The sequence below is a fragment of the Rhizohabitans arisaemae genome, assembly GCF_025996515.1.
Taxonomy (GTDB): domain Bacteria; phylum Actinomycetota; class Actinomycetes; order Streptosporangiales; family Streptosporangiaceae; genus Rhizohabitans; species Rhizohabitans arisaemae.
Genome location: NZ_BLRH01000024.1, coordinates 56916 through 114198 on the forward strand (window position 1 = coordinate 56916; position 57283 = coordinate 114198).

Sequence of the window (57283 nt, forward strand, 5' to 3'; positions counted from 1 at the left end):
GTGAACAGCTTGCCCAGGTCGTATCCCGCGACGTTCTTGATCACCTTGCCGCCGGAGCGGGTGATCGTGCCGTCGGCGAGGACGGTCGTGACGCCGATGAGCAGATCCCGCGGGGCGCCGTACCGGAGTCGGCGCGGTCCGCAGACCGCGGTGGAGATCGTGCCGCCGACGGTGGCGCCGCCCACCGGGTCGTCGAGGGCGAGCTGCTGTCCCTGCTCCGCGAGGATTCGGGCCAGCGGGTCCAGCCGTACCCCCGGCTGGACCCGGACGACCAGGTCACCGGCTTGATGTTCCAGGATTCCGTCGAGGTTTCCCAGGTCGACGAGGAGGTCGGCCCGGCGCGGCGGATTCCCCCAGTCCAGTTTGGTGCCGGCCCCGCGTGCCGTGACCGCCAGATCGTGATGGGCGGCCAGGCGCATGAGGGCCGCTGCTTCGGCCGCCGTGGCCGGCGCCGCCGTCCAGGACGGGATGACACCCGTGATCGCGTCGTCCTCGGTGGCCTCGCGGACGTCGGGGCACACTCGGGAGAGCGCGGCGAACAGGCCGCGGTCCGCGGTCACCACAGCTCCGCCTCTCCCGACGCGACGAGGGGATGGACGCCGCGTCTGACCCCCGGTACCTCACCGCAGAGCCGTGGGGTTGGAAATATCTTGCCCGGGTTGCACAGGTTCCACGGGTCGAAGGCACAGCGGAGCCGATGCATCGCGTCCAGGTCGTCCTCGGAGAACATCCTCGGCATGTAGCGGGATTTGTCCACTCCGACCCCGTGCTCGCCGGTGATGGACCCGCCGTGCCGGACGCAGAGGTCGAGGATCGCCCCGGAAAGCTCCTCCGCGCGGGCTCCGGCCCGGGGGTCGGCGTCGTCGAACAGGACGAGCGGGTGGAGGTTGCCGTCTCCGGCGTGGAACACGTTCGCCACGCGGCAGCCGTACTCCGCGGAGAGGGCGTCGATCCTGGCGAGCACCTCCGGCAGGGCGGTGCGCGGAACCACCCCGTCCTGCACGATGTAGGCGGGGCTGATCCTTCCGACCGCCGCGAACGCCGATTTGCGGCCCTTCCAGATCGCCGCCCGTTCCACGTCGTCCGCGGCGATCCGGATCTCGAAGGCCTCGGAGCAGAGATCCACCACCTGCGCGTACTCGGCGGCCACCTCCTCTTCGGGGCCGTCCAGCTCGACGATGAGCACGGCCCCGGCACCTGGGGGATACTCACAGCGCACCGAGGCTTCGGCGGCTTCGATCGCGAGCGCGTCCATCATCTCGATCGCGGCGGGGACGATCCCCGCCCCGATGACGGCGGAGACCGCGCGCCCGCCCGCCTCGGTGCTCTCGAACGCCGCCAGCAGGGTCTTGACCTTCTCCGGCAAGCGGGTCAGCCGGACCGTCGTCTTGGTGGCGATGCCGAGGGTGCCTTCGGACCCGACGAACGCGCCGAGCAGGTCGTACCCCGGATCCAGGGCGTCCAGCGTGACGATCTCCCCGTCGGGGGTGACGATCTCCGCGGCGAGGACGTGGTTGACGGTGAACCCGTACTTCAGGCAGTGGGCGCCGCCGGAGTTCTCGGCCAGGTTGCCGCCGATGGAGCAGACCTGCTGGCTGGAGGGATCGGGGGCGTAGTAGTAGCCGTGGGGCAAGGCGGCCTGGGTGATCGCGAGGTTGGTGACGCCGGGTTCGACGACGGCTCGCCGCCCGACCACGTCGATCTCCAGGACGCGGCGCATGCGTGTGGTCACGATGAGGACCCCGTCACCGCGGGGCAGGGCGCCCCCGGAGAGCCCGGTCCCCGAGCCGCGGGCGACGTAGGGGGTCCGGGTCCGGACGCATTCGGTGACGACGGCGGCTATCTGCTCGGCCGTCGTCGGCAGGACGACCAGGCCCGGGGTCGTCCGATGGACGGTCAGGCCGTCGCATTCGTAGGTGCGCAGTCGCACCGGGTCGGTGATCACGCTGTCGGAGCCGAGCAACCCCGTGAACCGCCGCGCGAGCTCACCCAGTCGATCGGCCATCGTGTCATCCTTTCCGCGGTGTCGTCACCGTCGTGCCCGTTCGGTCGGCCGCTTCAGATGTCCGCCGGTCGCAGGCGTCCGGTGCGGACGGCGGACCCCGGAGCCGCGACGCGCCAGCCGGGTGAACCGGCGTGCGGGTTCCTGACGACCGTGACGTCGACGATCGGCGGAATGCGGTCAGTGGCCATACACGCAGAGTAGCCACTTGGCGTTCGGTGCTGTCAAGGTGTTCATCAGCTTTCGAAATAGAGCTCAATATTTCGAAACTAGTCTCGATAACATTCGGAGGGTCTTCATGCTTGGCCCTCGAGAGCCGTACGGAATCCTGATCCGTCCGAGGACGGATCAGGACCGTCTTGGCGTTCACGTCATGGCGGCGTACGCGGGGAGCGTGAGGAACTCCGCGAAGTCGTCGTCGAGGGCGACCTTCGTGAAGAGCGTCACGGCTTGCCCGTACAGCGCCTCGTCGTAACCCGGTTCGGCCGCGATTCCGGCGAGCTCCTCGGCGATGATCCGCTCAACCAGTTCCTTGGTCACGGTCGTCCCGTCGGAGAGTTTCACCGCGTTGTGGGTCCACTGCCAGATCTGGGATCGGGAGATCTCCGCGGTGGCGGCGTCCTCCATGAGGTTGTGGATGGCGACGGCGCCGTTCCCCGCCATCCAGGCGGCGAGGTAGCGGAGGGCGACGTCCACGTTGCCGCGCAGGCCCGCCTCGGTGATCTCGCCGGGGGTCTTGGCGACCGAGAGGAGGTCGGCGGCCGAGACGCTCACGTCCTCGCGCAGGCGGTCCAGCTGGTTCGGCCTGCCCCCGAGCACGGAGTCGAAGACCTCGCGGCAGACCGGCACCAGGTCGGGGTGGGCCACCCACGAGCCGTCGAAGCCGTCGCCCGACTCCCGGGTCTTGTCGCCGCGGACCTTCTCCAGGGCGACCGTGTTGACCGACGGGTCCCGCCGGGAGGGGATGAAGGCCGCCATGCCCCCGATGGCGTGGGCACCGCGCCGGTGGCAGGTCCGGACCAGAAGCTCGGTGTAGGCCCGCATGAACGGGGCGGTCATCGTCACCGAGTTCCGCTCCGGCAGCAGGAACTCACGGCCCCGGGTGCGGAACTTCTTGATCACGCTGAACAGGTAGTCCCATCGCCCGGCGTTGAGACCCGCGGAGTGCTCGCGCAGCTCGTACAGGATCTCCTCCATCTCGAACGCGGCCGGGTAGGTCTCGATGAGGACGGTGGCCCGGATCGTCCCGCGGGGGATGCCGAGGACCTCCTGCGCCCGGACGAACACGTCGTTCCACAGTCGCGCCTCCAGATGGGACTCCATCTTCGGCAGGTAGAAGTACGGGCCCCGCCCCTTGGCGAGCTGCCGCCGCGCGCAGTGGAAGAAGTAGAGGCCGAAGTCGAACAGGGAGCCCGACATCGGCTCCCCGTCGACCAGGAGGTGCTTCTCGGGCAGGTGCCAGCCTCGCGGCCGGACCACGATCACGGCCAGTTCCCCGTCCGGCCGGAGCGCGTACCGCTTGTCGCCGACGTTGAAGTCGATCGTCCTGTCCAGGGCGTCCCGGAGGTTGAGCTGCCCCTGGACCATGTTCTCCCACAGCGGGGAGTTGGCGTCCTCGAAGTCGGCGAGCCAGACCTTGGCGCCCGAGTTGAGGGCGTTCACGGTCATCTTCCGGTCGGTGGGACCGGTGATCTCGACGCGCCGGTCCACCAGGCCGGGGGCCGGTTCGGCCACCCGCCACGAGGGGTCGGCGCGTATGCCGGCGGTCTCGTCGAGGAAGTCCAGCGTCCCACCCGCCTCCAGGTGTGCCTGCCGCTCCTCCCGCGCCTTGAGCAGGTCCTGTCTGCGTGCCCCGAATTCCCGCTGAAGCAGGGCCAGCAGGTCGAGTGCCTCCGGGGTGAGGATCTCGTCGTACCGCGGATGGAGTGGGCCGGTGATCTCGACACCCTGCATGACACTCACCAGTCTTTCCGTATAGTGGAAAATATCTTTCAAATTGTGGAATAACGCTACTTTGTTGGACTGAGCTCGGTCAACACGCTGGCCTCCTCCCCGGGGGTACGTCCCGGTAATCCCTGAGGGGGAGGGCGAAGACCGCTCCCCAGGGGGAGGAACCGGGGCCGCACCGCAGGCGATACTCCCTGCCATGGGAATGGCACAACGGGTCTGCGGTCCGGCCGTGGTCCTGGCGTCGGCGCTGGCCGTCGCCGGATGCGGGATCATCGGCACCGAATCGCGGGAGACGAAGACCTACCAGGTCGCGGATGCGGTGCACACACTGGATGTGCAGTCGGGAGCCGGGGACGTCACGGTCGTGGAGTCGGATCGGTCCGGCGTCGCCGTCACGGAGACGCTCTACTGGGGAGGCGACCGGCCGACGACCGAGCGCCCGGTGTCGGGTGGGACGCTGACCCTCGCCTACTCGTGCGGGGGCGGTCTGTTCGGCATCAAGAACTGCGGTGTCGACTACCGGGTCGAGATTCCCCGGGGGATGAGGCTCGTCAAAGTGGGCACCGGGGCGGGGGACGTCCGGCTGGAGGGGGTCGGCGCGACGCTCGACATCGGGGCCGGAGCCGGCGACATCACCGCGGTGAGGCTGGTCGCCGGACGGACGAAGGCCGAGTCCGGGGCCGGTGACGTGGATCTGGCCTTCACCGACGCCCCCGACCAGGTGGAGGTCGAGACGGGTGCCGGCGACGGGACGCTCCGGCTGCCTCCGGGACCCTACGCGGTCACGCTGCACACCGGCGCGGGAAGCGAGACGGTTCACATCGACCGGGATCCGAACGCGCCGCGAAAGATCAGCGTGCAGACGGGGGCCGGGAACGTCAACCTGCTTAAGGTTTAACCGGATGAGAGTTGCCGTCCCGCCGTGGGAACATCTGGGGGAAGACGTGGGGGCGTCGAGGCGTTGACCTAATAGAGATGACATTTATGCATAAAGACTCTTACGTACCTGATAACGACCTTCTCGATGAGGATTACCCCGAGAACGGTGATCTGGATCTGGCCGAGCGCCGGGCGTTGCGCCGGGTGGCGGGGCTCTCCACCGAACTCACCGACATCACCGAGGTCGAGTACCGCCGGCTCCGGTTGGAGCGGGTCGTCCTGGTCGGCGTGTGGACCGGTGGGACGCTGCGCGACGCCGAGAACTCGCTGCAGGAACTCGCGCTGCTGGCCGAGACGGCCGGGTCCGAGGTCCTGGAAGGGCTGATCCAGCGGCGTCAGCGGCCGGACCCGGCGACCTACATCGGATCGGGCAAGGCCGAAGAGCTGCGTGAGATCGTCATCGCGACGGGCGCCGACACGGTGATCTGCGACGGTGAGCTCGCCCCCGGGCAGCTACGCCGGCTGGAGGAGCTCACCCAGGTCAAGGTCATCGACCGTACGGCGCTGATCCTCGACATCTTCGCCCAGCACGCGCGGAGCCGCGAGGGCAAGGCGCAGGTCGAGCTGGCCCAGCTCAACTACCTTCTCCCCAGGCTTCGCGGCTGGGGTGGGAACCTCTCCCGCCAGGTGGGCGGTCGCGCCGCCGGGGGTGTGGGTATCGGTGGCCGCGGTCCCGGTGAGACCAAGATCGAGCTGGATCGGCGCCGGATCCGGACGAGGATCGCCAAGCTGCGCAGGCAGCTGTCCGAGATGACGGTCTCGCGGGAGACCAAGCGGTCCCGGCGCGAGGACCGGGAGGTCCCCGCCGTCGCCATCGCCGGGTACACCAACGCCGGCAAGTCCTCGCTGCTGAACAGGCTCACCGGGGCGGGGGTCCTGGTGGAGGACGCGCTCTTCGCGACGCTGGACCCGACGGTCCGGCGCGCGCGCACGCCGGACGGCCGGGTCTTCACCCTCGCCGACACCGTCGGATTCGTCCGGCACCTTCCCCATCAGCTCATCGAGGCGTTCCGCTCCACGCTGGAGGAGGTCGCGGACGCCGATCTGATCCTGCACGTGGTGGACGGATCGCACCCCGATCCGGAGTTGCAGCTCGCCGCGGTACGCGAGGTGCTGGCCGAGATCGAGGCCTCCGACATCCCGGAGGTCGTCGTGGTCAACAAGGCCGACGCGGCGGATCCCGTGGTGCTCGCCCGGATCACCTCCCGCGAGCGCCACAGCGTGGTCGTCTCCGCGCGGACGGGTGCGGGCGTCGAGGAGCTGCTCGCGCTGATCGAGCGCGATCTGCCCAGGCCCGCACGGGAGATCCACGCCATGGTTCCCTACAGCCGGGGAGACCTCGTGGCACGCGTCCACCGGGAGGGTGAGATCATCTCGTCCGAGCACCACGGCGACGGAACCGTGCTGCACGCCAGGGTCTCGGCGAGTCTGCTGGCGGAGCTGGAGGGCTTCCTGACCCCCGCGTCGGCCACGCGCTGACCCGGGGGCGGGGGCCAGGCGGACCGGTGACTCGGACAAAAGCCGGAGGCGGTATCAATGGCGGCTTTTGCGGTGTTTTTCGCGGACCTTGAGTGCCGTCGTGATCACCACTACGATAAGGAAAGTCTTAGCGGTAAATAGCGTTAAATTTGTGATGCTTCCTTTGGCGACTTCGAGAATGGCCGTGCCAGGAGGGGGCTGCTGCGGCAATTAGGCCTTGACCTGCGGGTGAGTGAACGAGGACGCTGTAGGTGGGCGGGAAGGTCGAACCGGATGTCGTGGAGGGGACCCGGCGTTCTTCCCAATAACCCTGTACAGCGAGCCGACCTGTGAAATAACGTAACTGAACTGAAATCGCCAGCCTCGTGAACGGCGATCATCGAGTGGTGCCCACCGCCGGCCGTCCGGTTGCGGTGCAACCCTGGCAGCGGTATGAGGATGAGAGCAGGAGACCCCCGATGGCGTCCGGACGTCGTGTTGGACACCACGCGAACGCGTGTGGGCTATCGGCTGCGCGTGACCTGGGTTACTCTCACGACACGACAGATGCCCCCTTTCGGGCGATCCGCCGCACTTCTCGGGCGCGTCGGCGGGCGGTGATGCGATGACAGTACGGTTGTTGACCAACATCGGCCGGTTGTGGACCGGGTCCGATGTCTGCAGCAACGCCGCGATCCTCGTGCACAACGACCGGATCGCCTGGGTGGGCCGTGCCGCCGACCTCCCGCAGAACGTCCCCGGCGTCGTCGACGACATCGTCGACGTCGACCACGTGGAGAACCTCGGCGGCGCGCTGGTGACCCCGGGGTTGATCGACGCGCACTCCCACCCCGTCTACGCGGGCAACCGCTGGGCGGAGATGGCGATGCGCTCCAGCGGCTCCAGCCACAGCGCGATCACCGCGGCCGGGGGCGGCATCGCCTCCACCGTGACGGTCACCCGGGGAACCGACCCGTGGACGCTGTGCAACGGGGTCCGGGAGCGGCTGCGCGAGTGGCTGCTGTCCGGCACGACGACGGTGGAGGCCAAGACCGGCTACCACCTGACCCGGGACGGCGAGCTCGCCGACGTGCGCATGCTGCGCGAGCTTGAGAAGGAACCGATGATGCCGCGCATCCACGCGACCTTCCTCGCCGCGCACGTGGTCCCGCCGGAGTTCTTCGGCCGGCAGCGTGAGTACATCGAGGCCGTCGGGACCTGGTGCATGGACGCCGCCGCGGCAGGTGCCGACAGCGTCGACGTCTACTGCGACGACGGGCACTTCAGCGTCGAGGAGGCCCGCTGGGTGCTCGCCTCCGGGCGCAACGTCGGGCTGCTGACCCGCATCCACGCGGGCGCGCACAGCCGGAACGGCGCGGTTCAGCTCGCGGCCGACATGGGCTGCGCCTCGGCGGACCTGCTCCACCACACCACCGAGGAGGATCTCGTCGCGATGGCGCGGTACGGCGTCCCCGCGGTGATCTGCCCCGGTACCGCGCTGCAGCAGGGCAGCTCCCCGCCGGTGCGCCGGATGCTGGACCAGGGCATCACCGTCGCGCTCGGCACCGACCACAACCCCGGGCACTGCGGCATCACCTCGATGGCCCTGGTCGTCGGGCTCGCCGTCGCCGCGTTCGGGATGAGCGTGACCGAGGCGCTCAGGGCCGCGACCCTCGGCGGCGCCTCCGTCCTCAGCGCCCCCGACCGGGGCGTTCTGGCGCCGGGACGGCTCGCGGACATCGTCCAGTGGGACGCCGACCACGAGGGCGCCTTCGCATGGGCGTTCGGTCTCCGGCCCCGCCGGGTGTGGCGAGGCGGGCAGCCGGTTCAGTGATCGGCCGCCCCCGTCCGGGGAGCCGTAGTTGTCCACAGGTTCGGCTCCCTCGGCGCCGGCGGTCCACAGAATCGGATTCGGTACGGCCACGGGCCTCGTCCCCCGCCTACCGTCGGGCAGGTGGAGACGACCCGAAGGGCAGGTCAGGGGCGTGGTGGCGAGGCTCCTGACCCGTATGCCCGCCTGAACGCACTCGCCCTCCCCGGTCCGGCGCGACCGGACCGCGAGCACGTGGCCGTCGAGCACGAGCTCTCAGACGGCGATCGCCTGCCGCCGTCGGGGCGGCTGATCGCGGAACCCGCCCCACCACGGGGGCCACGTGTTCCGCTCATCGAACGGTCGGCGCGGTTCGATCTCGGCGGCAGAGGTCTCCGGGTCCTGGTTCTGGCCGGAGTCGCCGCATCGGTCGTCGCGGGGGTCTACGCCTGGCGTTCGGCTCCCACCCCTGAGCCCGTCCCGGTCGCCGTCCCGTCCGCCGACGCCGGATCGCGGTCCGGTCCCGTGCCCGGGGAGGGTCCGTCGCCGAGCGCCACGGCGAGCGTCTTCGTCCACGTCATCGGAGGGGTTCGCCGGCCCGGCGTGATCGCGTTGCCGGTGGGGGCGAGGGTGCGCGACGCCGTGGACGCCGCCGGAGGGGTACGTGCCGGATCCCGGGCGGGGACGCTCAACCTGGCCCGCAGGGTGGTCGACGGAGAGCAGATCGACGTGGGCGCCAAGCAGCCGGCGGTCACCGCGGGGGGTAACCCGGGCACCGGGCCGGAGGGCGTCCTCGACCTCAACCTCGCCACACCGGAGCAGCTGGAGACGCTCCCCGGCCTCGGGGCCGTGCTGGTCAAGCGGATCGTCGACTTCAGGATCGGCAACGGGGGATTCCGCAGTGTCGAGCAACTCCGTCAGATCTCCGGCATCGGCGAGCGCAAGTACGCGGAGATCAAGGACAAGGTGCGGGTCTGATGTCGCCGCTTGCGCTCCCCGCCCTGGCCACCTGGGTCACGACGTTCGTCCTGCTGTTCACCGAGCTGCGGACGGCGCTGGTCGTGGCGGCCTTGGCCGCGGTGGCCGCGGGGGTCGTCGCCCTGTCGCCGCGGGGGCGGGTCGCCACCGGGGTCCTGGTCTGCGTGGCGGCCGCCTCCGTCGCCGTCGGTCTCCGGCTCCACGTGGTACGGGACGGGCCGCTGACCGATCTCGCCGCGGGCGGGGCGACGGCGGCCGTGGAGGTGGTGCTGACCGACGATCCCCGGCCGTCGAAGCAGGGGACCCGGACGGTGGTCAAGGCCACGGCCGTACGGCTGGACGCACGGCTCCGGCTTTCGGCCCCGGTCGTCCTGCTCGCCTCCGGACCCGGATGGCGGGGGCTGTTGCCCAGCCAGCGGGTCCGGGTGATCGCGCGGGTGCTGCCACCGGGAGAAGGGGACCTGGTCGCGGCCCTGCTGGCCGTACGGGGACCGCCTGAGGTGCTCAGCCCTCCCTCGCCGGTGCAGAGCGTCGCGTCCGCGCTGCGCGCCGGGCTTCGGGAGGCCGCCGGGGGGCTCGCCCCGGCGGAACGGGGTCTCCTCCCGGCGTTGGTCGTCGGAGACACCTCAACCATGGTGCCGGAGGTCGAGGAGGACTTCACCGCGGCGGGGCTCTCCCACCTGACCGCCGTCTCCGGCTCCAATCTGGCCGTCATCGCGGGTGCGGCGGTGGCGGTGACCAGGTTCGCCGGGCTGCCGCTTCCCGTCCGCGCCGTGCTCGCCGCCCTGGCCATGGTCGGCTTCGCGGTGGTGGCGCGGCCCTCACCGAGCGTGCTCCGGGCATTGCTGATGGGGTTGATCGCTGCGGCGGCGCTCGGCACCGGCCGGAGGAAGGACGGTTTGGCGGCGCTTTCCGCGACCGTCCTCGCCCTGCTGCTGTTCAATCCCGAGCTGGCGCGGTCGTACGGCTTCGCGCTCTCGGTCTTCGCCACCGGCGGCATCCTGGTGCTGGCACCGCGATGGCGGGACCGGCTGGCGGTGCGCCTGCCCATCCTGGCGGCCGAGGCGCTCGCGGTCACCGCGGCCGCCCAGGTGGCCTGCACCCCGATCCTCATCCTGATGTCGGGGGAGCTGAGCCTGGCGGCGATCCCCGCGAACCTGCTCGCGGCTCCGGCCGTGGCCCCGGCCACCGTGCTGGGGTTCGCCGCGGCGATCGTCGCGCCCGTCTGGACTCAAGGGGCGTCCTGGCTCGCCGTCCCGGCGGGATACGCCCTCGGCTGGATCGTGACCGTCGCGCGGACGGCGGCCGGGGTTCCCGGTGCGGTGATCTCCTGGCCCGCGGGGGCGCACGGGCTGATCCTGCTGGGGCTGCTGGGCGGCGCGGCGTTTCTGGCGACACGGCGGAGGACGGTCGCGGTGGTCGTCGTCTGCGCGTTGGTCGCCTACGTCGGGGTCCGGCTCCTGGCGGCGGCGTGGCCGCCTCGCGGCTGGGTGCTGGTGGCGTGCGACGTCGGCCAGGGCGACGCGCTGGCGGCCGCGGCGGGGCCGGGGAGTGCGGTCGTCGTCGACGCGGGGCCGGACCCGGCGACGGTGGACCGATGCCTGCGCAGGCTCGGCGTCCGCCGGGTGCCGATTCTCGTGCTGACCCATCCACACGCCGATCATGTCGACGGGGTTCCGGGGGTGCGCCGCGGCCGGACCGTGGGGCTCACGGTGATCAGTCCCCTGGCACCCGGACCGGACCGGGGGTGGCCCGCACGGACCGCGGCACGCTGGCGTCTCCCCGGCGTGACGGTGGACGTGTCGGCGCCCGTCCCGGCCGTCGGCGTGAACAACGCGAGCGTCGTCGTCCGGCTGGAGTGGCCGCACGGGTCGGCGCTGCTGACCGGGGACGTCGAAGCGGAGGCGCAGCGGGAGCTGGTCCGCCGGGGCGTGCCCCGCGTCGACGTCCTCAAGGTTCCGCACCACGGGTCGGCGGATCAGGACGCCGCCTTTCTCGCCGCCACGGGGGCGCGGACCGCCCTGGTCAGTGTGGGGGAGGACAACGATTACGGGCACCCGGCGGAGGCGACGACGTCGCGGCTGAGGGCGCTCGGGATGCGGGTGTTCCGGACGGATGAGGCGGGCGACCTGGCGGTGGTGGTGCGGTCGGGGGTGTGGACGGTTGTGTCCCGAGGGCGGTGAAGACATGGCATGCTGCATGACGTGGCAGCCGAGACGCACGCGAACGTGACACTCATCATGGGCGAGGAGGAGTTCCTCGCCGACCGGGCGGTGGCGGAGGTCAGGGCGGCCGTTCCCGGGGCCGAGGTGCACGATCTCGTCGGCGGCAAGGTCGAGCCCGGGGACCTGGCCAGGTTGACGTCGCCGTCACTCTTCGGCGACCGCAGTCTCGTGGTCATCCGCGCCGCGCAGGACATCCCCAAGGAAGTCGTGCCCGAGGTGGTGGCGTACGCGGGGCGACCGCCGGAGGACGCCCTGGTCGTTCTGGTGCATCCGGGGGGAGTCAAGGGGAAGGCGCTGGTCGACGGGGTCAAGAAGGCGGGGGCCGCGGTCGTCGCGATCCCGAAGGTCACCAAGGCGGGGGAGCGGATCGCGTTCATCCGGTCGGAGATGCGCAGGGCCGGTCGCTCGATCGGCGAGGACGCCGCCCGCACCCTCCTGGACGCCGTGGGCAACGATCTGCGGGAGCTCGCCGCCGCCTGCAGCCAGCTCGCCCTCGACAGCGACGCCAAGACCGTCGACGAGGCCACCGTGCTCCGCTACCACCGGGGACGGGCCGAGGTCACCGGGTTCGCGATCTCGGATCTGGCCGTCGAGGGCAAGCTTGGGGAGGCGCTTGAGCAGCTGCGCTGGGCGATCGGGACCGGGGTCGCACCCGTTTTGATCATCAGCGCGCTGTCGAGGGGGCTGCGTTCCCTGGCCAAGGTGAGCGGGGGACAACGGGAGGCGCAGGCCGGCATGCCCCCGTGGATGGTGGACAAGCTCCGCAAGCAGCTGAGGGGTTGGGGGCCGGAGGGTCTGAGCGCCGCGATCCAGGCGGTCACCGAGGCCGACGCCCAGGTCAAGGGAGCCGGGGCGGACCCGGCCTACGCGCTGGAACGCGCGGTTCAGACCATCGTCGTCTCCCGCCACGGCCGCTGAGGCGGTCCCGGCTCAGCCTGTGGTGGTCGGCTCGGCGGCCTGGCGTTCGGTGACGGCGCCGTCGCGGATCTCCAGCACGCGGTCGGCGAGGGTGATCAGGCTGGGGTCGTGCGTGGCGACCAGCGCGGTGACGCCTTCGCTGTCGACCAGGGCCCGGATCAACTCCATGATCTGCCGGGCGGTCTGGGAGTCCAGCTGGCCGGTGGGTTCGTCGGCGATGAGCAGCCGCGGGGTGTTGGCGAGGGCGCGGGCGAGGGCCACCCGCTGCTGCTGGCCGCCGGAGAGCTCGTAGGGCCGCTGGTTGAGGTGCTTTTCGAGGCCGACGAGGGTGAGCAGGAGCCGCACCCGGTCCTCCCGTTCGGCGGTGGGGGTCTTTCGCAGGCGCATGGGGACGCCGACGTTCTCCGCGGCGGAGAGCACGGGGACCAGGCCGAAGGACTGGAAGACGAAGCCGATGACTTCCCGGCGGAGCCGGAGCAGCCCTTCCTCGGGGAGCGCGGTGACGTCCTGCCCGGCGACGACGACCCGCCCCGAGTCGGGGCTGTCCAGGCCGCCCACCATGTTGAGCAGGGTGGTCTTGCCCGAGCCGGATCTGCCTTGGATCGCGATGAGTTCCCCGGCCCGCGCGTGGAAGGTGACGTCGCGGAGCGCGGTCACCCGGGTCGGTCCGCTGACGTAGGTCTTGTGGAGGCCTTCGACCACGACCAGGTTGTCACTCATTGTCTTCCTCTCGCGGCCGGTCCGGCCACACGCCGATGTGGTCGCGTTCGAGTTCGAGCCGGACGCGTCGTTCCAGGTTGAGGGCGCTGGTGAAGTTGCGGGGGAGTTGGAGGCGCCCGACCCGGTCGAGTACCGCGTACTCCTCGGCGATGACGGTGCCGCTGTCTCCGACGCGCCGGAGTGTTTCGCTGCTGGTCCGTCCGTCGCGGATGCCGATGGTCCGGTCGACCTGCTCGGAGACCTGCGGGTCGTGGGTGACGATGACGACGGTGACGCCGAATTCGGAGCCGGCCCGGCGGAGGGCGCCGAACACCTCGGCCGAGGTTTCGGTGTCGAGTTCACCGGTGGGTTCGTCGGCGAGGATGACCTGGGGTTCGTTGGCGAGGGCCACGGCGATGGCGACGCGCTGCTGCTCGCCGCCGGACATCTGGGCGGGCCGCCGGTCGGCGCAGTGGGCCACTCCGAGCATGTCGAGGAGTTCGGCGGGGCGTTTGCGGTCGCGTTTTCCGGCGAAGCGCATGGGGAGCCGGATGTTCTCCAGCGAGCTGAGGTAGGGGATGAGGTTGCGCGCGGTCTGCTGCCAGATGAATCCGACGGTTTCACGGCGGTATTTCAGCCGGTCGCGTCCACTCATGGTGAGCAGGTCGGTTCCGGCGACCCGGGCGAGTCCGGCGGTGGGGACGTCCAGCCCGGAGAGGATGTTGAGCAGCGTCGACTTGCCGGATCCGGACGCCCCGACGACGGCGACGAGTTCACCGCGGTCGATGAGCAGGTCGAGTCCTTGGAGGGCGACGACTTCCACCCCGTCGGTTTTGAAGATCCGGACGAGGTTGTCGCACAGGATGTGGGCGTGTTCGCCGAAGACCGGCTTCTGCCGTACGGCTTCCGCCGCCAGGTCCGTATACGTCATTCCTGATCCCCTATCCGAAGGACGGTTCCGAGGGATCTGCGCCCGCTGACGGCGGTGACCGCCGAGACACCGGCGATCGTCAGGGCCGTGATCCCGAGAGCGAGGAGCCCGGGGAGGACCGGACTGAAGGCGTAGTGATCCACGGGGATCCCGCCGGCGTACCCGCTGAGGTCGATTCCGGCACCGATCACCTGGGGGAGCCCGGAGCCCAGCCCGAGCCCGGTGATCGCGGCGATGCCGATGATCGGTCCGATCTCCAGCAGGGTCAGCGTTCGGGCCTGCCGCCCGGACAGTCCCAGGGTCCGCAGGAGCGAGGCGGTTCGCGTCCGTTCCGCCGAGCCGAGCGCCAGCGACAGCAGGACCGCGATCAGGCAGTAGCCCGCCATCGCGACGACGGTCACCAGCAGCGCGTTGTGCATGACGCCGGACATCGGGCTCCCGGTCATCGAGGCGAGCACGCCTTCGTGGGTGAGCGCGGTGAGATGGGTGGTCTCCTCCGCCACGGCCGCCCGCAGCTGCGCCGGGTCGATGCCGCTTCCGCGGATCAGCAGCATGGTGGGCTTGGGGTCGCGGAGCGCCGAGTACGGTCCGACGATGAGCGGGTTGGGCGAGTCGGTGATCCTGGGGAACCCGTCGAGGGCGGCGGTCGCCGCGATGGGGAGCGTCACCCCCTGGTCCGCGCGGACCTCCAGCCCGTTGGGCGGGCGCAGCCGGGTGATCTGCGGGTGGGCGAGCACCGGGGTGGCGTCGGGGGTGGGCCATCCGGCGGGTACGGCGGTGGGCGCGGCGGGCAGCCCGAGCGGGCTTCCCTCGACGAGCTCGCGGTACGCCTTCAGGTCGACGGCGAGGAAGGTGACCGGTATGCCGTGGGGGGTGCCGTCGCGCAGTTGCGCGGTGGTGTCGAGGAACGCGGGGAGGACCTGTTCGACGCCGGCCACCCGGCGGACGCGTTCGACGGCCGCGGCGGAGAAGGGGTGGTCCGCGGCCATCCGGGCTCCGGCGCCGGTGAGCCGCCAGGCGGCCTCCTCCTGGGCCTGCGAGAGTCCCGCGGAGAGGGAGGAGCCGAAGACGGTGATCGCCGTCGCGGGCAGCAGGATCAGGACGGGCAGCGCGGTGAGGGCGCGGGAGCGGGCGGCTCCGGCGGCGCCGAGGAACGGTACCGCCGCCGTGGATCTGGCGGCCAGCCGGCTGACCAGGCGGAGCGGGTACGGGTAGAGGCGGAGCACGATGAGGGAGACGGCGAGGGTGAGCAGCGACGGCGCGGCGATCGTCAGCGGGTCGCCGGTGTCGGTGGTCAGGCCACGCTGCCGGATCAGCACGACGCCGACGACGGCGAGGACGACGACGAGCCCGTCGAAGACGAGCCGCGGGGCCGACGTCCCGCTTCCGGCGAGGTCGTGCCGCCGTGCGCCGTACGGCCGCAGGCGGCCCACGCCGAAGAGCGCGAAGAGGACCGCCCCCACCCCGATCAGCACGGGCGCGGCCACGGCCACCGCGGTGGTGCGCCCGGGGACGGCGACGCCGATCAGGTATCCGGCGACGGCGGGGGGCAGGGTGACCACGGCGACGGAGAGCCCGCCGAGGGTGAGGAGCTGGGCCGGGGAGGCGCCGCGTCCCCGCATCAGCTGGAAGCCGGGTTCCAGCCGGTCGGTGAAGAGGTTCACCGCGAGGGCGGTCACGCCGAGCGCCACGCCGAGGAGGGCGGCGAGAACCAGCCACATGATCGTTTGAGTGGTGCCGAGCTCTCGGAGGAACCCTTCGAGCAGCGGGGTGATGCCGCTGCTCACCGAGGCGGCGTCTCCGGTGGCGCTGTGTTTGGTCACCGCGGCCTCGAACGCCTTGACGGCGCCGATGAGGGACGGGGCGTGCTCGGCGGTGACCTTCGCCGGGATCACCGGGTAGCCCCACTGGTAGTGCAGGGTGCTGGAGCTCTTCGCCAGCAGGGCGAACCCTTCGGCTCCGGTCAGTCCTTCGCCCCACATCTCGAAGGCCTGGGAGTGCCTGATGTTCTTGATCTCGGGTTCGAGGAGGCGTTTGACCCGGGCCCAGTACGGCGAGGCGGGGTCGTTCGCCCGCCAGATGCCGCTGATCTTCAGCGAGTACGCCAGGTTGTGGGTGCCGACGAAGAAGACGGTGCCGACCTTCATCTCCATCATCTCGGCGGTGCGCGCGGACACGGCCAGGTCGATGGAGGGGACCAGGCCGAGCTTGGCGTGCTTGACCGGCGGGCTCGACGCCGCGGGCGGGCCGCCCGCCACGTAGGTGATGTGCCGCTCGGTCCCCGAGAGCCAGGTCACGTCGGTGAACTGGTCGGCGGCCCGGGTGCTGTTGGGGAGTCCTTCGATCACCGGTTCCCGCAGCGTGTTGACCCGTGCCTGGGCTTCCCCGACGAATGCGGAGAGTTCCGGGGCGAGCAGCCCGTGCCAGGTCCGGCCCGACCCCGTGATCTCCTCGGGGGAGGAGGGGCGCCTGGTCGGGTCGGCGGTGCCCAGCTGGGACACGAGGAGGTCGGTGGTCCCCGGCAGGGCCCGGCCCAGCTGCGCGCGGAGCGCGGTGTCGTAGGCCCCTTCGAAGCGCCGGGCCAGTCCGGAGACGAGCGAGACGGCGACGAGGATCAGGAGGGCGAGGACGAGCGCGGCGGCGGCTCGCGATCGGATGAGCCGGATGAGAACGGTCAGGGGGCTCATCGGGCCGCTCCTCTCACGGGGCCTCGCACAGGGGTCATCGGTCTGTTCCGTTTCTGAGCGCGTTGCCGAGTCCGCGTCGTCTCAGCGAACGGGCGAGACCGACCACGACGGAGGAGAGCAGGAGGAAGACGGCGGCGAGCAGGCCGAGCGCGGCGAGCCAGGGGATGACGAGTTCGACGGGCGGGCTGACCGCATTGGTCTGCCCCGTTTCCACGATGCCGGGGACCACCAGCCGGGAGATCAGCAGGGCCAGCGCCGTCCCGGCGGCCAGGGCGAGCCCCACGCCGAACGCCTGCTCGACCGCGAGCAACCCGAAGACCTGCCGGAATCTCACTCCGAGCGCGCGGAGCAGGGCGAACTCGGCTGCGCGTTCCCTGGCGGTCACCGCCGCGTTGATCAGGAAGCCGAGGGTGGCGAAGGCGAGGGCGGTGAGGAAGCCGATGACCAGGGCGCCTTGCAGCCCGGTGGCGAGAGGGTCGTCGCGCAGTTCCCGGTGGACGGCTTCGCGGTGCGCGATCGTGTGCCCCCATTCGGGGTGGGAGCCGAGCTCCCGTACCGCGCCGGAGTCGGCGGACAGCCACCATTCGACCGGGTCGCGGGGGACGGCCCCCGAGATCACGTCCAGGGTGAGCAGGCTGGGCAGGTCGACCAGAACGCCGTCGCGGCCGGCCGCCAGGGTGGGCATGGCGGTGAGGATCCCGGCCACCTTGACGGTGACGACCCCGGTGTCGAGCCGGAGCGGGGTGTCGTCGCCGACGCCCAGCCCGGCCTTGTCCGCCAGTCCGGCGCTGATGAGTGCGGGCAGGGTGGCCGGCGGTCCGCCGTACCCGGCTCCGGTCGGCACGGGCAGGACGGTCAGCGCGGCGGACGGTACGGCCGAGGGCCGTTCGGGCTTCGGGATCCGGAGGGTGAGCAGGTCGCCGGTCCGCGCCACGGAGGTGCCCCGCAGCTGGACGACCCGGTCGCCGCTGTGGGCCCATTCGGTGCCGGAGGCCAGGCTTATCTCGCCGGCCGGCTCGGTGAGAATCCGCTCCACGGCCACGGTGAGGGCGCTGGACGCGGCGGGCAGCGGGACGGAGAGGGTGAATCCCCGCAGGGTGAACGGATAGGCGAGTTTCCCGTCCCGGCCGGCCAGCGCGGTCAGGTCGACGGAGACCCGGTGGGTCTTCCCGTCGGGGACCAGGTCGCCGAGGGGGATCCGCCGGTGGAGACCCTGTCCGTCCCGCAGGATGGCCTGCATCGCCGCCCGCCGGTAGCCGTCGCCCTGGCCGGGGGAGTCGAGGGTGAGGCGGAGGTCGAAGTGGAGCCGTCCGGGCGTGCCGGGGATCTGCGGGGCGCGGTCCCCGGGACGCTCGGCGGCCAGCCGGGCCGCGAGCGCGGTCAGCGGCTCGGCGGCGAGGTCGGGTCGGAGCCGGAGCAGTCCGCCGATCCGCTCCGCGTCCGCGGCGATCAGCGTGACCTCGTCGCCGCCCGCGTCGGCGACGGAGCGGTGGACCGGGCTGATCCCGGTGACCCCGGGGACCGCCGCGTACCGGGCGCCCCGGCCGTACGGACCGAGGGTCCCGGTGAGCGAGGCGGCTTGGATCCGCACGTCGGCGCCGGTGCTCAGCTCCGCCTGGTCGGCTTGGGACCGCTGCCAGGTCGCCGTGGTGGCCAGGGAGACGATGCCGATGGCGACGGCCATGATGAGCAGGAGCGCCGGTCCGGAGTGGCGCAGCGGTCGGCGGCTCACCTGCCAGGCCCCGAGCGCGGCGGCGAGCCCGGTGCTCCGTGAGGTGAAGCGTTCGGCCAGCCGGGAGGTGAGCGGGACCAGGCGCAGCCCGAGCAGTCCGCCGCAGAGCAGGGCGAGCGCGGGGCCGCTGACGATCAGGGGGTCGACGCTCAGCTCCCCCGGCGCGGCGGAGACGGCGGCGGTGCCGTACCGCTGGAGCTGCCAGATCGCCAGACCCGCGACCACGAGCAGCGCCACGTCGGCCCCGGCCCGGCCGAGGGCCCCTCGGGTGCCTCCCCGGCCGCGCACGCTCTGCTCCTCGACGTAGGTCCGGCGGGCGCCGCTCAGGGCGGGGGCCGCCAGCAGGAGCGCCGCGCACAGGGCGATCGCGGCGGAGAGCGCGAACGGGGGCGCCTCCGGCAGCCGTACCCCGGTGGTCCATTCCAGCAGCGGTACGGCCAACAGGGGGGCGAGCAGGGCGCTCGGCGCGGCCGTCAGGGCGGCTTCGGCGAAGGAGAGCCCGGCGAGGCGGAATGTCCCGGCCCCCCGCGAACGCATCAGGGCGACCTCCATCCGCCGATGGTCGGTGAGGAGGCGCGCGGTGAGCAGGAGGGCGTACCCGGCCAGGATGATCAGTTGGAGGACGGGGACGAGCATCGTCGATCGGGCGACCACCGCGGCCCGGTCGATCTGGGTGAGCAGTCCCGGGAGGTTGCTCACCGCGCGGCAGGACGAGCATCCCTCCTTGACCGCGGCGTCCAGCCCCGAGGTCGCCTGGGCGAGTGCGGCGAGGTCGCCCGGATCGAGGTTGCGGAGGTCGGGGCTGACCAGCCAGGTCGCGGTGACCCCGGTGGCGAATCGCCGCAGGAAGGTGTCGGCCGGGACCATGAGGGGGCCGTAGACGGTGAAGTCGCCTTGCCGGACCCCGGTACGGAGCAGCGGCTCGCCGGCGAGCCGCTCGTCGTCGGGGCGGTTGAGGGTGTAGAGGCCGGTCACCCGGACGTCGACGGGCCGGTCGCCGAGCCTGCTCCGGAGGGTGATCAGATCCCCGGAGTTCACCCCCATGGGACGTGCGGCGTTTTCGGAGAGTACGGCCTCCAGGGTGTCGCCGGCCTTCGGCCAGCGGCCCGCGACGAGCCCCGCGACGGATTCCAGCCCCTCGTACACGCCGAACACGGTGAGGTCGGGGCGGGGCAGGCGTTCCTGGCCGGGCAGGCTGTAGGAGTCGGAGAGGGCGCTCATCACGGTCGTCGTCGGCACGCCGGGGTGGGCGGCGGCGGCCCGCTGGCGCATCCGGGCGTCGGTCTCGGCGAAACCCTGCCCGCTGACGACGGCGGAGATCTTCGCGCTGAGGGTGCCGAGCGGCGCGTCCGCCAGGGCTTTTCGGACGCCGAGGTCGGTGACGGTCGCCGCGTAGCTCACCAGGGCGACGAGCACCGTGGTGGCGAGCAGGATCGAGGAGAACGCGGCGAAGAGCAGCAGCGGTTCGCTGCGAGCGCGTCGCAGGATAAGTGGCCGTCGCTCCCGCATAGCGCCTCCCATAGCCCCCGCTGGAACGCTTGACAGCGTTTAACAGCGAGGGATCTTGTACAAGAGGGATGGCGGAAGCGTGATCAGTCCGAAACAAGGGTGACGGACACGCGTAAACGCCGCACCCCTCCAGGGGTACGGCGTGGCTGCGGCGTCGGCGCCCTGAGGGCAGGGCCTTACTGCGACTGGAGCGCGAGGGCGCGCTTGGCGATCGCCGACTTGCGGTTGGCGGCCTGGTTCTTGTGGATGACGCCCTTGCTGACAGCCTTGTCCAGGTTGCGGCAGGCGGCCTGCATGAGGGTGACGGCCTTGTCGACCTCACCGGCGTCGGCAGCCTCACGGAAGCTGCGGATCGACGTCTTCAGGGCAGACTTGACGGCCTTGTTGCGCAGGCGGGCCTTCTCGTTCTGAAGGTTACGCTTGATCTGGGACTTGATGTTCGCCACGAAGAAGCCTCTGGTTGTGTCGGTGGGATGCCGGCGTGGGCACGGTGCTGGACACGCCGAACGCGATTGAGCAGGCTACCGATTACGCGGGTCCCGACTCAAACCGGAGGTCACGAGAGCGGCCTGCCGGACCAGTTTAGCGCAGGGTCTGTGCCGGAACGTCGGAAGTCCATGACTACGGTACCCTTCGATGGTCAGGGTTGGCACCGGGACATGCCACCATGGAAGTCGGCTGGTATGCCGACCACTTAAGTCTGACGAATCTTCCGAAACGGATCGCGGTGACCACGCCTCAGCCCGACCACACCGACCCTGCGATGATCCGCAACTTTTGCATCATCGCGCACATCGATCACGGCAAGTCGACGCTTGCCGACCGGATGCTGCAGTTGACCGGTGTCGTCGAGGAACGGCAGATGCGGGCTCAATACCTGGACCGCATGGACATCGAGCGCGAGCGCGGGATCACGATCAAGTCCCAGGCGGTCCGGCTGCCCTGGACCGGGCTGGACGGGCGTCCGTACATCCTGAATCTGATCGACACCCCGGGACACGTCGACTTCTCCTACGAGGTTTCGCGGAGCCTGGCCGCGTGCGAGGGCGCCGTGCTCGTCGTGGACGCCGCACAGGGCATCGAGGCGCAGACCCTGGCCAACCTCTACATGGCGCTCGGCGCCGACCTGCACATCATCCCGGTGCTGAACAAGATCGACCTGCCCGCGGCGCAGCCCGACAAGTACGCGGTGGAGATCGCGAACATCATCGGCTGCGACCCCTCGGACGTCCTGCGGGTCTCCGGGAAGACCGGCCAGGGTGTGGACGAGCTCCTGCACGAGATCGTCGCCCAGGTGCCGGCTCCGGTGGGCGACCCCGACGCACCGGCCCGCGCCCTCATCTTCGACAGCGTCTACGACACCTACCGGGGCGTCGTCACCTATGTGCGGGTGGTGGACGGTCGGCTCTCCAAGCGGGAGCGGACGCTGATGATGTCCACCGGCGCGGTGCACGAAACCTTGGAAGTGGGCGTGATCTCCCCCGATCCCAAGCCCACCAAGGGCCTGGGGGTCGGCGAGGTCGGCTATCTGATCACCGGCGTGAAGAACGTCCGCCAGGCACGCGTCGGCGACACCGTGACCACCTCGGTGAAGCCCGCCGGCGTCCCGCTCGGGGGATACGAGCACCCCAAGCCGATGGTCTTCTCCGGTCTGTATCCGATCGACGGCGACGACTACCCCGAGCTCCGCGAGGCCCTGGACAAGCTCCAGCTCAACGACGCCGCGCTCGTCTATGAGCCGGAGACCTCGCTGGCGCTCGGGTTCGGGTTCCGCTGCGGGTTCCTCGGCCTGCTGCACATGGAGATCGTCCGTGAGCGGCTGGAGCGCGAGTTCGGGCTGAGCCTGATCTCCACCGCGCCCAACGTCGTCTATCGGGTGATCACGGAGTCCGGCGAGGAGCTGGTCGTCACCAACCCCTCGGAGTTCCCCGAGGGCAAGGTCGGGCAGATCTTCGAGCCGACGGTGAAGGCGACCGTGCTCTCCCCGGCGGACTACATCGGCGCGATCATGGAGCTCTGCCAGGGCAGACGGGGCGCGCTCCAGGGGATGGACTACCTCTCCGAGGACCGGGTGGAGATTCGCTACACCCTCCCGCTCGGCGAGATCATCTTTGACTTCTTCGACCAGCTCAAGTCCCGCACCCGCGGCTACGCCTCCCTCGACTACGAGCCCTCCGGCGAGCAGGAGTCGGACCTGGTGAAGGTGGACATCCTGCTGCAGGGCGAGCCGGTGGACGCCTTCAGCGCGATCGTGCACCGGGACAAGGCCTACTCCTACGGGGTCGAGATGGCCAAGAAGCTCAAGGAGCTCATCCCGCGGCAGCAGTTCGAGGTGCCGATCCAGGCCGCGATCGGCGCCCGGGTGATCGCCCGGGAGAACATCCGCGCCATCCGCAAGGACGTCCTCGCCAAGTGCTACGGCGGTGACATCACCCGGAAGCGCAAGCTGCTGGAGAAGCAGAAGGAAGGCAAGAAGCGGATGAAGATGGTCGGCCGGGTGGAGGTCCCGCAGGAGGCCTTCGTCGCGGCACTCTCCACCGACTCCTCATCTGTGGACAAGGGTAGGAAGTAGCTCAGAGCGGGAGCATCGCCGTCAGCTTGGCGATCCCGTCGGCGAGTCGCGCTCGGCTTCGCCCGAGCCCTCGATCTCGCCGGTGTGCCACCCAGGGCAAGGCGCAGATCAGAGCGGGAGTATCCCGGTCAGCTTGGCGATCCCGTCGGCGAGGACGCCGACCTCCGCGAGGCGGTTCAGGGCGGCGGTCAGCCGCCGCCTGCCGGGCCGCTCCGACCGGGCCTCCGCGGCGATGTCGTCGAGGTCGCGCTCGGCTTCGCCGGGGTCCTCGATCTCGTCGCGGTGCCTCCTGATCAGCTCGCGGAGCTCGGCGACGACCGCGTCGAGCTCGGCGGTGCCCGCTCCGGTGTTCTGTACGGCCGTGGCGCCCGGCCCGACGGCCATCGGGCCGCTCACGGTGCCTCCGGTGATCTGAATCCCGTAGTTGTCGGCCATGTCCACTCCTTTGGGGAGACGATTGCTTCGGGGAGACGCCGCACGTTCCTCAGCCGCACGCCAGCCTCGCGCACCCCGGGATCGGGGGCAAGCGCTTCGCGACGGAGCGTGGCAGCATCGTGTCATGAGGGTTGTCACGGTGAGCGCGGGTCGTGTCGTCGACGCGGATTGGGCGCAGTTGCACCGGACCGGGATCGACAAGCGTCCGGTGCCCGGGCGGGTCGCGGTGCGGGCCGAGGGACTGGACGGGGACGAGCAGGCCGATCGGAAGAGCCACGGAGGGCCGGAGCAGGCGGTGTACGCCTACGCGCGGGAGGACCTGGACTGGTGGGCCGCCGAGCTGGGCCGGGAGCTGCGCGACGGGATGTTCGGGGAGAATCTGACCACCCTCGGCCTCGACGTGAACGGGGCCCTGATCGGGGAGCGCTGGCGGATCGGTTCGGCGCTCCTGGAGGTCACCGCGCCCCGCGTTCCCTGCGCGACGTTCCGCGGTTGGATGGGTGAGCCGGGCTGGGTCAAGCGGTTCACTCAGGCGGAGCGCCCGGGGGCCTATCTGCGGGTCGTTCAGGATGGGGAGCTGGGGGCGGGGGACGGGATCCGGGTGGAGTTCCGGCCCGAGACCCGGGTGACCGTGGCGGAGTCGTTCCGTGCCTACCACGGTGCCCGCGAGGTGATGCGGCGTCTGCTGAAGATTCCCGGCCGGAGCCACAAGTGGGACTCGGCGGCCAAGCGGGTCCTGGGCGACTGACCATCCCTTAGCCGGAAATTTCGTGATTCCGGTACGGCGTGCGCCGGGCGGCCGGGTGCGGCGTGTGCGTGCCGTCGCGCGTGACGGTTGCTCGCGGAGGTCGGGTGCCCGGGTTCGGCGAAGCCGGGTGAACCGCCTGCGGCCGTACCGGATGGGAAAAGGGAAGGTCTGGTACGGCGTGCGCCGGGCGATCCGTGCGGCGCGGTGGCCGGGCCGGGCTGAGCCTGAGCCGCCCGATGGCCGTGCTGGATGCGGATTGTCGTACCGGTCCGGGAGAATCCGTCCGGGAAAACACCCATGTCCTGAGCCGGTGAACCGGCTCAGGACATGGGAAGGCCGCGCGGATAGGGGGCCGCCTGATATCCGCGCGGCCTTTGAGGGGTCTCGTGACCCCTTACGCACGAGGACCGGACGCGACCCAGGACGCCGGTCCCCGCACGGGCTTCATCAGTCCAGGACGCGGGCGAGCGCCTTGGTGAGGGAGGCGTTGGCGTCGTCCTGGTCGAGGGACCACATCATGGAGCCGCCCAGGCCGTTCCGCTTGATGTACCGCGCCTTCTGGTGCATCTGCGCGGGGTCGTCGTAGGAGTGGAAGTCGGTGCCGTTGTAGAGCCAGAGCGCGCCGGTGGCCGGGTTGCGGAACCTCGGGCCGGGCAGGTTGGCGACGGTGCGGTAGTCCAGGCTGGCGACGCCGGTGCCGGGCTGGAAGAGGCCGTTGCCGCCGGGGTGGTTCACATTGGTCCAGCTCTGGCTGTAGGACGGCACACCCAGGACGAGCTTGTGGCGGGGGGCGCCTTGCGCGATGTAGTTCTGGATGGTGGCGTCGTTGCTGAACCGGATCGGGTTCGGGTCGTTCGGGTCGGTGTAGAGGTTGCTGCCGTGGCCGGTGGTGCCGGACCAGGGGCCGTGCAGGTCATAGCCCTGGATGGTGCCGAAGTCCAGGTACTTGAAGATCTTGTTGACCTCGATCCCGGCGGTGATGGCGCGCGGGTTGGCCGGCAGGTAGGCGGTGAGCTCGTACTTCCTGCGGACCTGCTTGCCGTAGGCGTTCAGCTGCTTGCGGAACTCGGCCAGCAGCGCGGTGAAGTTCTCCCGGTCCTCGGGACGGATCACGTTGCCCACGTTGGCGGTCCAGTTCGGCCACTCCCAGTCGATGTCGAACCCGTCGAAGACGCCGAAACCGGAGCCGGGGCCGCCCTGCGGGTCGGGGCTGAACACCGGCAGGTTGCCCTTGAGCCAGATGTCGATGCAGGACTCCACAAAGGCGGTGCGCGAGGCCGGGGTCAGCGCGGCGTTGGAGAAGAACCGCGACCAGCTCCAGCCGCCGAGTGACATCAGCACCTTGAGGTTCGGGTGCTTGGCCTTGAGCTTCTTCAGCTGGTTGAAGTTACCCGCCAGTGGCTGGCCCCACTCGTCGGCGACGCCGTCCACCGTGAGGTTGGCCGGCAGGCGCTGCTGGTAGTCGGCCCACGGGTCGCCCTGACCGGCGGTCGGCGTGACGAAGCACTTCCCGTCCTCGCTGACGTTGCCGAACGCGTAGTTGACGTGGGTCAGCTTGGCTGCGGCACCGCTGGTGTCGATGTCCTTCACATGGAAATTGCGTCCGTAGACGCCCCATTGGAGGAAGTAGGCGACTTTCTTGTAGTCGTCATCGTCGCCCAGGGACTTGGCCTGAGCGGGAAGGGCGATGGTCGTGAGACTTGCGGTAACCAGCATCGCGAGAGCGACGCGGAGGCTCCGTGCCACGGCGGTTCCTTTACGAGTCGGGGGTTACTCTTAAGAAACTTTCCTTATAGTTAGGCCCGGATCGTATTCCCGGGGGGTTGGCGCGTCAATGGCTTGGCGCGGACAAGGCAGACTGGTATACGTGCCTTCCGTACTTCCCGACGGCGAAGCCGTGCCTGCCACCGGAGAACTGCCCGCCACCGCCCTGGAGGGGCTGGGGGAGCGGCCGTTCGGGTTCTATGTGCACATCCCGTTCTGCGCCACCAGGTGCGGATACTGCGACTTCAACACCTACACGGCGACCGAACTGGGATCGGGGGCCTCGCAACGAGAGTACGCCGAGACGGCCCTGCGGGAGGTACGGCTGGCGCGGGCCGTGCTCGGTGAAGTGAATCTTCCCGTCAAAACTGTGTTTTTCGGCGGCGGCACCCCGACCCTGCTCCCCCCGGGAGACCTCGCCCGGCTGCTCCGCGCGATCGGCGACGAGTTCGGCCTGGCGCCGGACGCGGAGATCACGACCGAGGCCAACCCCGACTCCGTCGACGTCGCCGCGCTGGCCGAACTCCGCGAGGCGGGGTTCACCCGGGTGAGTTTCGGCATGCAGAGCGCGCGGGAGCACGTGCTGGCGGTGCTCGACCGCCGGCACACCCCCGGGCGGGCCGCCCAAGCCGTACAAGACGCTAAAAAGGCAGGTTTTGCCCACGTCAACCTTGATCTGATCTACGGGACGCCGGGCGAGTCCGACGACGACTGGCGGGCGTCGGCCGAGGCCGCGCTCGCCGCCGAACCCGATCACATCTCCGCCTACGCCCTCATCGTCGAGGACGGCACGCGGCTCGCCGCGCGGATCCGCCGCGGTGAGCTGCCCGCCCCCGACGACGAGGCGTGCGCCGATCGGTACCTGATCGCCGAGTCGCTCTTCACCCAGGCCGGGCTGGAGTGGTACGAGATCTCCAATTGGGCCGCCTCGCCGCAGGCCCGCTGCCGGCACAACCTGCTCTACTGGACCGGGGGCGACTGGTGGGGGGTCGGGCCCGGCGCGCACAGCCACGTCGGCGGCGTCCGCTGGTGGAACGTCCGGCACCCGGCCGCGTACGCGGGCCGTCTCACCTCCGGCGCCTCACCCGCGCACGCCCGCGAGCTGCTCTCCGCGTCCGACCGGCGGATGGAACGGATCATGCTGGAGCTTCGCCTCGCCGACGGCTGCCCGCTCGGCCTGCTCCCCGGGCGGGCGGCGGCCGACGCCCTGGCGGACGGGCTGCTGGAGGAGGACGCGTACGGCGCGGGGCGCGCGATCCTCACCCTCCGCGGGCGGCTCCTCGCCGACGCGGTGGTCCGCGATCTCACATGAGACGGGGCTTTACGGGATATCAAGGGGAGTGAGCTGAACAGCGGAGGGATCCAAGCATGAGATGTGCCGTGTGCGGAACCGATCGCACCGTCGAGGAAACCCAGTGCGGACGCTGCGGAACGCTCTACCGGCCCGCACCCCCCGATCGGGAGACCGGGTACGGGCCGCCGCCGGATCTCGGCAGGCCGCCGGAGCCCGAACCCCCGTCCTGGCGGGACACCCGGGGCCGGCGTCCTTACCCCGAACCGGTGTTCGCCCCTTTCGGCGGACCGGAACCCCACGGCCACGAACCGCCACGGGACCGTCCCGAGTTCCTCGACTCCGACGACTGGCCGGAGGACGAGCCGTTTGAGCCGGAGTACCCCACCCGTGCGGAGCCGCCGGGACCCGAGCGGGGACGCCGCTCCCGCCGCCTCCTCGTCGTCCTCGCGATCGTCGCGCTGGCCGGGGTCGCGACCACGGCTTTCGTGTTCGCGCTCGCCGGCGGTTCGGAGCCCGCGCCGGACCCCGCGCCGGAGGACTCGGTCGCCGCGGACGTCTCGGGGCGGCCGGGGACCGACCCGGTCGTCCCCGACGTCGTGCTCCCCCCGCCGCCCGGCGCCGATCCGGGTTCCGGCTCGGAGCCGCCGTCCGCCGAGGGGTCGCCGGGCAAGGAGCAGGCCCTCGCCGTCGACGAGCTGCTCGACGGGAGCGAACCGAGCCGGGGGGCGCTCGGCCCGGCGATCGGGCGGGTACGGCGGTGCGAGGAGGCCGGGACGGCGACGATCGAGCGGGTCACGGAGGAACGGGGCGAGCAGCTCGCGCTCGCCGAGACGCTCACGGTCGACGCGCTGGCCGGAGGGGAGGAGCTCAAGGAGCGGCTGATCCGGGTGTTCCGCAGCTCCAAGAACGCGGACGAAGGGTATCTGGCCTGGGCCCGGCGTTTCGTCGCGGGCGGGTGCGCCGGCGAGGTCGGGGCGGATCCGGACTACCGGCGCGGCGAGGACGCCTCGCGGGAGGCCGTGGCGGCCAAGCGGGACTTCGTCGAGCTCTGGAACCCGATCGCCGAACGCGAGGGGCTGAAGCCCAGAAGCGCCGCCGAGATCTGAGGTCGGCCGACCCGGGTTTCGGTCGGGCCGCAACCGGCTGCTCCGTCGTCTCGGACCCGGCTGGGCGGCGGGGTCCGAAAACGCGGTTTGGGATCCTACTTGATCATGCGGATGTTGAACGGATACCGGTAGTTCTCCCCCCGGTTCGCGGCCAGGGCGGCCATGATCGAGAGAACGAGGGCCCCGATCGAGACCACGAAGATCAACAGGAACCCGATCAGTATGAGCATCAGGATGCTCGACACGATGGCGGCGATCGCCACGGTGATCTGGAAGTTGAGCGCCTCGGCCGCCTGGTCGCGCACGTAGGGCGACTCGTCCTTCTTCACGATGTACATGACGAGCGGGCCGACGAACGAGGTGAACAGGCCGAGGAGGTGGGAAACCATGGCCATCGTCGTGTCGTCGGAGCCCGGCCGCGGCCCGTAGGCGCCGGGGACGTGCCCGTAGGAGCTCGCGGGGGCGCCGTACCGGCCGGCGGGGGGATACCCCTTCGCGAAGCCCGGCTCGGCGTAGGGCGGCGGCTGCTGGTAGGGGCCGGACTGGTAGGGCTGCTCGTAGGCGGGTGCCTGCGGCGGATAGCCCTGATCGTATTGCTGCTGCGGATAGCCCGGGTCGTACGGCGGCGGGGCCTGCCCGTACCCGGGATCGTGCTGTCCGTACGGGCTCTGCCCGTACCCGGGGTCCTGCTGTCCGTACGGGCTCTGCCCGTATCCGGGGTCCTGCTGCTGTCCGTACGGACCGTGCCCGTACCCGGGGTCGGCCTGGTGCCCGTACGGGGACCCGGTCCCGTAGGCGTCGCCCGATCCGGTGTCGTGCCGGGTCTGGTCGTACCGTCCGGAGGAGTCGTGGTCGTCGCGGGGGCGGTGCGGCTCACTCATGCATTGAGACTACTCGCCGGACGCGGTCACGAAATCAATGAGTTCCTCGACCGGGGCCAGGAGTTCGGGTGACAGATCTTTGTAGGTCGTGACCTGCCGGAGAATGTGGCGCCACGCGGTGGCCGGGTCCACGGCCCAGCCGAGCGCGGCGAGCACGCCCTCCTTCCACGGCCGCCCCCGGGGGACCTGCGGCCAGTGCTCGAAACCGAGCACCGAGGGTTTCACCGCCGCCCAGACGTCGACGAAGGGGTGCCCGACGATCAGGACGTGCGGGGAGCCCACCTGGGCGGCGATCCGGCTCTCCTTCGAGCCGGGGACCAGGTGGTCCACGAGGACCCCGAGGCGGCGGCCGGGGGCCGGGTCGAAGGCGGCGACGATCGAGGGCAGCTCGTCCACGCCGGAGAGGTATTCCACGACCACCCCTTCGACCCGGAGGTCGTGGCCCCAGATCTTCTCGACCAGCTCGGCGTCGTGCACCCCCTCCACGTAGATCCGGCTCGTCTGGGCGACCCTCGCCCGCAGCCCGTCCACCGCGATGGAGCCCGACGCGCTGCGGCGCGGCGCGGGCGGCGCGTCCGTGACCGGCCTGACCAGGGTGACCGGCTCCCCGTCCAGCAGGAAGGCGGCCTGTTCCAGCGGGAAGAGCCTGCGCCGCCCGTGGCGGTCCTCCAGGGTCACCGCCTCCTTGTCGCAGGCGACGACGGCGCCGCAGAAGCCCGAGGAGGCGTCCTCCACGACGAGTTCCGGTTCGGCCGGTATCTCCGGGACCCGCCGGCGGCGTCGCGGGTCCGGGGCGAGCACGTCGCGGTCGTACCTGCCTGGGGGTGAGACCATGGCATCGCACCTTAGTGCGAACAAATCACCCGGAACTTCATCGACACGCGGGGTGGATCCGGGTATCCGGACCGGACAGCCGACCGTCACTCCCACCTTTATCCGGGCGCTCACCCGCGTACACTTGGCACTCAGAGACGTCGAGTGCCAAGGTGGCCGTTGTGGGAGGTGAGCGCGTGCTCGATGACCGCAAACTCGCGGTGCTCCGTGCCATTGTCGAGGACTACGTGTCCACCAACGAACCGGTGGGCTCCCGAGCGCTGGCGGACAAGCACAACCTGGGCGTGTCTCCGGCCACGATCCGCAACGACATGGCCGCGCTCGAGGAGCAGGGGTACATCACCCAGCCGCACACGAGCGCCGGCCGGGTGCCGACGGACAAGGGCTACCGGCTGTTCGTGGACCGCCTGTCCCAGATCAAGCCGCTGTCCGTCGCCGAGCGGCGGGCCATCGAGACCTTCCTCGGCGGTGCCGTCGACCTCGACGACGTGGTCATGCGCACCGTACGGCTGCTGGCGCAGTTGACGCGCCAGGTCGCCGTGGTGCAATATCCGTCGCTGACCCGTTCCGCGGTACGCCACGTCGAGCTCGTCCGGGTCACCGACCGGCGCGTGATGCTGGTGCTGATCACCAACACCGGACGGGTCGAGCAGCGCACGGTGGAACTGCCCGACTCGGTGGCCGAGGACACGGTCGCGCACCTGCGCGCCGTGCTCAACGCCTGCCTGGACGGTTGCCGGCTCACCGACGTGCCCGCCACGGTCGGCGATCTGCCGGATCGGCTTCCGGCGGAGGAGCGGCCCGTCGCCGCGACGATTCTGTCGGTGTTGCTGGAGACCTTGGTGGAAAAGCACGAGGAGAAGATCGTCTTCGCCGGGGCGGCCAACCTCGCGGCCGTGGACTTCTCGGTGGGACTTCGCGACGTGCTCGAGGCGTTGGAGGAGCAGGTTGTGCTCATGCGGCTGCTGGGTGAGACCTCCGAATCGTCGGCACTTCACGTGCGGATCGGTTCGGAGAACCCGTACGGTCTCAGAGGCACCTCGGTCGTCGCCGCGGGCTACGGCTCAGGCGACAAGGAACTGGCCCGGCTCGGTGTGCTCGGGCCGACTCGGATGGACTATCCCGTGACGATGAGAGCGGTGCGCGCAGTGGCACGTTACGTCGGACAGATTCTGGCGGGGTCCTAGTGGCCCGGGATTACTACGCGACCCTTGGGGTGCGCAGGGACGCCGGTCCCGACGAGATCAAGAAGGCTTACCGCCGGCTCGCGCGTGAGCTGCACCCGGACATCAACCCGGACCCGGAGACGCAGGAGCGGTTCAAGGAGATCACCCAGGCCTACGAGGTCCTCTCCGACCCGCAGAAGCGGCAGATGTACGACCTGGGGGCGGATCCCTTCGCCTCGGCCGGCGGCGCCGGCGGGTTCGGCGCGGGCTTCCCGTTCAGCGACATCATGGACGCCTTCTTCGGCCAGGCCGGGACGGCACGCGGTCCCCGGTCCCGCGCCCGCCGCGGCCGCAACGCCACCATCCGGGTCGAACTCGACCTGGTGGAGACCGCGTTCGGCACCACCCGGGAACTCGTGGTGGACACCGCGGTCCTGTGCGAGGTCTGCACCGGCTCCGGCGCCGCCTCCGGGACGCACCCCGACACCTGTGACATGTGCCACGGCCGTGGCGAGGTCTCCCAGGTCACCCGCTCCTTCCTCGGCCAGGTGATGACCTCGCGCCCCTGCCCCCAGTGCAGCGGCTTCGGGTCGATCATCCGCCATCCCTGCCAGGAGTGCTCGGGCGAGGGCCGGGTGCGCACCCGCCGGACCATCAAGGTGCGGATCCCGGCCGGCGTCGAGGACGGCACCCACATCCAGCTCGCGGGCGAGGGCGAGGTAGGCCCCGGCGGCGGCCCGGCCGGAGACCTCTTCCTGGAGATCGTCGAGAGGGCGCACCAGATCTTCGAGCGGCGCGGCGACGATCTGCACTGCACCGTCCAGCTCCCGATGACCGCGGCCGCGCTCGGCACCCTGCTCACCGTGGAGACCCTCGACGGCTCCGAGGAGGTCGACGTCCGGCCGGGCACCCAGTCCGGGCAGGTCATCCCCCTGTACGGGCGGGGCGTCCAGCGGCTCAACGAGTCGGGCCGGGGCGACCTGCTCATCCACGTCATCGTCGAGACCCCCACCCGCCTCGACGCCGAGCAGGAGCAGCTGATGAAGGAGCTCTCCCGGCTCCGCGGCGAGGAGCGGCCACGCGGCAAGTTCGCCCCGGGACAGCAGGGGTTCTTCTCCCGCCTGCGAGACGCCTTCAACGGCCGCTGATCGACGGTGAGCGCACCCGTCTTCCTGGTCGAGCACCTCGACCCGGACGCCGAGCAGATCACGCTGGACGGCCCGGAGGGGCGCCACGCGGCGACGGTACGGCGGCTGCGGGCCGGTGAGCGGGTCGACCTGACCGACGGAGCCGGTCAGGTCGCCGAGTGCGTCGTCGCCGACGTGCTTAAGGACGCCCTTCGGCTCCGCCCGCTCCGGCGGTATGCCGTGCCCGCGCCGCAGCCGCGGCTCGTCGTGGTCCAGGCGCTGCCCAAGGGGGATCGGGGCGAGCTCGCCGTCGAGCTGATGACCGAGGTCGGGGTGGACGTCGTCGTGCCGTGGTCCGCGGCGCGCTGCGTCACCCGGTGGCGCGAGGACCGGGCCGGCAAGGCGCTGGCCCGGTGGCGGAGCACCGCCCGTGAGGCGGCCAAACAGGCCAGGCGTTTCCATCTCCCCGAGGTGACCGAACCGGCGAACACCGCCGAGGTCGCCGCGCTCCTGGCCGGGGCGGCGCTCGGCATGGTGCTGCACGAGCGGGCGGCCGAGCCGCTTTCGGCGATCGCCCTGCCGGCCAAGGGCGACCTGGTCGTGGTGGTCGGTCCGGAGGGCGGGGTCGCCGATGAGGAGATCGCCGCGTTCCGGGAGGCCGCGGCGGTGCCCGTACTGCTCGGCCCGACGGTGCTGCGCACCTCGACGGCCGGGGTGGCCGCGGCGTCCGTGATCTTTTCCCGTACCGGCCGCTGGTAGTCCGGAAACCGGGTTTCGGACTACCAGCGGGCGCGCCTTAAGTCGCCGGGGCGCTGGGCGGGATCTCGGTCAGGGTCTGGACGGGCTTGGGACTCTTCTCCGGGGTCGGGCAGCTCGCGTCGCCGCACCCCGGCGCGGAGGCGCTCGGCGTCGGGCCCGCCGACGGCGACGGGCTCGCGCTCGGATCGGGGGTCTCGGTCTCCGGCTCGGGAGAGGCGCCGCAGGTCTCGGTGGGGACCGGCTCGGGGTGATCGGAGGCCGGGTCGACCTGGGTGGGGCTCGCCGTCGGCGGGCAGGGGCTCGGCGTCGGCGTCGGCTTGGCCGTCGGCGGCGGTGAGGAGGGCGGCGCCGTGCCGGGCGGCGGGACGGCCTTGGTCGGCCCCGGAAGCGGGAGGACCCGCGTCGGCTCGGGGCGGGTCGTCCCGGACTTGTCCGGGGGACGCGTGCGATTCTGGGCGAGCGAGATCTCGTCCTGCTGGGTCACCCGCTCGCGGAGCTCGGGTACCGCCATCACCACCGCTCCCGCGACGACAAGCGCCGCGGCGAGGGAGAACATCGGTCGCCACCACCGAAAGGGGCGGCCCCGTTCGATGCGCGTGCGGATGATCTCCAGGCCCTCGGCGGAGGGAACGATCGGATCCACCTCGGCACGCAGGGCACGGCGAAGCCGCTCGCCGTACTCGTCGTGCGGTTCGGTCATGACAATTGCTCCAGTACTGTCCGTAGCGCGCTCATCCCCCGGGCGGTGTGACTTTTCACCGCACCTCGGCTGATTCCCATCGCGCTTGCGATCTCCGCTTCTGACAGATCCCCGTAGTAACGCAGCACTAGAGCCTCTCGCTGGCGGGTTGGCAGGCCTCGCAAGGCTTCGATGACGGCCGTCCGCTCGAACTCGCCGATCGCCCCGTTCTCCGCGCTCGGGGCGTCGGGCAGCCCCTTCGGGGCGTATTTCTCCACAACGGCCCGGTGGCGCAGCACCGAGCGTGAACGGTTGACCACGGACTGGCGCAGGTAGGCCAGAGCCTTGTCGGTGTCCCGCAGCCGCCGCCATGCCCCGTGAATGGCGACGAACGCGTCCTGGACGACCTCTTCCGCGGTGGCGACGTCACGCACCAGCAGCACGGCGAGACGCACCAGCGACCGATAGTGGGCACCGTAAAGCGCGGTCACGGCGGAATCCGCGTCCCACCCGACGGGCACCGCCCCGAGGGACCGGTCGGCCACGAGGGTCTCGATGGTCACATCCGTTGGACGCGTCGCCTTGTCGGCAGGTTTACTCTCTGGTGGTTCTTTAGGGGGCATAACCCGGTGGCCTCGCCCGACGATTGCCGATGTTCGTCGCAGGAGTGTCGCACACAAACCCTAGCTGTCTGGATCATTCGGTGCGGCATCCGGGGCATCACCGATTGGCAACGGGGGCCGGGGTTCGGCGGCACGGCTGCCCCTATGATCGAGGGTGACAACGGATACGCAGGTCAGGCTCATGGCGGGCGGCCGGGCGGACGACGAGGAGGCGGCGGTGGCGGATTGCCTGTTCTGCGGGATCGTGGCGAAGGAGATACCCGCCACAGTGGTCGGTGAGACGGATCTCACCCTGGCCTTCCGCGACATCAACCCGCAGGCCCCGACGCATGTCCTGGTGACGACCAAGGCCCATCACGAGGACGTGGGCTCGCTGGCCTCCGCCGACGCCGAGGCGCTCGCCGCGCTGCTCCGGGAGTGCCGGCGGGTGGCCGAGGCCGACGGGATCGGCGACGCGTACCGGGTGGTCTTCAACACCGGCGCGGGAGCCGGGCAGAGTGTGTTCCACGTCCACGCGCACGTCCTCGGCGGCCGCGGGCTGGGCTGGCCTCCGGGTTGATAAGACGGTGCGTCACCAAGGTGACGCCACTACCATGGCAGACTGTAACCGAAGCGCTCAATGCGGGAGGCGAGCAGGCCAAGCGGCCGAGCTATGGTTGATCAACACCAAAAGCGTGCGCAGGCGCGGGTGGAAATCCCGGCCGGGCATTCGATGGTGAGCCTTCTGGGCTCACGCGACGAGCTCCTGAACGTCATCGAACGGGCGTTCCACGCCGACGTTCACGTCAGGGGCAATGAGATCACGGTGACCGGTGCCCCCGCTGAGATCGCCGTCATCACCAAACTCTTCGAGGAGCTGGTGGAGCTGCTGGGCAGCGGCGCGCAGCTCACCCCGGACGCCGTCGAGCGCAGTATCGCCATGGTTCGCATGGAGACGGGCGAGCGCCCGGCCGAGGTGCTGACGCTCGACATCCTCAGCAACCGAGGCCGGACGATCCGTCCCAAGACCATCAATCAGAAGCGCTATGTGGACGCGATCGACAAGCACACGATCGTCTTCGGGATCGGCCCGGCCGGCACCGGGAAGACCTATCTGGCCATGGCCAAGGCGGTCAAGGCGCTCCAGGCGAAGGACGTCAACCGGATCATCCTGACCCGGCCCGCGGTGGAGGCGGGCGAGCGGCTCGGCTTCCTGCCCGGCACGCTCTACGAGAAGATCGATCCGTACCTGCGGCCGCTCTACGACGCGCTGCACGACATGGTCGACCCGGACTCGATCCCCCGGCTGATGGCGGCGGGCACGATCGAGGTGGCCCCGCTGGCGTACATGCGCGGCCGGTCCCTCAACGACGCGTTCATCATCTTGGACGAGGCGCAGAACACCAGCCCCGAGCAGATGAAGATGTTCCTCACCCGGCTCGGTTTCGGCTCCAAGATCGTGGTGACCGGCGACGTGACCCAGATCGACCTGCCCGGCGGCACCAAGAGCGGCCTGAAGGTCGTCCAGGACATCCTGGAAGGCCTGAACGACATCCACTTCTCCCGACTGACCAGCGAGGACGTCGTACGGCACAAGCTCGTCAGCGAGATCGTGGACGCGTACAACCGGCACGACGCGCGCCTTGAGGCGCCACAGAAGATCAGTCGTGACAAACGTCATCAACGGGGGCGTTAGTTCAGATGAGTATTGAGGTGGCCAACGAGTCCGGCGAGGAGGTCGACGAGTCCACGCTGGTGGCGCTCGCCGGCCACGTCCTCGACCGGCTGGGCATCCACCCGCTGGCCGAGCTCTCCATCCTGGTGGTGGACGAGGAGGTGATGGGCAAGCTCAACCAGCAGTGGATGGGCGAGTCCGGACCCACCGACGTGCTCGCCTTCCCGATGGACGAGCTGCGCCCGGCCCCGATCGGCGGGCGGCAGGAGGGCGACGCCCCGGCGGAGCCCGGACTCCTGGGCGACGTCGTGCTCTGCCCCACGGTGGCCGCGCGGCAGGCCACGGAGGCCGGTCACAGCACCGGGGACGAGCTGGAGATGCTCTGCACCCACGGCATCCTCCACCTCCTCGGCTACGACCACGCCGAGCCCGATGAGCACAAGGAGATGTTCGATCTCCAGGCCGGCCTGCTGACCGAGTGGCAAGAGGTGCGGCGGTCCAGGTGAGCAGCTGGTTGATCGCCGCTGCACTGATCATTTTGATCGGTGGGTTGTTTGCCAGCGCCGAGGCCGCGCTCTCGCGGATCTCCCGGGTCCGAGCCGAGGAGTTCGTCCGCGAGGGCCGGCGCGGAGCCGTCAGGCTGCAGACCATCGTCGCCGACCCGCCGCGCTACCTCAACCTCATCCTGCTGCTCCGGGTGAGCTGTGAGCTCTCGGCCACGGTCATCGCGACCCTGCTGTTCATCGACTGGCTGGGGGACAGCGGCCGGGCCTACGCGGTCGCCGCCGTGGTCATGATCCTCGTCAGCTATGTGATCGTCGGAGTCTCGCCGCGTACGCTGGGCCTCCAGCACGCCGGGCCGATCGCGCTGGCGAGCGCCCCGATCGTCTACGGGCTCACCCGGATCTTCGGCCCGCTCCCCACGCTGCTGATCCTGCTCGGCAACGCGCTCACCCCGGGCAAGGGCTTCCGCGAGGGCCCGTTCACCTCCGAGGCCGAGCTCCGCGACCTGGTCGACCTGGCGGAGCAGCGGCAGGTCATCGAGCCGGACGAACGGCAGATGATCCACTCGGTCTTCGAGTTCGGCGACACGCTCGTGCGCGAGGTGATGGTCCCCCGGACCGACGTGGTCTTCATCGAGCGGACCAAGACCCTGCGCCAGGGGCTCTCCCTCGCGCTGCGCAGCGGGTTCTCCCGGATCCCGGTGGTCGGGGAGAACGAGGACGACGTCATCGGGATCGCCTACCTGAAGGACATCGTGCGCTGCGTGCACGAAGGGGACGACGGCGCGGACACCTCGACGGTGGAGACGCTGATGCGCCCGGCCAACTACGTGCCGGAGAGCAAGCCCATCGACGAGCTCCTCCGGGAGATGCAGGCGCGGCAGATCCACCTCGCCATCGTGATCGACGAGTACGGCGGGACCGCGGGCCTGGTCACGATCGAGGACATCCTCGAAGAGATCGTCGGTGAGATCGCCGACGAGCACGACCAGGAGACGCCCAAGGTCGAGCACCTGGATCCGGACACGGTACGGGTGACGGCCCGGCTCACCGTCGAGGAGCTCGGCGACATCTTCGGCCTGGACCTGGAGGTGGACGACGTGGAGACCGTGGGCGGGCTGCTGGCGCACGCGCTCGGCCGGGTTCCGATCGCGGGCTCCACCGCCGTCATGGCGGGGCTGCGGCTGACCGCGGAGAGCCTGGCGGGCCGCCGGAACCGGATCAGCACCGTGGTGGTCCGCCGCGAGGACGAGCGGACGTCGCCGGGCGATGCGGAGCAGGCGGGTGAGGGGTCCGACGGCTGACCCGCCCCGGTGATCAACAAAAGCGCCGAAACGGAATATTCAGTGATCAACGTGTGGTTCGGTTGATCGCGGGAAAGTAGACCGTGTTTGCGCATGACATCGGGGGAGTCATGACACGCGGAAATCTGCATGCCGTCATCGCGCTCGGCGCGGTGCTCCTACTCGGCACGGCGACAGCCTGCGGCACGGGCGGCACGACGCAGGCCACCCCACAGGCCGATCCCTTGACCGTAAGGCTACAGGCGGCACTCCGGGAAACCGGGGATTTGCCGCAAGGTTTCTCGTTACGGCCGCAAGCGGGGTGGAAGGCTCCCCTCACCGTGCCCAAGGGTGCGTGCCGGACGCTTCTGGCGGCGATGAGCGGCGACGCGCCGACGGCCGGCCGGACGGCGTACGGGGAGGTCGGGTTCCGCGGCGATCGGCTCGGCGAGTTCGCCGGGATCGGCCTGGCCGCCTTCGAGTCCGACCAGGCCCGGTCGCATCTGCGCAAGCTCGGGGACGCCTTCCGCAAGTGCACCGAGCTGACCGGCGACGACGGGACGAGCGGCACCCGGCTCACCGGGACCGAGCTCGTCTTCGACGACCTGGGGGACGATTCACGGGCCCGCCGGTTCGCCGGCAAGCTCAACGGGTTCCCCTACGACATGCGCCTGGTACTCGCCCGGGTCGGGCCGACGCTGGTCTCCCTGGTGCACACGGTCTTCGGCACGGCCTCCCCGGCGCGGACCGAGGAGCTGGCGCGGTTCGCGGTCGAGCGCGCCAAGGCCGCCGAGTAGCGGCGTGGCGTCGCGGGGCGGCCGGATACCCTTTCCCCGTGACCGACGTGACCGAGAAGCAGATCGACCCAGAAGACGCGAAGATCATCACACTCGCCCGCTCCGCCAGGGCGCGCTCCGGTTCGGGGCAGGGCGCCGCGGTGCGCGACGAGACCGGACGGACCTATGTCGCCACCGACGTCGGGCTGCCCTCGCTGACGCTCTCGGCCCTGCAGGTCGCCGTGGCCATGGCCGTCTCCAGCGGTGCCCGGGGACTGGAGGCCGCCGCGGTGGTGACCGACGGCGCGGGACCGAGCGAGCGGGAGGCCGCGGCCGTACACGATCTGACGCCCAATGCCCCGATCTTGGTGGCGGATCCGGACGGCACACTGCGAGACTGAGCCGATGCCGACACCTGAGTTTCTCGTACGCATCCGGGAGCGGGCCGGGACCGAGCTCATGATGCTCCCCTCGGTCGGCGGCTGCGTCTTCGACGAGCACGGCCGCCTCCTTCTCGCCCTGCACACCGACATCTGGGCGATGCCCGGGGGCATTCTGGAGCCGGACGAGCGGCCCGCGGAGGCGGTCGTCCGGGAACTCCGGGAGGAGACGGGGCTCGAGGTCGCGGTGCGGGGTCTCATCGGCGTGTCCGGGGGGCCGAACTTCCGGCACACCTACGCCAACGGGGACCGGGTCGCCTACATGACCGCGTTCTACGGGTGCGAGATCGTCGGGGGGTCGCTCCGGCCGGACGGCGAGGAGATCGCCGACGCCGTCTTCTTCGCCCCGGACGAGCTTCCCGGACTCCGGCTGGCGCCGTGGATGCCGGAGGTGGCGCCGCTGGCGTACGCCTGGTGGGAGACGGCCGCGTACCGCAGCGGTGCGACCGTCGGCGAGAATGTCTAGGTGAGTTCTCCCGGATACCGTGCTGGTTTCGCCTGCTTCGCAGGCCGTCCGAACGTCGGCAAGTCCACCTTGATGAACGCTCTGGTCGGCACGAAGATCGCGATCACCTCCTCCAAGCCGCAGACCACGCGGCGGGTGATCCGGGGGATCGTGCACCGGGCCGACGCCCAGCTGGTCATCGTCGACACCCCCGGCCTGCACCGCCCGCGCACGCTCCTCGGGGAACGCCTGGACAGTCTGGTGCTCTCCACCCTCTCCGAGGTGGACGTGATCGGCTTCTGCGTTCCCGCGAACGAGCCCGTCGGGAAGGGCGACCGCTTCATCGCGGAGAAGCTGGCCGCCGTCTCCAAGACCCCGGTCGTCGCCGTGGTCACCAAGTGCGATCTCGCCTCGCGGGAGCAGATCGCGCGGCAGTTGCTCGCCGTGTCCGAGCTCGGGGCGTGGGCGGAGATCGTCCCGGTCTCCGCGGCGTCGGGGGAGCAACTCGACGTGCTGGCCGAGGTGCTGATCGGCAGAATGCCGGAGTCGCCGCCCCTGTACCCGGGGGGCGAGCTCACCGACGAGCCTGAGCAGATCATGGTGGCCGAACTGATCCGCGAGGCCGTGCTGGAAGGCGTCCGCGACGAGCTGCCGCACTCCATCGCCGTGGTGGTGGAGGAGATGGCGCCCCGGCAGGGCCGCGACGACCTGCTCGACGTCTACGCGTTCATGTTCGTGGAGCGACCCAGCCAGAAGGCGATCGTCATCGGGCATCAGGGTTCCCGGCTCAAGGACGTCGGGACCCGGGCCCGGAAGCAGATCGAGGCTCTGCTCGGCACCCGGGTCTTCCTCGATCTGCGGATCAAGGTGGCCAAGGACTGGCAGCGTGACCCCAAGCAGCTGCGGCGTCTGGGCTTCTACGACTGATCCGTGCCGCAGGGGATCAGCGCAGGCGTAGCTGGACGTGGTTCCAGCGGTCGAGCACGGTGAAGCCGAGCCGCTCGTTGATGGCGATCATGTGCTTGTTGCTCACCTCGTTCCAGGTGATGATCTTCTCTACGTACGGTTCGGACGAGTGGAACCACTGGGCCTGGGCGAGCTTGAGCAGCAGCCCGAGCCGGTGGCCGCGGTGTTTGCGGAGGACGACGGTGTCGCCCTGCCGGGCCCACGGTTCGGGTGAGGTCGCGTCGAGGAAGATCCGGGAGTACCCGGCCGGCTCACCGGTGTCCTTGTGGCGGGCGATCGTCGTGTACGTGATGAGGCCGAATCGCTCGTTGACGTCCTCCAGTTCACGGACGCGTACGGTGTCCAGGTGTTCGTGTCTGAGGTCGAGGTCCCCCAGGGGCGCGTCGTTCATCCCGTTGAGCAGGGTCGTCATATCCGCCAGCAGGGTGTCGTGGACGGGGCCGACGAAACGCTGGAACTCATAGTCGTCGGCGTGCTTGACGGCGTCCTGCCGCATTCGGTGGAAATCCTGCCAGGGGACCGCGGTGAGGTCGAGGACTCTCCGCTCGTCGGCGGAGGCCATCGTGAACCCCATGGCCTTGATGAAATCGGCACCCGGCCCGCTTGCCGGACATTCGGCGGTGATCACCCGACGGTTGTGATGCAGGGCCCGGCCGATCGCGTGGTTCAGCAGGGCCCGCCCTGTTCCGGCGCGTCGATGCTCGGGATGCACCACCAGAAGGCGTAGTAATGCGGCGTGTGGGTTGTCCGGTTCGGGAAGCAGAAGACTGTAGCCACCGGTGGTTCCGGCCGTCCATGTCTCGTTGGAGCCGGGGATCCAGCCGCCCTGGAGCCTGAGGACGAATTGTATGAGGGAAGGACGGGGACCGGGGTCGTCGATTGCCGCGCTCGCTTCGTGGGCTGCGTGCAAACCGCGGATTCGGCCACCGGGTGCGGAGAAATCAAGGCGTTCGATGTCCACAATCACACCTAACCGCACCTTCCGCGGAGAGTCGACTCTCGGCTTCGACTGGGTTGATGTTCAGCTGTCAATTCGCAATCCGTACGGCATAAACCCTGTAAACGGTTGACCTAAGCTGCGTGGTAGTCATTGTGGGATTCAGAGGGTTCTGGGAGGGCTGAGCGAAATGTCAGAACACGCGGAGACCCTGATCGGCGAGGCGGGACGACTCTGGCAGGAAGGCCGCTACGAAGAGGCCGAAATCCTCTTCGCGAGGGCTGCGGCGCTGGGGAATCCCCGTGCTCTGATGCGGGCGGGATTGCGGGAGTTCTTCCGGGACCCCGACGAGGCCGCGCGCCTGCTGCGGGCGGCGGCCGACACCGGTTCGGCCGAGGCGATGACGCTGTACGCGTACCAGGTGCTGGAGGAGGATCAGCCGAACGAGGCGGTCGGCTGGTATTTGAAAGCGGCGGAGACGGGGCACGCCGAGGCGATGCACCGGCTCGCCGTCCTGCTTGAGGCGGACGACCCCGAGGCCGCGGTGCGCTGGTACCGGGAGGCGGTGCTGCGGCGGTGGACCCCCTCGATGATCAATCTCGCGCTGCTCACCAAGGATCGGGACCGCGGGGAGGCCGAGCGTCTGCTCCGGACGGCGGCGGAGAAGGGGATGACCGACGCCGTCTACGACCTCGGGCTCCTCTGCCAGGAGGACCGCCGCTTCGAGGAGGCCGAACAGTGGTACCGGCGGGCGATCGACGGGGTCGACGTGGACGACCACGAGGACGGGGACTACGACATCTACACGCTGGTCATGTTCAACCTGGGACTGCTCCACGAGGCGACCGACCGGCCCGAGGAGGCGCTGCGCTGGTACCGCAGGGCCGCGCTCCGCGGTGACGCCCGGGCCGGAGCCGCCTCCCAACGTCTCAGCGGCACCCTCTGACCCGCGTCAGCCGTACCGAATCCGCAGGTCAGAGCTAGAGTGACAATCGTAAGTACGCTTATTATAAGCGTACTTACGATTGGTGTGCTTACCATAAGTATGGTTACGTCCAAGGGCCACGCCGATCAAGCCTGAACGGGTGCTCGACCGAGAGTGAGCGGAGCTCGCCGGGTTGAGGTTCCTCCCGTTCGACGGCGTTCCGTACGGGCGGCGCCGCTCTCAGGGATCGAGATGGCGTCTCAAGCTCTCCTTCGCGTCTGCTAACGTGCTAGATGTGCTGTGTGGCAAGCTTCTTAGCCGCCGCGGCGAGGGCCCGTAGGCCGGCTCCCTCGCTGCGGAGGTAGTCATGCGCGTCGGCCGTTTTTCAAGGACCGACGACCCCGACAAGGAGCATGATGTTCGCCCAGCAGAAGCCCAGTGGGATGCCTGTTCACCGCTATCAGCCGTACACGCCGGTGAATCTGCCGGACAGAACCTGGCCGTCCAAGACGATCGATCGGGCGCCGCGCTGGCTCTCCACCGATCTGCGGGACGGCAACCAGGCGTTGATCGACCCGATGAGCCCGGCTCGCAAGCTGAGGATGTTCGAGCTGCTGGTCCGGATGGGGTATAAGGAGATCGAGGTCGGATTCCCGGCGGCGAGCCAGACCGACTACGACTTCGTCCGGCAGCTGATCGAGGAGAACCGGATCCCGGACGACGTCCGGATCTCGGTGCTGACCCAGGCCCGTGAGGAGCTGATCGAGCGGACGGTGCAGTCGCTGGCCGGGTCGCCCCGGGCGACCGTGCACCTGTACAACGCGACGGCGCCGCTGTTCCGCCGGGTGGTGTTCGGGATCGACCGGGACGAGTGCAAGGCGCTCGCGGTCCGCGGCACCGAGAACGTGATGAAGTACGCCGAGCAGTACCTGTCCGACTGCGACTTCGGCTTCGAGTACTCCCCTGAGATCTTCATCGACACCGAGCCGGACTTCGCCCTGGAGGTCTGCGAGGCGGTCATGGACGTCTGGAACCCCGGACCCGGCCGCGAGATCATCCTCAACCTGCCGGCCACGATCGAGCGGGCCACCCCCAACGTCTACGCCGACCAGATCGAGTGGATGAGCCGGAACCTGTCCCGCCGGGAGTACGTCTGCCTCTCGGTCCACCCGCACAACGACCGGGGGACCGGCGTGGCCGCGGCCGAGCTGGCCGTCATGGCCGGGGCGGACCGGGTCGAGGGCTGCCTGTTCGGGAACGGCGAGCGGACCGGGAACGTGTGCCTGGTGACGCTGGGGATGAACCTGTTCTCCCAGGGCGTCGACCCGTGCATCGACTTCTCCGACATCGACGAGGTACGCCGGACCGTCGAGTACTGCAACCAGATCCCGGTGCACGAGCGGCATCCCTACGCCGGGGACCTGGTCTACACGTCCTTCTCCGGTTCCCATCAGGACGCGATCAAGAAGGGCTTCGACGCGCTGGAGCGCGACGCGGCGCAGGCGGGCGTGCCGGTGGCGGAGCACCGCTGGGCGGTGCCGTACCTGCCGATCGACCCCAAGGACGTGGGCCGGACCTACGAGGCCGTCATCCGGGTGAACAGCCAGTCCGGCAAGGGCGGCGTCTCGTACATCATGAAGGCCGAGCACGGGTTCGACTTCCCGCGCCGTCTGCAGATCGAGTTCTCCCAGGTGGTTCAGGGGCACACCGACGCCGAGGGCGGGGAGGTGTCCGCGGACGAGATGTGGAAGATCTTCTCCGCGGAGTATCTCTCCGGGGGCCGGGTGGGCCTGCTGGCGCACCGCAACTCCTCCAAGGTGAGCGACTCCGGCGGCCAGACCCGGGATGTGATCAACGCCGACGTCCGGGTCGACGGTGAGATCAGGGAGATCGAGGGGGCCGGAAACGGTCCCATCTCGGCGTTCGTCGACGCGCTCGCCAAGGTGGGCGTGGACGCCCGGGTGCTTGACTACCACGAGCACGCGATGAGCTCGGGCAGCGACGCCAGGGCCGCCGCCTACGTCGAATGCCAGGTCGGCGAGGTCACCCTCTGGGGGATCGGCGTGGACGCGAACACCACCACGGCTTCGCTGAAGGCGATTCTGTCCGCGGTGAACCGGGCCACCCGGTAGACACGGTCGTCAACGAACGCGGCGGCTCACCCGGGCTTGGGGTGAGCCGCCGCGTTCTGTGCGGGGTGCCGGTCAGCGGGCGAAAAGGTAGTAGTCGGCGAGGGCCCGGAGCTTGGCGTGCATGCCCTCGTAGGAGGTGTGGCGGCCGATGAACGCCTTGTGGACCTTGGCGACCATGGTGTAGTTCGTGTCGCAGACGTTGCCGACCGGAGCCGTCCCGGCCTGGCTGATCAGCTGGTAGGTGTCCAGCTCGTCCATGCCGACCAGCGAGGAGACCCAGGTGACCAGGTCATGCTGGCTCACCCGGTAGGCGTCTTCGAGGGGCCGGGCCGAGCCGGTGGACATGAGGTGGTCGTCGTCCTCCATCCGGGGCCAGGGCGTCTGCACCCCCTTGATGAGGTCGACGGCGACGACCGTGTTCATCGCGGTCTCGACCGCGGTCCCGCAGACCTCCCCGTGGCCCTGCCGGCAGTGTCCGTCCCCGATGGCGAAAAGCGCCCCCTCGACGTTGACCCCGAGGTAGACGGTGACCCCGGCGCGCAACTCGGGGGTGTCCATGTTGCCGCCGTGCGCGTCGGGGGTGATCGTCATCCGAGCCTCCCCGGCGGACGGGGCGACGCCGACCGTGCCGTGCATCGGGTCGAGCGGCATCTCCACCGAGAAGTCGCCCCGCCGGGCGTGGTAGCGGACCACCCGGCGCTCCCTGTCGACGTCGTAGAGCCAGACGACCTCGTCCAGCGGAGGCTGCAGCGTCGCGGTGGTGTGGGTGCTGGTGAGCGCGCCGAAGTGCGGGAACGTGGTGGACACCGCCCAGTCCCGGGCGGGCTCGATGGAGATGAAGTGCAGCGCGAGGGTGTCGCCGGGCATGGCGCCCTCGACGTGGAACGGCCCGGTCACCGGGTTGAGGTAGGGGAATTCGCAGACCTGTGAGGGGAGGTCGTGCACCGAGCGGACCTTGCCGCCGAAGCAGTCCTCGGTGTAGAGCTCGACGATCGATCCCGGTTGGATCTTGCCGACCGCGGGTCGTCCTCCAAAGGTGTAGGAGAGCTCTGCCGGTTCCGGGCGATAGGAGATGACGTGCAGGTCTGTCATGATTCCCCCTCGAACTGCCTACGTGACCGTGATACCCCTGCGACGGTGTTGCGGTGGGAGGGCCGACCGGATCCGCCCACTGGCCGTCGCCCGATCGATCTCGGCGGGTGGGAGCGCTCCGGGGTGACCGGGCCGGGCGCACCGGGGTTCGGTCGCGCGCGAGGACACCACGGACGGCTCCTTCCGTACAAGTGGGGGTAGCCGTACGATAGAGCTATTCCTTGAATTTGGAAAGATTTCCCATGACAGTAATCAGACCGAGGTCACCACATCGAAATCCAGCCCGTCGGCGCGGCCGATGTAGACACTTTTGCGCACGTGCCTGTCCACCAGGGTGAGCCGCCCCCGGGCGCTGGTGACGACGGTGCCGTCGGCCACCGTGTCCAGTTCGGGGACGATCAGCGATCCGGCTCGCCTGCCCATCGCCGCGAGCATCAGCATCCCCTCGTAGACGCCCTGGGCGTGGCCGTTGAGGAGCGGGGCGGTCGGGCCGAACCGGTGGACGTATCGCTCGGCGAGGCTGAGACTGTCGTCGGTGGCGACGCTGCCGAAGTAGCCCATCGAGGCGTAGAGCTCGCCGGTGTCGTCCCCGCCGACCCCGAGCAGCCCGTGCTCCTCAAGCGCGCCGCAGAGCCGGGCGCACCGCAGCCCGCTGTGGGCGAACGCCCGGTTGAACATGACCAGATCGGTGCCGATCAGGGTCAGGAAGACCGCGTCCGCGCGGGACGCCTTGATCGCGTCGAGCAGCGGTTCCGGGTCGTTCATCTCACGTATGTAGCGTTCCCCGACGATCCGGGCGTCTTGGGCGGCGAGGTATCGCTTTGCCTGCGCGTTCAGCAGTCGCGGCCAGACGTAGTCGTTGCCGAGGAGAAACCAGCGACGGGCCGCACGGCTCTCCACCAGCCAGCCGATCGCCGGGCCGACCTGGGTCTCCGGGGTCTCACCCAGGTAGTAGACCCCGGGTTCGCGCCCGCCGCCCTCGTAGGGGGGTGTGTACAGGAAGGGGAGCCGCCCGCCGAGCGCCCGCGCCACCGACACCCGGACGTCGCTGGCGTGCGACCCGACGATCGCGTCCACCGCCCCGGTCCGGGCGAGCTCGGCGACGTCGGCGGCGACCGCCTCGGGGCTCCGTCCGCCGTCCACCACCACGAGCTCAAGCTCCCGGTTCAGCAGTCCGCCGGAGGCGTTGACTTCGGAGGCCGCGAGCACCGCGCAGTTGAGCGCGCAGGGCCCCACCATGCCGAGCACCCCGGACATGGGTATGACCAGCGCGACCCTGACGGCGGAGGATCGCCACAGCTGCGCTTCCAGGGAATCGGTGATCAATGTGACGTCATCTGTCACCCGACCGAGTATCCTCCCAATCGGGTGATATGCGAAGGGAAATGGCAATGGAAACAATGGGTTTGACATCTTCTCTCGCATATTTACTGAGCCGGGCCGAGCGTACGGTCAACCGCGGACTCGCCGCGGTGCTCGCCGGCGAGCAGCTCTCGGTCGAGCAGTGGCGCGTCCTGCAGACACTCGCCGACGGCAGCGGATACTCCATGGGCGACCTGGCCGAGACGGTGCTCATCCCGCATCCGACGCTCACCAAGATCGTGGACCGGCTCGTCGAATCGGGGCTCGTCTACCGCGGGCACGACCCCGCCGACCGGCGCAGGGTCGTGGTCTACCTCGCCGACCGGGGCGCGCAGCTGCTGGGCCGACTGGACGCGGGACTGGCCGAATACCACCGTCACCTGGAGCGGGTGTACGGGTCGGAGCCGACCCGCAGGCTCATGCAGGAGCTCTCGGACCTCGCCGACAAGCTCTAGATCGCCGGACTTTCCCGCGAACCCATAGCGCGGCGCCGTACACACTGCAATGATTTAGCCGACATGTCGGCCAGCCTGCCTCTCCGGTTCGCCAGGGCGACCGCCTTCGCCGCGGTGTGCCTGATACTCGCCGTGGCCGCACACCTTTTCGCGGGTGGCGAGATCGGCAGCTGGGCGATCTTCGGCGGCCCGGTCGTCGCGTTCCTCGCCGCCCTGCCGCTCTGCGGCCGCGAGCGGGGCATGGCGGTGATCCTGCCGCTGCTCTCCGCCGTCCAGGTGGCGCTCCACCTGATGTTCGCCGCGGGCCGGACCCCCGCCGAGATCCCGGCCGGCGTCCACCCCCACATCGGCTCCGGCCTCATCCCCGACCTCGGCATGCTGGTCATGCACGGCTGGGCGGTGACGCTGACCGCGCTCTGGCTCACCCGGGGCGAAGCCGCCCTGTGGGCGCTGATCCGGCGCTTCGAGCGCGGCCTGTTCCGCCTCTTCGGGTACTGGCTCGCGCTCGTCGTCGACACCCCCGGGCGTCCCGGGCCCGCCGGCCTGCCCGCCCCCCGGGTCCTTCGGTCGGCGCTGCTCCGCCACTCCCTGAGCGGACGCGCTCCACCGGTACCGCAGGTCGCCTCCGGCTGATCCACAACGGCTGCCCGGGGCGATTCGCGCTGTCCCGGGTGGTGCCTGACTCCGCCCGGTTCCCGCCGACCCCGGAACCCCCGTGGAGTATGCCGATGTCCGTTCCCCCCATGTCCGTGCCCGAACCGGTGCCACCACCCCCGCGGTGATCGCCGCCGCACTGCGCCTGTCGGCCGTACGCTGCCGCCACGGGCGTCTGATCGCGGTGGACGGTGTGGACCTGACACTCGCCCCCGGCGAGCATCTGGCGATCACCGGCACCAACGGTTCGGGAAAGAGCACGTTGCTCCGCGCCGTCCTCGGCCTGCACCGGGAGACCACCGGCGTGATCGAGGTCGCGGGCCGCCAGGCGCGCGGTACGGCCGACTGGCGGCGACGCCGCGCCGAGGTCGCCTGGATCCCGCAGCGGCAGGGCGCGGGACGCTTCCCGCTGCTCGTCAAGGAGTTGCTCGACAGCGGAGGCCACCTCGACGAGGCGATCGCCGCGGCCGAGCGGCTCGGCGTCGCCGGACTCCTGGACCGGACGCTCGGCACCCTCTCCGGCGGGCAGCTGCAACGGGCCTACCTGGCCCGGGCACTCGGCCAGGTCGCGGCCGGGGCGGAGCTGGTGCTCGCGGACGAGCCCACCGCCGCGCTCGACTTCGCCGGTCAGGAGCAGGTGGCCGAGGTACTCGCCGGGCTTGCGGCCGCCGTGGTCGTGGTCACCCACGACCGGGTGGTCGCCGCCGCCTGCGGGCGGGTGGCCGAGATGGCCGCCGGGCGGCTGCGGGAGGTCCGGTGAACTCGCTCGGAGTCCTGCTCGACCTGCCCTCGGTCAGGCTGGCGCTGCTCGCGCTGGTCCTCGGCTCGGTGGCGCTGCCGATCGTCGGGGTCTTCATCGTCGGGCTGGACATCATGCCGGTCCGGTTCGCGATGATGCACGTCGCCCTGCTGGGTATCGCGATCGGCCTGCTCACCGGCCTCGACCCGCTGCTGTGCGCACTGGTGCTCTGCGCGGTGACCGGGGGCTCGCTCACCCCGCTCGCCCGCAGCGGCACGGGGCTGTCGGGGGCGATGGGCCTGCTGATGACGCTCGCGATCGCCGCGGCCCTGCTGGTGCTGTCGATCTCCGGGGTGAACGCCAACGGCGCGTTCGAGCTGCTCTGGGGGTCGATCCTGGCCACCCGGCCCGGTGACGTCGTCGCGCTCGGGCTCCTCGCCGTACTCGTTCCCCTCCTGTACGGGCTGCGCCGCCGGGACCTCGGGCTGCTTCTGCACGACCGCGAACTCGCCCTCTGCTCCGGGGTGGCGGTGGAGCGTCTCACGCTGATCCTCCTCGTGGTGATCGCGGTGGCGATCGCCTCGGCCATCCGGCTCACGGGGGCGCTGCTCGTGGACGCGCTCACCCTGCTGCCCGCCCTGGCGGCCCGCCGCGTCGGCCGCTCCCTCCCGTCGATGATCCGCTGGTCGGTGCTGTTCGGCCTGGCCTTCAACGTCGGCGGCTTCCTCCTCGCCCTCCTGTTCGACCTGCCGCCGGGACCGACCCTGGTGCTCGTCGGCGGGGCCTGCACGCTTCTCCTCCACTCGATCCCGGAAAGGGGTCTCACCCGATGAAGAAACTCACCGCTCTGTTCGCTTCCGCCGTCCTGCTCCTGTCGTCCTGCGGGAACGACCCGGTCACCGAAGCGAAGTCCGGGGGCGGCCTGAAGGTGGTGGCCGCCTCGGCCTGGGAGGCCGCGTTCGCCAAAGCGGCCGGGGCCACGGACATCACCGTGATCGTGCCGCCCGGGGTGCACCACGCTCCCGATTACGACCCCAAGCCCTCCGATCTCGCCAAAATCGCCCAGGCCGATGTGGTGCTGTACGCGGCGTTCGAGGGTTTCGCCGGGAAGCTCAAGGAGGCCGCGGGGTCCAAGGCCAAGCTGATCGAGGTCGCTTTGGACAACAACCCCGACAAGGTGAAGGCCGAGGTCTTCCGGCTTGGCGATCAGTTCGGCACGCTTGCGGCGGCCAGGCGCTGGGTGGACGCCTTCGACGGCGAGTACGCCGGGCTCAAGCAGTCGGTCTCCGGCGCAACCCAGGGTAAGCCGCCCGTGGTGGTGGCCCAGGCGTTCGTGGCGTGGGCGGCCGACCTGGTCGGGACGGCGCCCGCCGGCGTGTACGGGCCGCAGCCGCCGACCCCGGCGCAGATCGCCGAGCTGGTGGCCAAGCGTCCCCAGCTGATCCTCGACAACTCGGCCATGCCCGGTGGGGACGCCCTCGCCGACGTCCGGGCCAAGCGGGTCGTGATCAACAACTTCCCGGATCGGAGCCTCGACCTGATCGCCCTCTACCGGGCGAACGCGAACGCCCTCATCGCCGCGCTCGGTTAGGCGGACTCGTCTCGGGTGGCCCGGCCACCGGGCCACCCCACATGGGGGAGACAGGCGATGACGCCATCTTCTTTTCGCTCGATTTCAGTGAGGTCGGCTCCGCCGTGCCTATCCGGATGCGGTACGGCGGGCCGCGGCAAGGCCGATGGCTGCGGCAACCGTGAACTCAGCGGCCACCAGGAGCCAGCCGGAACTGTAGCCGGCCTGGTCGACCAGGAGCCCGAAAAGCGGTGGGCCGACGGCGAAGCCCGCGAAGAAACCGCCCGAGGCGATCGCGGTGTCCCGGCCGGTCCGGCCGGGCTCGGAGCGCTGGATCACGGCGAGCATGGTCACCGCGTTGGCGGGCACGGCGAACGAGCCGACGACCGCGGCGCCCACCCACACCAGGGGCGACACCCACGGGGCGGTCGCCAGCAGGAGGGCGCCGGCGGCGGCGACCAGGGTGAGGGGGGCGAGCAGGTTCTCGGCGTGCCCGCGCCGGCCCGCCAGGTTCGCCCAGCCGACCCGGCCGATCACCCCGGCCGTCCCGACCAGCGCGACCAGCCAGGCGGCCACCACCGGGACCAGGCCGAGCCGCTCGGTGCCGAAGAGCGCGAGATAGGTGTTGACGGCGGCCGTCCCGGCGCCGAGCAGGAGCGAGAAGGCGGCCAGCCATCGAATGTGCCCGGCCGTCCTCGCCTGCCCGGACGGCTGGGTCGGCTTCGCCTGGGGAGCGTGGTCGGACGGCAGCGCCCGTACCGCCCACACTGCGGTGAGCAGGGCGAGCCCGGCCGCCGCCCAGAGCGCGTTGCGCCAGTCGGTCCAGGCGGCGAGCGCGGCCAGCGGCACCCCGGCGACGAACGCGCCGAGCGGCACCCCCGACTGCTTCCAGCCGGTCACGCCGCCCCGCCTGGCGGGCTCCACCGCAGCAATGATGATCTTGTTGGTGGCGGGGTTGGCCAGGGCCATGGGCAGACCGCCGACGGCGACCGCGGCCAGCAGCGCCAAGCTGCCGGCGGAAAGCCCGATCAAGGTCAGCGCCAACGCGGCCACAACCAGCAGCGCGACCAGGCAGCGGCGGGCCCCGAGCCGGTCAACCCAGCCGCCCGCGGCCAGGGAGAGCAGCGCGGCGGCGCCGAAACCCGCGGTGGTGGTGAAGCCGAGCAGGGTCCGGGAGACACCCGCCTCGGCGACCAGGAACGGACCGAGCGCGCCGATCACGAACACCTGGAGCATGGAGACCGTCATGGCCAGCGTGAGCAGGGCGGTGATCGAACGGCCACCCCCCGGGGCCCGCGTCTCGCCGTACCCGGCTCGTGTCTGGCTCATCCTTGCTCCCTTGCGTTCGCGAATCGCGGCCGACGCCCCCTGAACAGACAGTCGCCGCCGGACCGGTACGGGTTCCCGCGGAGATGTCCGGGGCCGGCCGGGGTCAGGGGGGAGACCCGATGAACGATCAATATCTGACCACACTCGCGCTGGCCGCGCGGAGCGGGGACCCGGCGGACGTCGAGGCGTTCACCGGCGCTGTCTACGCGGACGTGCGGCGCTACCTCGCCTACCTGGTCGACGCGCAGTCGGCGGAGGACCTCACCCAGGAGACGTTCATCAGAGTTCTGCGAAGTCTGCCGAGGTTCATGGGCCGATCATCGGCCCGTACCTGGCTCCTGGCCATCGCCCGGCGGGTGGTCGTCGACCGGTTCCGCGCCACCGCGGCCCGCCCCGTCATCGCCGACCTGACCGACTGGCAGGCCACCGCCGACCGGCACCTCGTCCGCGACCTCCCCGCCGCCGACGAGGGAATCGCCCTGGTGGACCTCCTCACCCGGGTTCCCGCCGAACGCCGGGAGGCCTTCCTCCTGACCCAGGTGGCCGGCCTCTCCTACGCCGAAGCCGCCGCCCTCATCGGCTGCCCCATCGGCACCGTCCGCTCCCGAGTAGCCCGCGCCAGAACCCAACTCATCGAATCCCTCCACCAAGCCGAATCATGCGCCTGAAACTCAACCCCCACAGCCGTAGACCACGATTTCCAAACCCTCCACCACTTGGAGCCCAGCTACCTCCACCGTTGATCGGTCCGTCGGCTTGGCCGACCGAGTCCCCGTCAGAGCCCGGTACGGGCTCCGCGACCTCGATCCACACCGGACGTGGAGAGCGAGCTACTCGTCCGCTTGCCGTTTCCAGCGCGAGAGGCCGGTCTGGGCATCCAGCGTCTGGGGATGGCCAGCTCCCAAGATTCGGACCATGATCGGCAGAAGGTCTGCGAACTGGTCGCGGGCGGAGGTGTGGTCTCCTGCTGCTCCTGTCCAGTAGGCGAGGTCGGCTCGGGTGGTCAGTGTGTCGGGGTGTTCGGCGCCGCAGATGCGTTGGCGGATGGGGAGGAGGTCTGCGAGTTGGTCGCGGGCGGAGGTGTGGTCTCCTGCCATCCCTGTCCAGCGGGCGAGGTCGGCTTGGGCGGTTAGTGTGTCGGGGTGTTCTGGGCCGGAGATGCGTTGGCGGATGGGGAGGAGGTCTGCGTAGAGGTTGCGGGCGGTGGTGGGGTCTCCTGCTGCTCCTGTCCAGTAGGCGAGGTAGGCGCGGGTGACCAGGGTGCGGGGGTGTTCAGGGCCTAGTACGCGTTGGTGGATGGGGAGAAGTTCGACGAGGTGGTTGCGGGCGGTGGTGGGGTCTCCTGCTGCTCCTGTCCAGTAGGCGAGGTAGGCACGGATAACCAGGGTGTCGGGATGGTCAGGGCCCAGGGTTTTGCTGTAGGCGAGGTAGCGGTGATGCTGCAGGGTTTTGGCGGTGGCGTAGTCGCCGCTTGCGTGCAGGTATTCGATGACTCGTGCCATTGCTGCTGAATCGGGAGGGAACACGGTGCGGGCGTGTGGAAGTAGTCGGGCGTAGATTGCCCAGTTGCCGATCAGCTTCGGGTCATTGGGGAGGATGTTAGTCAGCAGCGCGATGGCTTGATCGCGGATGGCGGGTTGCCGGTCTTCGGGGAGTTCGGACCAGGTGACGGCTTGGACCAGGCGGTGCGCGCTGATCTTTTCTTCGGTCAGCGTGATCATGCTGTGGGAGGCCAGCGTTCCTAAGGCTTGCGCAATCTCCAGCTCATCGGTTTCGGGCAGCCCGTACAGGACGTCGGTCGGCAGATCGTCGGGGGCGTAACATGCCATGAGCGACAGTACATGCGGTGCCAGCGGGTTGAGTTCGGCGACGCGGGCCATGGTGACTGCCCACACCCTGGCGACGATCTGCTGGGAATCCTGGCCCGGTACGACCGTGGCGTATGCCTTCGCCGGGGATTGATGGAGCAGTCGGCGGTAGCGGGACACCGTCATACCGGTACGGGCGATGAACGTCCCGGCCTGGGTCAGTGCCAGCGGGAGGGCCCCTAGGTCGTCGGCGAGTTCGGTCATCTCCTCTCGGCATGTGGCCGTATCTGCGGCGGCTGGGGTGGTGGGACGTCTGATCAGGTCGGCAAGAAGGTCGGTAGCCGCCTGTGGAGCCAAGACGTCCAGGTTGATCGAGGCACGGCCCAGGTCGTGCCAGCCGATGTCGCGGCGCGTGGTGATGAGTACGTGCCCGCCGCTCAGCCGTCCCAGGTCGGGGGCGATGTCCTTGGCCTGCTCGACGTTGTCGAAGACCAGCAGCCACCCCGGATGGGCGACGAGCCAGGAGCGGGCCCAGGCCGCGGCCTCCTCCACGGTGGCTTGGCTGGCGGCTACCGAGTCCTTTCCTGTACATATCGCTTGGGCCAGGTTGGCTAAGGACGTATCAATCTGGACTGGGCTATCGGCCTTGAGCCACCAGACCAGCCGGTAGCGGTTCCGGTGCCGGACGGCGTACTGCAGGGCCAGCTCGCTCTTGCCGATCCCGCCGAGGCCGTGCACCGCCGTCTGCGTGATCACGCCGGCGTCGGCTTCCGCGGTGAGCATCTGCTCTATCCGGTGCAGCACTTCCTCGCGGCCGACGAAGACCGTCGCGGGCGGACGTGGCAGGTTGGCCAAGCCAGGCGGGGCAGTGGTCTGGGTCGCGTCCGGCAATGGCGCCCGAGCCGGGAGTTGGGCGCCGATGGACACATCACGTGCCGATCCGAACTGTACGGCGTGGCCGCCGACGTTCGAGTCCGACAGCCTGTTCTCGGGGGGCGTCGCATGGGGATCCGGCTTGGCCGGTGGCGGGTCACCCGCGGCGGCTGTGGACATCGCCGGTACCGATTCGGGTGATGTCACCGGTGGCGCGACCGCCGTGGATCAGCCGGTATGCCGGCACGCCGAAGTCCATTCCGTCCCTTCCTCCGTACTCCCCGAAGGTGAGGTGATCCTAGCTCTCCGATCTAGCCTTAGATGTCGGAGAAAAATGACATGTTCCTATCGTGTCGCACGATTTCAAGATCGGGTTGATGAGCGTTCGTTGTATGTCTAATCGTGCCGCGGTCTAGGTCTTATCGACATAGATTGTCGAAATGTTCTATGAGGGCGATTTGTGATGGTTGGTCGGTTCAGAGATTAGATCAAGGTTGTCTAAGTTCCCCTATTTCGGACAGTGGCTCCCTGCTCGGAGAGGGTCTCGTAGCAGGCCGGATCGGCCAGCAGCTCTTTCCGTCCCGGGCTGGACCCATCGGTGGATATTCCCAGGCGGACAGATTCTGAGGGAATTCTGATGGTTTACTGAGGTTCGCCGGTCAGGCTTCGCGGTGTGAATGATCATTATTTGTTTGGAAGAGCGCACTGGCGCCCGGCTGCCGCTTCCCGGCGTGACGGCCGGATTTCCCGATTCGGGCGTACCGCTCTGGCGGCGCTCGTACTCGCCACCACCGTGCCGGTGGCCTTGCTCCCCGGATCTGCTTCCGCCACTCCCGCCCCGGTCATCCGGGATGGGCGGACCCAGCCGGTCTTCTCCTACACCGAGGCGGTACGTGAGACCGTTTTCGTCGACGCGCCGATGGACAGCGATCGGGACGGGCGACGGGATCGCGTCGCGGTGGCCGTACTGCGCCCCGCTGAAACCCAGCAGGGGATGAAGGTGGCGACCGTCATGAAGGCGACGCCGTACACCGGGTGGGCGCCACCGGGATCGCCGCCGCCGACGGTGCCCGATCCGGGGGTTTTCTCCGAGTGGTACGACGAGTTCTTCGTCCCCCGCGGCTACGCGGTGGTCGAGGTGGAGATGCAGGGAACGGGGTTGTCCGAGGGCTGCCCGATGAGCGGCGGACACCAGGACACGATCAGCACAACCGCGGCGATCGACTGGCTCAACGGACGGGCCCACGCCACGTACGCCGACGGGCGACCGGCTGTGGCCACCTGGAGCGACGGCGCCGTCGGCATGGTCGGGCTCTCCTACGACGGCACCCTGGCCAACGCGGCCGCCGTACAGGGCGTCCAGGGGTTGAAGACGATCGTGCCGCTGGGGGCCATCTCCAGCTGGTACGACTACGCGCGGGACCAGGGAATCGGCTACGCCCGTGAACTGGGGAACCGGTATCCGGAGTATCAGGCGCGCCGGTTGGCCAACGAGAGTGCCAAGGCGAAATGTGGCGATGTGCTGACCGCGTTGGGAGACGGCGCAGGCGACGACACCGCCGATTACACCTCATTCTGGTTTGAGCGGGACTATCGTCGGCACGCCGAGCGCGTCCGGGCGTCAGTCCTGCTGGTTCAAGGGGTCACCGACGGAAAGGTGCGCAATCGCCACTTCGCCGCTTGGTGGCAGGCCCTCGCCGACAACAACGTTTCGCGCAAGCTGTGGCTGCACAACGGCGACCACGAGGATCCGCTCAACACCGGTGGTGAGGCGTGGCGGGACACCCTGCACCGGTGGATGGACCACTGGCTGTACCGCGTCGACAACGGGATCATGACCGAGCCCCGGGTGACCATCCAGCGACCTGACAAATCCTGGCAGACCTCCGCCGACTGGCCGAACCCGGGCAGCCGTCCCATCCGACTCTGGTTTGGGCCCGCGACCGCGACGGCAGCAGGCAGTCTCACGCCGACTCGGGCTGACGGCGGCAGCCAGAACTTCACCGATGACCCCACGCAGAAGGAAGCCGGCATGATCGCCGATCCGGGGGTCGCCAAACCGCATCGGCTCGCCTACCTCACCCCTCCGCTGACCAGCGCCACACATGTGTCGGGAGCACCCGGACTGAAGGTGGAGATGTCGGCCACCACGACGAGCACCCCGCTCACCGCCCTCTTGGTGGACTACGGCCCCAGCGTCTCCGGAGCCGGTCGGAACGCCGGTACGGCAGCCCCGGTGCCACCCGGATCCTCGGCCGATTTGATCGCGGTCACCACGCCGGGCAAGCCTCTGCCCAAGGTGCTCCCGATCGTCAGCCGCGGCTCCATCGACGTGAAAAACCGGGAATCCCTGGTGCACGCGAGTCCCCTCACGCCGGGCAGGACCTACACGATCCGCTGGCGGCTGCACGACATCGACTACATCTTCCCCGCAGGCCACCGCATCGGCATCGTGATCGTCGCGAACGACATGGAGTACATCACCACCGACCCGTCCGCCGGATCCGTCACCCTCAACCTCCACAACAGCAAGCTGACCTTGCCCATCGTGACCACCGGGTAGCCCGGCCCAGATGATCGTTGCGCTGTACGCACCCCCCAAAGGCCGTACAGCGCAACGATCAATGGGAAGCGGAATGCCAGGTGGCGGTCAGTCGGGTGCACGGCCCGTACCCCGGCATCGGGTGTGCCGAACGGGCTGAGGATCCCCGGGATTTTGGCCGCCATGGCGTTGGCGCCGACGCCTGACCCCGAGTCGGAGACACCTCCGTTCCGATCTGGTCTCAGGGGACGGGGTTCGCACCGCGCGTGGCTACGGTATTTCGCCGCCTGCACCGACAAGGGTTGCGTTCGGCGTGGCCGGGCAACTAAAACACTCGGGCTCCCGCCCTATCGTCTGGCGATATGACCACCGGCCTTCACCGCCAAAGCAGCCAAAAGTGGCATAGGCCCCGACGGTGTCGCCGTCAACTCTCAGGGAGCACGGGAAGCGCGATTGGCCGTGTCGGAGGTTGTCGTAGTCGGCCAAGTGGCGGGGTTCGATGGGTCAGCGGCGGAGTGAGTTCTCGATGGCCTGCTCGATGAGCAGGGCTTTCTGTTTCGGGTCGCTTCCCTTGGCCACCGTTTTGATTCGGTGGGCGTCCTCGATGGTCGGGAGGAATCCCACCAGGAGGAAGGGCAGCAGCAGGCGTCGGGTGAGGAGTTCGTTCTCCGAGGTGAAGTGCGGCCGGCGCACGACCGAGACGTTGACGCGGATCGCGTGTTCGTTGCCTGCGGGGACGCCGGGCCGGTCGGTCTCGATCGCCGCGTAGCGGAAGCCGTGGGCCAGGTCGCAGGCGGCGCAACCGGCGGGGCCTCGGCTGAGCCGGTCACCGCAGTCGGGGCAGGCCAGCCGGTCCAGGGCCGCGTCCACCACGCGCCAGTCGTGCCGGTCGGGTTCGTCCACCACCAGCTCGGCGATGCCCGCCTCCGATTCTGCACCGATGCTCATGCGGTGCAGGAAGGACCGCCACTC

At 70.0% G+C, this 57283-nt stretch carries 51 protein-coding genes and 1 pseudogene (2 of these 52 only partly in view); 30 read left to right on the forward strand and 22 right to left on the reverse strand.

Annotated elements, in window-relative coordinates; translation table 11 throughout:
* The 4 genes from RUR_RS10555 to aceB form a co-directional block, all read right to left on the reverse strand.
* On the reverse strand, window positions 1-560 hold the 5' end (the start) of the coding sequence (locus RUR_RS10555) for an FAD-binding oxidoreductase (protein WP_283134787.1). It extends 667 nt beyond the left edge of the window; the window shows 560 of its 1227 coding nt (coding positions 1-560); it begins with the start codon at window positions 558-560; its stop codon lies off the left edge, out of view.
* Window positions 557-2005 carry an FAD-linked oxidase C-terminal domain-containing protein gene (locus RUR_RS10560; RefSeq protein WP_283134788.1) on the reverse strand — a complete coding sequence of 483 codons (1449 nt, stop codon included), beginning with the start codon at window positions 2003-2005 and terminating at the stop codon, window positions 557-559. Before RUR_RS10560 ends, RUR_RS10555 begins: the two co-directional genes overlap by 4 nt.
* A gap of 53 nt (window positions 2006-2058) precedes the next feature.
* Window positions 2059-2193 carry a hypothetical protein gene (locus RUR_RS10565; protein ID WP_283134789.1) on the reverse strand — a complete coding sequence of 45 codons (135 nt, stop codon included), beginning with the start codon at window positions 2191-2193 and terminating at the stop codon, window positions 2059-2061.
* Window positions 2194-2368: 175 nt separating this feature from the next.
* Window positions 2369-3955 carry a malate synthase A gene (gene aceB / locus RUR_RS10570; protein WP_283134963.1) on the reverse strand — a complete coding sequence of 529 codons (1587 nt, stop codon included), beginning with the start codon at window positions 3953-3955 and terminating at the stop codon, window positions 2369-2371.
* A gap of 193 nt (window positions 3956-4148) precedes the next feature.
* On the opposite strand from aceB, the gene RUR_RS10575 reads away from it, so the two are divergent.
* From RUR_RS10575 to holA, 6 genes are all read left to right on the forward strand, one after another.
* A complete protein-coding gene (locus RUR_RS10575) occupies window positions 4149-4850 on the forward strand; it encodes a DUF4097 family beta strand repeat-containing protein (RefSeq protein WP_283134790.1) in 702 nt (233 codons plus the stop codon).
* Window positions 4851-4936: 86 nt separating this feature from the next.
* A complete protein-coding gene (hflX, locus tag RUR_RS10580) occupies window positions 4937-6370 on the forward strand; it encodes a GTPase HflX (protein WP_283134791.1) in 1434 nt (477 codons plus the stop codon).
* A 604-nt stretch (window positions 6371-6974) separates the two neighbouring features.
* Window positions 6975-8183, forward strand: coding sequence for an imidazolonepropionase (hutI, locus tag RUR_RS10585; RefSeq protein WP_283134792.1), 1209 nt, complete (start codon window positions 6975-6977; stop codon window positions 8181-8183).
* 120 nt (window positions 8184-8303) lie between these two features.
* Window positions 8304-9137: a ComEA family DNA-binding protein gene (locus tag RUR_RS10590; protein ID WP_283134793.1), complete on the forward strand. Its 834-nt coding sequence runs from the start codon at window positions 8304-8306 to the stop codon at window positions 9135-9137.
* The gene (locus tag RUR_RS10595) at window positions 9137-11320 is read left to right on the forward strand and encodes a ComEC/Rec2 family competence protein (protein ID WP_283134794.1); all 2184 of its coding nucleotides are present in this window, start codon (window positions 9137-9139) and stop codon (window positions 11318-11320) included. The genes RUR_RS10590 and RUR_RS10595 overlap by 1 nt, the downstream gene beginning before the upstream one ends.
* A 9-nt stretch (window positions 11321-11329) precedes the next feature.
* Window positions 11330-12280, forward strand: a complete 951-nt coding sequence (gene holA / locus RUR_RS10600; RefSeq protein ID WP_283134795.1) for a DNA polymerase III subunit delta — start codon at window positions 11330-11332, stop codon at window positions 12278-12280.
* 12 nt (window positions 12281-12292) lie between these two features.
* Here the strand turns inward: holA and RUR_RS10605 are convergent, their stop codons facing one another.
* From RUR_RS10605 to rpsT, 5 genes are all read right to left on the reverse strand, one after another.
* A complete protein-coding gene (locus tag RUR_RS10605; protein WP_283134796.1) occupies window positions 12293-13000 on the reverse strand; it encodes an ABC transporter ATP-binding protein in 708 nt (235 codons plus the stop codon).
* The gene (locus tag RUR_RS10610; RefSeq protein ID WP_283134797.1) at window positions 12993-13910 is read right to left on the reverse strand and encodes an ABC transporter ATP-binding protein; all 918 of its coding nucleotides are present in this window, start codon (window positions 13908-13910) and stop codon (window positions 12993-12995) included. Before RUR_RS10610 ends, RUR_RS10605 begins: the two co-directional genes overlap by 8 nt.
* The gene (locus tag RUR_RS10615) at window positions 13907-16597 is read right to left on the reverse strand and encodes an FtsX-like permease family protein (protein ID WP_283134798.1); all 2691 of its coding nucleotides are present in this window, start codon (window positions 16595-16597) and stop codon (window positions 13907-13909) included. The genes RUR_RS10610 and RUR_RS10615 overlap by 4 nt, the downstream gene beginning before the upstream one ends.
* Before the next feature lie 34 nt (window positions 16598-16631).
* Window positions 16632-19838: an FtsX-like permease family protein gene (locus tag RUR_RS10620; RefSeq protein WP_283134799.1), complete on the reverse strand. Its 3207-nt coding sequence runs from the start codon at window positions 19836-19838 to the stop codon at window positions 16632-16634.
* 176 nt (window positions 19839-20014) lie between these two features.
* Window positions 20015-20284 carry a 30S ribosomal protein S20 gene (gene rpsT / locus RUR_RS10625; protein WP_283134800.1) on the reverse strand — a complete coding sequence of 90 codons (270 nt, stop codon included), beginning with the start codon at window positions 20282-20284 and terminating at the stop codon, window positions 20015-20017.
* Window positions 20285-20601: 317 nt separating this feature from the next.
* On the opposite strand from rpsT, the gene lepA reads away from it, so the two are divergent.
* The gene (gene lepA, locus RUR_RS10630; protein WP_283134801.1) at window positions 20602-22410 is read left to right on the forward strand and encodes a translation elongation factor 4; all 1809 of its coding nucleotides are present in this window, start codon (window positions 20602-20604) and stop codon (window positions 22408-22410) included.
* Window positions 22411-22518: 108 nt separating this feature from the next.
* Here the strand turns inward: lepA and RUR_RS10635 are convergent, their stop codons facing one another.
* A complete protein-coding gene (locus RUR_RS10635; protein WP_283134802.1) occupies window positions 22519-22845 on the reverse strand; it encodes a DUF5955 family protein in 327 nt (108 codons plus the stop codon).
* A gap of 124 nt (window positions 22846-22969) precedes the next feature.
* On the opposite strand from RUR_RS10635, the gene RUR_RS10640 reads away from it, so the two are divergent.
* On the forward strand, window positions 22970-23593 hold the full coding sequence (locus tag RUR_RS10640) for an MOSC domain-containing protein (RefSeq protein WP_283134803.1): 624 nt from the start codon (window positions 22970-22972) through the stop codon (window positions 23591-23593).
* Between the two features lie 447 nt (window positions 23594-24040).
* Here RUR_RS10640 and RUR_RS10645 read toward each other — a convergent pair whose 3' ends face one another.
* Window positions 24041-25339, reverse strand: coding sequence for a glycoside hydrolase family 18 protein (locus RUR_RS10645; protein WP_283134804.1), 1299 nt, complete (start codon window positions 25337-25339; stop codon window positions 24041-24043).
* A 121-nt stretch (window positions 25340-25460) separates the two neighbouring features.
* On the opposite strand from RUR_RS10645, the gene hemW reads away from it, so the two are divergent.
* Both hemW and RUR_RS10655 read left to right on the forward strand, forming a co-directional pair.
* Window positions 25461-26669, forward strand: a complete 1209-nt coding sequence (hemW, locus tag RUR_RS10650) for a radical SAM family heme chaperone HemW (protein WP_283134805.1) — start codon at window positions 25461-25463, stop codon at window positions 26667-26669.
* A 56-nt stretch (window positions 26670-26725) separates the two neighbouring features.
* On the forward strand, window positions 26726-27757 hold the full coding sequence (locus tag RUR_RS10655) for a hypothetical protein (RefSeq protein ID WP_283134806.1): 1032 nt from the start codon (window positions 26726-26728) through the stop codon (window positions 27755-27757).
* A 95-nt stretch (window positions 27758-27852) separates the two neighbouring features.
* Here the strand turns inward: RUR_RS10655 and RUR_RS10660 are convergent, their stop codons facing one another.
* Both RUR_RS10660 and RUR_RS10665 read right to left on the reverse strand, forming a co-directional pair.
* Window positions 27853-28638: a DUF4870 domain-containing protein gene (locus tag RUR_RS10660; protein ID WP_283134807.1), complete on the reverse strand. Its 786-nt coding sequence runs from the start codon at window positions 28636-28638 to the stop codon at window positions 27853-27855.
* 9 nt (window positions 28639-28647) lie between these two features.
* Window positions 28648-29472, reverse strand: coding sequence for a DUF3097 domain-containing protein (locus tag RUR_RS10665; protein ID WP_283134808.1), 825 nt, complete (start codon window positions 29470-29472; stop codon window positions 28648-28650).
* A gap of 176 nt (window positions 29473-29648) precedes the next feature.
* On the opposite strand from RUR_RS10665, the gene hrcA reads away from it, so the two are divergent.
* Genes hrcA through RUR_RS10680 form a run of 3 tightly spaced genes read left to right on the forward strand, consistent with a single transcriptional unit; the run spans window position 29649 to window position 32524 of the window.
* Window positions 29649-30659 carry a heat-inducible transcriptional repressor HrcA gene (gene hrcA / locus RUR_RS10670; RefSeq protein ID WP_283134809.1) on the forward strand — a complete coding sequence of 337 codons (1011 nt, stop codon included), beginning with the start codon at window positions 29649-29651 and terminating at the stop codon, window positions 30657-30659.
* Complete coding sequence (dnaJ, locus tag RUR_RS10675; protein ID WP_283134810.1) at window positions 30659-31786, forward strand: molecular chaperone DnaJ; 1128 nt, start codon at window positions 30659-30661, stop codon at window positions 31784-31786. The genes hrcA and dnaJ overlap by 1 nt, the downstream gene beginning before the upstream one ends.
* 6 nt (window positions 31787-31792) lie before the next feature.
* On the forward strand, window positions 31793-32524 hold the full coding sequence (locus RUR_RS10680; protein ID WP_283134811.1) for a 16S rRNA (uracil(1498)-N(3))-methyltransferase: 732 nt from the start codon (window positions 31793-31795) through the stop codon (window positions 32522-32524).
* Window positions 32525-32561: 37 nt separating this feature from the next.
* Here RUR_RS10680 and RUR_RS10685 read toward each other — a convergent pair whose 3' ends face one another.
* Window positions 32562-33224, reverse strand: coding sequence for a hypothetical protein (locus tag RUR_RS10685; protein ID WP_283134812.1), 663 nt, complete (start codon window positions 33222-33224; stop codon window positions 32562-32564).
* A complete protein-coding gene (locus RUR_RS10690) occupies window positions 33221-33826 on the reverse strand; it encodes a SigE family RNA polymerase sigma factor (protein ID WP_283134813.1) in 606 nt (201 codons plus the stop codon). The genes RUR_RS10685 and RUR_RS10690 overlap by 4 nt, the downstream gene beginning before the upstream one ends.
* Window positions 33827-34007: 181 nt before the next feature.
* Here RUR_RS10690 and RUR_RS10695 point away from each other — a divergent pair, with 181 nt between their 5' ends.
* The 8 genes from RUR_RS10695 (at window position 34008) to era (ending at window position 39854) form a co-directional block, all read left to right on the forward strand.
* Window positions 34008-34385, forward strand: coding sequence for an HIT domain-containing protein (locus RUR_RS10695; protein WP_283134964.1), 378 nt, complete (start codon window positions 34008-34010; stop codon window positions 34383-34385).
* A gap of 93 nt (window positions 34386-34478) precedes the next feature.
* Window positions 34479-35501 (forward strand): PhoH family protein, encoded by a 1023-nt coding sequence (locus RUR_RS10700; RefSeq protein WP_283134814.1) that lies wholly within the window; start codon window positions 34479-34481, stop codon window positions 35499-35501.
* A 5-nt stretch (window positions 35502-35506) separates the two neighbouring features.
* Window positions 35507-35986: an rRNA maturation RNase YbeY gene (gene ybeY / locus RUR_RS10705; RefSeq protein ID WP_283134815.1), complete on the forward strand. Its 480-nt coding sequence runs from the start codon at window positions 35507-35509 to the stop codon at window positions 35984-35986.
* Window positions 35983-37287 (forward strand): hemolysin family protein, encoded by a 1305-nt coding sequence (locus tag RUR_RS10710; RefSeq protein WP_283134816.1) that lies wholly within the window; start codon window positions 35983-35985, stop codon window positions 37285-37287. Before ybeY ends, RUR_RS10710 begins: the two co-directional genes overlap by 4 nt.
* Before the next feature lie 110 nt (window positions 37288-37397).
* Complete coding sequence (locus tag RUR_RS10715; protein WP_283134817.1) at window positions 37398-38063, forward strand: hypothetical protein; 666 nt, start codon at window positions 37398-37400, stop codon at window positions 38061-38063.
* A 38-nt stretch (window positions 38064-38101) separates the two neighbouring features.
* Entirely contained in the window at window positions 38102-38443 is a 342-nt protein-coding gene (locus RUR_RS10720) for a cytidine/deoxycytidylate deaminase family protein (protein WP_283134818.1), read from the forward strand.
* 4 nt (window positions 38444-38447) lie between these two features.
* Entirely contained in the window at window positions 38448-38948 is a 501-nt protein-coding gene (locus RUR_RS10725) for an NUDIX domain-containing protein (protein WP_283134819.1), read from the forward strand.
* Window positions 38949-39854 (forward strand): GTPase Era, encoded by a 906-nt coding sequence (era, locus tag RUR_RS10730; RefSeq protein ID WP_283134820.1) that lies wholly within the window; start codon window positions 38949-38951, stop codon window positions 39852-39854.
* Between the two features lie 16 nt (window positions 39855-39870).
* On the opposite strand, the gene RUR_RS36775 is transcribed toward era, so the two are convergent.
* Together RUR_RS36775 and RUR_RS36780 are read right to left on the reverse strand one after the other, a co-directional pair.
* Entirely contained in the window at window positions 39871-40467 is a 597-nt protein-coding gene (locus RUR_RS36775) for an RNA-binding protein (protein ID WP_428846990.1), read from the reverse strand.
* A pseudogene (locus RUR_RS36780) lies at window positions 40468-40872 on the reverse strand (GNAT family N-acetyltransferase); the annotation flags it as partial.
* Window positions 40873-41020: 148 nt separating this feature from the next.
* On the opposite strand from RUR_RS36780, the gene RUR_RS10740 reads away from it, so the two are divergent.
* Complete coding sequence (locus RUR_RS10740; protein ID WP_283134822.1) at window positions 41021-41776, forward strand: tetratricopeptide repeat protein; 756 nt, start codon at window positions 41021-41023, stop codon at window positions 41774-41776.
* A gap of 395 nt (window positions 41777-42171) precedes the next feature.
* On the forward strand, window positions 42172-43887 hold the full coding sequence (gene leuA / locus RUR_RS10745) for a 2-isopropylmalate synthase (RefSeq protein ID WP_283134823.1): 1716 nt from the start codon (window positions 42172-42174) through the stop codon (window positions 43885-43887).
* Between the two features lie 72 nt (window positions 43888-43959).
* Here leuA and RUR_RS10750 read toward each other — a convergent pair whose 3' ends face one another.
* Complete coding sequence (locus RUR_RS10750; RefSeq protein WP_283134824.1) at window positions 43960-44979, reverse strand: acetamidase/formamidase family protein; 1020 nt, start codon at window positions 44977-44979, stop codon at window positions 43960-43962.
* Between the two features lie 252 nt (window positions 44980-45231).
* Complete coding sequence (locus tag RUR_RS10755) at window positions 45232-46323, reverse strand: substrate-binding domain-containing protein (RefSeq protein WP_283134825.1); 1092 nt, start codon at window positions 46321-46323, stop codon at window positions 45232-45234.
* 56 nt (window positions 46324-46379) lie between these two features.
* Between RUR_RS10755 and RUR_RS10760 the strand changes: the two genes are divergently transcribed.
* From RUR_RS10760 to RUR_RS10780, 5 genes are all read left to right on the forward strand, one after another.
* The gene (locus RUR_RS10760) at window positions 46380-46796 is read left to right on the forward strand and encodes a MarR family winged helix-turn-helix transcriptional regulator (protein ID WP_283134826.1); all 417 of its coding nucleotides are present in this window, start codon (window positions 46380-46382) and stop codon (window positions 46794-46796) included.
* Between the two features lie 63 nt (window positions 46797-46859).
* Window positions 46860-47429: an MFS transporter gene (locus RUR_RS10765; RefSeq protein ID WP_283134827.1), complete on the forward strand. Its 570-nt coding sequence runs from the start codon at window positions 46860-46862 to the stop codon at window positions 47427-47429.
* 82 nt (window positions 47430-47511) lie between these two features.
* Window positions 47512-48210, forward strand: a complete 699-nt coding sequence (locus RUR_RS10770) for an ATP-binding cassette domain-containing protein (protein ID WP_283134828.1) — start codon at window positions 47512-47514, stop codon at window positions 48208-48210.
* Complete coding sequence (locus RUR_RS10775) at window positions 48207-49022, forward strand: metal ABC transporter permease (protein WP_283134829.1); 816 nt, start codon at window positions 48207-48209, stop codon at window positions 49020-49022. The genes RUR_RS10770 and RUR_RS10775 overlap by 4 nt, the downstream gene beginning before the upstream one ends.
* Window positions 49019-49780 (forward strand): metal ABC transporter solute-binding protein, Zn/Mn family, encoded by a 762-nt coding sequence (locus tag RUR_RS10780; RefSeq protein ID WP_283134830.1) that lies wholly within the window; start codon window positions 49019-49021, stop codon window positions 49778-49780. The genes RUR_RS10775 and RUR_RS10780 overlap by 4 nt, the downstream gene beginning before the upstream one ends.
* Window positions 49781-49888: 108 nt before the next feature.
* On the opposite strand, the gene RUR_RS10785 is transcribed toward RUR_RS10780, so the two are convergent.
* A complete protein-coding gene (locus RUR_RS10785) occupies window positions 49889-51088 on the reverse strand; it encodes an MFS transporter (RefSeq protein ID WP_283134831.1) in 1200 nt (399 codons plus the stop codon).
* Window positions 51089-51207: 119 nt separating this feature from the next.
* Between RUR_RS10785 and RUR_RS10790 the strand changes: the two genes are divergently transcribed.
* Window positions 51208-51756 carry a sigma-70 family RNA polymerase sigma factor gene (locus tag RUR_RS10790; protein ID WP_283134832.1) on the forward strand — a complete coding sequence of 183 codons (549 nt, stop codon included), beginning with the start codon at window positions 51208-51210 and terminating at the stop codon, window positions 51754-51756.
* Window positions 51757-51918: 162 nt separating this feature from the next.
* Here the strand turns inward: RUR_RS10790 and RUR_RS10795 are convergent, their stop codons facing one another.
* Window positions 51919-53949, reverse strand: a complete 2031-nt coding sequence (locus tag RUR_RS10795; RefSeq protein ID WP_283134833.1) for a tetratricopeptide repeat protein — start codon at window positions 53947-53949, stop codon at window positions 51919-51921.
* Between the two features lie 619 nt (window positions 53950-54568).
* Here RUR_RS10795 and RUR_RS10800 point away from each other — a divergent pair.
* Window positions 54569-56332 (forward strand): CocE/NonD family hydrolase, encoded by a 1764-nt coding sequence (locus tag RUR_RS10800; protein WP_283134834.1) that lies wholly within the window; start codon window positions 54569-54571, stop codon window positions 56330-56332.
* Window positions 56333-56815: 483 nt separating this feature from the next.
* Here the strand turns inward: RUR_RS10800 and RUR_RS10805 are convergent, their stop codons facing one another.
* Window positions 56816-57283 carry the 3' portion of a hypothetical protein gene (locus RUR_RS10805; protein ID WP_283134835.1) on the reverse strand. Its footprint extends 117 nt past the window's final position, so the window shows 468 of its 585 coding nt (coding positions 118-585); its start codon lies off the right edge, out of view — the gene reads right to left on this strand; its stop codon occupies window positions 56816-56818.

Bases quoted from the DNA above. Each gene is read 5' to 3' on its own strand.
- RUR_RS10560 (WP_283134788.1), bottom strand. From the start codon at position 2,005: ATGGCCGATCGACTGGGTGAGCTCGCGCGGCGGTTCACGGGGTTGCTC.
- RUR_RS10565 (WP_283134789.1), bottom strand. From the start codon at position 2,193: ATGGCCACTGACCGCATTCCGCCGATCGTCGACGTCACGGTCGTCAGG.
- aceB (WP_283134963.1), bottom strand. From the start codon at position 3,955: ATGCAGGGTGTCGAGATCACCGGCCCACTCCATCCGCGGTACGACGAG.
- RUR_RS10575 (WP_283134790.1), top strand. From the start codon at position 4,149: ATGGGAATGGCACAACGGGTCTGCGGTCCGGCCGTGGTCCTGGCGTCG.
- hflX (WP_283134791.1), top strand. From the start codon at position 4,937: ATGCATAAAGACTCTTACGTACCTGATAACGACCTTCTCGATGAGGAT.
- hutI (WP_283134792.1), top strand. From the start codon at position 6,975: ATGACAGTACGGTTGTTGACCAACATCGGCCGGTTGTGGACCGGGTCC.
- RUR_RS10595 (WP_283134794.1), top strand. From the start codon at position 9,137: ATGTCGCCGCTTGCGCTCCCCGCCCTGGCCACCTGGGTCACGACGTTC.
- holA (WP_283134795.1), top strand. From the start codon at position 11,330: ATGCTGCATGACGTGGCAGCCGAGACGCACGCGAACGTGACACTCATC.
- RUR_RS10605 (WP_283134796.1), bottom strand. From the start codon at position 13,000: ATGAGTGACAACCTGGTCGTGGTCGAAGGCCTCCACAAGACCTACGTC.
- RUR_RS10610 (WP_283134797.1), bottom strand. From the start codon at position 13,910: ATGACGTATACGGACCTGGCGGCGGAAGCCGTACGGCAGAAGCCGGTC.
- RUR_RS10615 (WP_283134798.1), bottom strand. From the start codon at position 16,597: ATGAGCCCCCTGACCGTTCTCATCCGGCTCATCCGATCGCGAGCCGCC.
- RUR_RS10620 (WP_283134799.1), bottom strand. From the start codon at position 19,838: ATGCGGGAGCGACGGCCACTTATCCTGCGACGCGCTCGCAGCGAACCG.
- lepA (WP_283134801.1), top strand. From the start codon at position 20,602: ATGATCCGCAACTTTTGCATCATCGCGCACATCGATCACGGCAAGTCG.
- RUR_RS10635 (WP_283134802.1), bottom strand. From the start codon at position 22,845: ATGGCCGACAACTACGGGATTCAGATCACCGGAGGCACCGTGAGCGGC.
- RUR_RS10640 (WP_283134803.1), top strand. From the start codon at position 22,970: ATGAGGGTTGTCACGGTGAGCGCGGGTCGTGTCGTCGACGCGGATTGG.
- RUR_RS10655 (WP_283134806.1), top strand. From the start codon at position 26,726: ATGAGATGTGCCGTGTGCGGAACCGATCGCACCGTCGAGGAAACCCAG.
- RUR_RS10660 (WP_283134807.1), bottom strand. From the start codon at position 28,638: ATGAGTGAGCCGCACCGCCCCCGCGACGACCACGACTCCTCCGGACGG.
- RUR_RS10665 (WP_283134808.1), bottom strand. From the start codon at position 29,472: ATGGTCTCACCCCCAGGCAGGTACGACCGCGACGTGCTCGCCCCGGAC.
- RUR_RS10685 (WP_283134812.1), bottom strand. From the start codon at position 33,224: ATGACCGAACCGCACGACGAGTACGGCGAGCGGCTTCGCCGTGCCCTG.
- RUR_RS10690 (WP_283134813.1), bottom strand. From the start codon at position 33,826: ATGCCCCCTAAAGAACCACCAGAGAGTAAACCTGCCGACAAGGCGACG.
- RUR_RS10695 (WP_283134964.1), top strand. From the start codon at position 34,008: ATGGCGGGCGGCCGGGCGGACGACGAGGAGGCGGCGGTGGCGGATTGC.
- RUR_RS10700 (WP_283134814.1), top strand. From the start codon at position 34,479: ATGGTTGATCAACACCAAAAGCGTGCGCAGGCGCGGGTGGAAATCCCG.
- ybeY (WP_283134815.1), top strand. From the start codon at position 35,507: ATGAGTATTGAGGTGGCCAACGAGTCCGGCGAGGAGGTCGACGAGTCC.
- RUR_RS10715 (WP_283134817.1), top strand. From the start codon at position 37,398: ATGACACGCGGAAATCTGCATGCCGTCATCGCGCTCGGCGCGGTGCTC.
- RUR_RS10725 (WP_283134819.1), top strand. From the start codon at position 38,448: ATGCCGACACCTGAGTTTCTCGTACGCATCCGGGAGCGGGCCGGGACC.
- RUR_RS36775 (WP_428846990.1), bottom strand. From the start codon at position 40,467: ATGGGGTTCACGATGGCCTCCGCCGACGAGCGGAGAGTCCTCGACCTC.
- RUR_RS10740 (WP_283134822.1), top strand. From the start codon at position 41,021: ATGTCAGAACACGCGGAGACCCTGATCGGCGAGGCGGGACGACTCTGG.
- leuA (WP_283134823.1), top strand. From the start codon at position 42,172: ATGTTCGCCCAGCAGAAGCCCAGTGGGATGCCTGTTCACCGCTATCAG.
- RUR_RS10750 (WP_283134824.1), bottom strand. From the start codon at position 44,979: ATGACAGACCTGCACGTCATCTCCTATCGCCCGGAACCGGCAGAGCTC.
- RUR_RS10760 (WP_283134826.1), top strand. From the start codon at position 46,380: ATGGGTTTGACATCTTCTCTCGCATATTTACTGAGCCGGGCCGAGCGT.
- RUR_RS10765 (WP_283134827.1), top strand. From the start codon at position 46,860: ATGTCGGCCAGCCTGCCTCTCCGGTTCGCCAGGGCGACCGCCTTCGCC.
- RUR_RS10780 (WP_283134830.1), top strand. From the start codon at position 49,019: ATGAAGAAACTCACCGCTCTGTTCGCTTCCGCCGTCCTGCTCCTGTCG.
- RUR_RS10785 (WP_283134831.1), bottom strand. From the start codon at position 51,088: ATGAGCCAGACACGAGCCGGGTACGGCGAGACGCGGGCCCCGGGGGGT.
- RUR_RS10790 (WP_283134832.1), top strand. From the start codon at position 51,208: ATGAACGATCAATATCTGACCACACTCGCGCTGGCCGCGCGGAGCGGG.
- RUR_RS10795 (WP_283134833.1), bottom strand. From the start codon at position 53,949: ATGTCCACAGCCGCCGCGGGTGACCCGCCACCGGCCAAGCCGGATCCC.